Source organism: Variovorax sp. 05T418 (genome assembly GCF_056396385.1).
Genome location: NZ_JBFTLJ010000009.1, coordinates 1 through 55401, shown reverse-complemented (window position 1 = coordinate 55401; position 55401 = coordinate 1). Strand labels below are relative to the sequence as shown.

At 69.0% G+C, this 55401-nt stretch carries 52 protein-coding genes and 1 pseudogene (1 of these 53 only partly in view); 28 read left to right on the top strand and 25 right to left on the bottom strand.

Going from position 1 to position 55401, the window contains the following annotated elements; translation table 11 throughout:
- From atzF to AC1DMS_RS18735, 12 genes are all read left to right on the top strand, one after another.
- Positions 1 to 1514: the 3' portion of an allophanate hydrolase gene (gene atzF / locus AC1DMS_RS18790; protein WP_478181620.1), read on the top strand. Its footprint begins 196 nt before the window's first position; the window shows 1514 of its 1710 coding nt (coding positions 197-1710); the start codon falls outside the window, past its left edge; its stop codon occupies positions 1512 to 1514.
- Positions 1515 to 1531: 17 nt separating this feature from the next.
- Entirely contained in the window at positions 1532 to 2539 is a 1008-nt protein-coding gene (locus AC1DMS_RS18785) for an ABC transporter substrate-binding protein (RefSeq protein WP_478181619.1), read from the top strand.
- A gap of 2 nt (positions 2540 to 2541) precedes the next feature.
- Complete coding sequence (locus AC1DMS_RS18780) at positions 2542 to 3372, top strand: ABC transporter permease (protein WP_412510143.1); 831 nt, start codon at positions 2542 to 2544, stop codon at positions 3370 to 3372.
- Positions 3369 to 4202, top strand: a complete 834-nt coding sequence (locus AC1DMS_RS18775; RefSeq protein ID WP_012745432.1) for an ABC transporter ATP-binding protein — start codon at positions 3369 to 3371, stop codon at positions 4200 to 4202. Before AC1DMS_RS18780 ends, AC1DMS_RS18775 begins: the two co-directional genes overlap by 4 nt.
- Complete coding sequence (hpxZ, locus tag AC1DMS_RS18770) at positions 4199 to 4579, top strand: oxalurate catabolism protein HpxZ (protein ID WP_436042152.1); 381 nt, start codon at positions 4199 to 4201, stop codon at positions 4577 to 4579. Before AC1DMS_RS18775 ends, hpxZ begins: the two co-directional genes overlap by 4 nt.
- Before the next feature lie 48 nt (positions 4580 to 4627).
- On the top strand, positions 4628 to 5746 hold the full coding sequence (locus AC1DMS_RS18765; RefSeq protein WP_436287141.1) for a BMP family ABC transporter substrate-binding protein: 1119 nt from the start codon (positions 4628 to 4630) through the stop codon (positions 5744 to 5746).
- 25 nt (positions 5747 to 5771) lie between these two features.
- Positions 5772 to 6833, top strand: a complete 1062-nt coding sequence (locus AC1DMS_RS18760) for an ABC transporter permease (RefSeq protein ID WP_478181618.1) — start codon at positions 5772 to 5774, stop codon at positions 6831 to 6833.
- Positions 6830 to 7753 carry an ABC transporter permease gene (locus AC1DMS_RS18755; RefSeq protein ID WP_478181617.1) on the top strand — a complete coding sequence of 308 codons (924 nt, stop codon included), beginning with the start codon at positions 6830 to 6832 and terminating at the stop codon, positions 7751 to 7753. Before AC1DMS_RS18760 ends, AC1DMS_RS18755 begins: the two co-directional genes overlap by 4 nt.
- Positions 7754 to 7758: 5 nt before the next feature.
- Positions 7759 to 8463, top strand: coding sequence for a biuret amidohydrolase (gene biuH, locus AC1DMS_RS18750; protein ID WP_018903887.1), 705 nt, complete (start codon positions 7759 to 7761; stop codon positions 8461 to 8463).
- A 7-nt stretch (positions 8464 to 8470) separates the two neighbouring features.
- A complete protein-coding gene (locus AC1DMS_RS18745) occupies positions 8471 to 10069 on the top strand; it encodes an ABC transporter ATP-binding protein (protein WP_478181616.1) in 1599 nt (532 codons plus the stop codon).
- A 280-nt stretch (positions 10070 to 10349) separates the two neighbouring features.
- Complete coding sequence (locus AC1DMS_RS18740) at positions 10350 to 11021, top strand: cysteine hydrolase family protein (RefSeq protein WP_478181615.1); 672 nt, start codon at positions 10350 to 10352, stop codon at positions 11019 to 11021.
- Positions 11018 to 11782, top strand: a complete 765-nt coding sequence (locus tag AC1DMS_RS18735; RefSeq protein WP_012745440.1) for a GntR family transcriptional regulator — start codon at positions 11018 to 11020, stop codon at positions 11780 to 11782. Before AC1DMS_RS18740 ends, AC1DMS_RS18735 begins: the two co-directional genes overlap by 4 nt.
- Positions 11783 to 11796: 14 nt before the next feature.
- Here the strand turns inward: AC1DMS_RS18735 and AC1DMS_RS18730 are convergent, their stop codons facing one another.
- Positions 11797 to 12600 (bottom strand): exodeoxyribonuclease III, encoded by an 804-nt coding sequence (locus AC1DMS_RS18730; protein WP_012745441.1) that lies wholly within the window; start codon positions 12598 to 12600, stop codon positions 11797 to 11799.
- 12 nt (positions 12601 to 12612) lie between these two features.
- On the opposite strand from AC1DMS_RS18730, the gene pyrE reads away from it, so the two are divergent.
- Together pyrE and AC1DMS_RS18720 are read left to right on the top strand one after the other, a co-directional pair.
- Positions 12613 to 13296: an orotate phosphoribosyltransferase gene (gene pyrE, locus AC1DMS_RS18725; RefSeq protein WP_478181614.1), complete on the top strand. Its 684-nt coding sequence runs from the start codon at positions 12613 to 12615 to the stop codon at positions 13294 to 13296.
- 10 nt (positions 13297 to 13306) lie between these two features.
- On the top strand, positions 13307 to 13993 hold the full coding sequence (locus AC1DMS_RS18720) for a DUF4124 domain-containing protein (RefSeq protein ID WP_478181613.1): 687 nt from the start codon (positions 13307 to 13309) through the stop codon (positions 13991 to 13993).
- Positions 13994 to 13996: 3 nt separating this feature from the next.
- On the opposite strand, the gene gatB is transcribed toward AC1DMS_RS18720, so the two are convergent.
- From gatB to gatC, 3 genes are read right to left on the bottom strand one after another with little or no spacing between them, the layout of a single operon-like run.
- On the bottom strand, positions 13997 to 15487 hold the full coding sequence (gene gatB, locus AC1DMS_RS18715; RefSeq protein WP_478181612.1) for an Asp-tRNA(Asn)/Glu-tRNA(Gln) amidotransferase subunit GatB: 1491 nt from the start codon (positions 15485 to 15487) through the stop codon (positions 13997 to 13999).
- Between the two features lies 1 nt (position 15488).
- Positions 15489 to 16976: an Asp-tRNA(Asn)/Glu-tRNA(Gln) amidotransferase subunit GatA gene (gene gatA / locus AC1DMS_RS18710; RefSeq protein WP_478181611.1), complete on the bottom strand. Its 1488-nt coding sequence runs from the start codon at positions 16974 to 16976 to the stop codon at positions 15489 to 15491.
- The gene (gatC, locus tag AC1DMS_RS18705) at positions 16973 to 17272 is read right to left on the bottom strand and encodes an Asp-tRNA(Asn)/Glu-tRNA(Gln) amidotransferase subunit GatC (protein WP_012745446.1); all 300 of its coding nucleotides are present in this window, start codon (positions 17270 to 17272) and stop codon (positions 16973 to 16975) included. Before gatC ends, gatA begins: the two co-directional genes overlap by 4 nt.
- A 214-nt stretch (positions 17273 to 17486) precedes the next feature.
- Between gatC and AC1DMS_RS18700 the strand changes: the two genes are divergently transcribed.
- From AC1DMS_RS18700 to mrdA, 4 genes are all read left to right on the top strand, one after another.
- Positions 17487 to 18530: a rod shape-determining protein gene (locus AC1DMS_RS18700; protein ID WP_007833435.1), complete on the top strand. Its 1044-nt coding sequence runs from the start codon at positions 17487 to 17489 to the stop codon at positions 18528 to 18530.
- 85 nt (positions 18531 to 18615) lie between these two features.
- A complete protein-coding gene (mreC, locus tag AC1DMS_RS18695) occupies positions 18616 to 19596 on the top strand; it encodes a rod shape-determining protein MreC (RefSeq protein WP_018903891.1) in 981 nt (326 codons plus the stop codon).
- Complete coding sequence (gene mreD / locus AC1DMS_RS18690; protein WP_012745448.1) at positions 19593 to 20114, top strand: rod shape-determining protein MreD; 522 nt, start codon at positions 19593 to 19595, stop codon at positions 20112 to 20114. The genes mreC and mreD overlap by 4 nt, the downstream gene beginning before the upstream one ends.
- 56 nt (positions 20115 to 20170) lie before the next feature.
- A complete protein-coding gene (gene mrdA, locus AC1DMS_RS18685) occupies positions 20171 to 22138 on the top strand; it encodes a penicillin-binding protein 2 (RefSeq protein WP_369664005.1) in 1968 nt (655 codons plus the stop codon).
- 130 nt (positions 22139 to 22268) lie between these two features.
- On the opposite strand, the gene fahA is transcribed toward mrdA, so the two are convergent.
- From fahA to AC1DMS_RS18655, 6 genes are all read right to left on the bottom strand, one after another.
- Positions 22269 to 23543 (bottom strand): fumarylacetoacetase, encoded by a 1275-nt coding sequence (fahA, locus tag AC1DMS_RS18680; protein ID WP_478181610.1) that lies wholly within the window; start codon positions 23541 to 23543, stop codon positions 22269 to 22271.
- Between the two features lie 25 nt (positions 23544 to 23568).
- Positions 23569 to 24546: a Bug family tripartite tricarboxylate transporter substrate binding protein gene (locus AC1DMS_RS18675; RefSeq protein WP_012745451.1), complete on the bottom strand. Its 978-nt coding sequence runs from the start codon at positions 24544 to 24546 to the stop codon at positions 23569 to 23571.
- The gene (gene hmgA / locus AC1DMS_RS18670) at positions 24543 to 25856 is read right to left on the bottom strand and encodes a homogentisate 1,2-dioxygenase (protein WP_478181609.1); all 1314 of its coding nucleotides are present in this window, start codon (positions 25854 to 25856) and stop codon (positions 24543 to 24545) included. Before hmgA ends, AC1DMS_RS18675 begins: the two co-directional genes overlap by 4 nt.
- Before the next feature lie 41 nt (positions 25857 to 25897).
- Complete coding sequence (locus AC1DMS_RS18665) at positions 25898 to 26101, bottom strand: DUF2783 domain-containing protein (protein WP_018903896.1); 204 nt, start codon at positions 26099 to 26101, stop codon at positions 25898 to 25900.
- 8 nt (positions 26102 to 26109) lie between these two features.
- Positions 26110 to 27747, bottom strand: coding sequence for an FAD-dependent oxidoreductase (locus AC1DMS_RS18660; protein ID WP_478181608.1), 1638 nt, complete (start codon positions 27745 to 27747; stop codon positions 26110 to 26112).
- Between the two features lie 138 nt (positions 27748 to 27885).
- Entirely contained in the window at positions 27886 to 28845 is a 960-nt protein-coding gene (locus AC1DMS_RS18655; protein ID WP_478079564.1) for an MBL fold metallo-hydrolase, read from the bottom strand.
- 145 nt (positions 28846 to 28990) lie between these two features.
- Between AC1DMS_RS18655 and AC1DMS_RS18650 the strand changes: the two genes are divergently transcribed.
- Positions 28991 to 29854, top strand: coding sequence for an IclR family transcriptional regulator (locus AC1DMS_RS18650; RefSeq protein WP_027730063.1), 864 nt, complete (start codon positions 28991 to 28993; stop codon positions 29852 to 29854).
- Positions 29851 to 30600 carry an SIR2 family NAD-dependent protein deacylase gene (locus AC1DMS_RS18645; RefSeq protein ID WP_478181607.1) on the top strand — a complete coding sequence of 250 codons (750 nt, stop codon included), beginning with the start codon at positions 29851 to 29853 and terminating at the stop codon, positions 30598 to 30600. The genes AC1DMS_RS18650 and AC1DMS_RS18645 overlap by 4 nt, the downstream gene beginning before the upstream one ends.
- A 10-nt stretch (positions 30601 to 30610) precedes the next feature.
- Here AC1DMS_RS18645 and AC1DMS_RS18640 read toward each other — a convergent pair whose 3' ends face one another.
- From AC1DMS_RS18640 to AC1DMS_RS18615, 6 genes are all read right to left on the bottom strand, one after another.
- Positions 30611 to 30832, bottom strand: a complete 222-nt coding sequence (locus AC1DMS_RS18640; RefSeq protein ID WP_012745458.1) for a hypothetical protein — start codon at positions 30830 to 30832, stop codon at positions 30611 to 30613.
- A 44-nt stretch (positions 30833 to 30876) separates the two neighbouring features.
- Positions 30877 to 31551, bottom strand: coding sequence for an ABC-type transport auxiliary lipoprotein family protein (locus tag AC1DMS_RS18635; RefSeq protein ID WP_423838431.1), 675 nt, complete (start codon positions 31549 to 31551; stop codon positions 30877 to 30879).
- A gap of 14 nt (positions 31552 to 31565) precedes the next feature.
- Positions 31566 to 32537: an MlaD family protein gene (locus AC1DMS_RS18630; RefSeq protein ID WP_012745460.1), complete on the bottom strand. Its 972-nt coding sequence runs from the start codon at positions 32535 to 32537 to the stop codon at positions 31566 to 31568.
- 14 nt (positions 32538 to 32551) lie between these two features.
- Positions 32552 to 33370 carry an ABC transporter ATP-binding protein gene (locus AC1DMS_RS18625; RefSeq protein WP_012745461.1) on the bottom strand — a complete coding sequence of 273 codons (819 nt, stop codon included), beginning with the start codon at positions 33368 to 33370 and terminating at the stop codon, positions 32552 to 32554.
- Positions 33367 to 34533 (bottom strand): MlaE family ABC transporter permease, encoded by a 1167-nt coding sequence (locus AC1DMS_RS18620; RefSeq protein ID WP_478181606.1) that lies wholly within the window; start codon positions 34531 to 34533, stop codon positions 33367 to 33369. The genes AC1DMS_RS18625 and AC1DMS_RS18620 overlap by 4 nt, the downstream gene beginning before the upstream one ends.
- A gap of 148 nt (positions 34534 to 34681) precedes the next feature.
- Complete coding sequence (locus tag AC1DMS_RS18615; protein WP_018903903.1) at positions 34682 to 35587, bottom strand: LysR family transcriptional regulator; 906 nt, start codon at positions 35585 to 35587, stop codon at positions 34682 to 34684.
- Between the two features lie 137 nt (positions 35588 to 35724).
- Between AC1DMS_RS18615 and AC1DMS_RS18610 the strand changes: the two genes are divergently transcribed.
- Positions 35725 to 37353: a GMC family oxidoreductase gene (locus AC1DMS_RS18610; RefSeq protein ID WP_478181605.1), complete on the top strand. Its 1629-nt coding sequence runs from the start codon at positions 35725 to 35727 to the stop codon at positions 37351 to 37353.
- A 305-nt stretch (positions 37354 to 37658) separates the two neighbouring features.
- Here the strand turns inward: AC1DMS_RS18610 and AC1DMS_RS18605 are convergent.
- The 7 genes and pseudogenes from AC1DMS_RS18605 to AC1DMS_RS18575 form a co-directional block, all read right to left on the bottom strand.
- Positions 37659 to 38735 (bottom strand): annotated as a pseudogene (locus tag AC1DMS_RS18605) (ABC transporter substrate-binding protein).
- Positions 38736 to 38747: 12 nt separating this feature from the next.
- Complete coding sequence (locus AC1DMS_RS18600) at positions 38748 to 39878, bottom strand: NAD(P)/FAD-dependent oxidoreductase (RefSeq protein WP_478181604.1); 1131 nt, start codon at positions 39876 to 39878, stop codon at positions 38748 to 38750.
- The gene (locus tag AC1DMS_RS18595) at positions 39875 to 41293 is read right to left on the bottom strand and encodes an FAD/NAD(P)-dependent oxidoreductase (RefSeq protein ID WP_478181603.1); all 1419 of its coding nucleotides are present in this window, start codon (positions 41291 to 41293) and stop codon (positions 39875 to 39877) included. The genes AC1DMS_RS18600 and AC1DMS_RS18595 overlap by 4 nt, the downstream gene beginning before the upstream one ends.
- Positions 41290 to 41595 carry a (2Fe-2S)-binding protein gene (locus AC1DMS_RS18590; protein ID WP_012745468.1) on the bottom strand — a complete coding sequence of 102 codons (306 nt, stop codon included), beginning with the start codon at positions 41593 to 41595 and terminating at the stop codon, positions 41290 to 41292. The genes AC1DMS_RS18595 and AC1DMS_RS18590 overlap by 4 nt, the downstream gene beginning before the upstream one ends.
- Positions 41596 to 42390 (bottom strand): ABC transporter permease, encoded by a 795-nt coding sequence (locus AC1DMS_RS18585; RefSeq protein ID WP_027729783.1) that lies wholly within the window; start codon positions 42388 to 42390, stop codon positions 41596 to 41598.
- Between the two features lie 4 nt (positions 42391 to 42394).
- On the bottom strand, positions 42395 to 43246 hold the full coding sequence (locus AC1DMS_RS18580) for an ABC transporter permease (protein ID WP_018903904.1): 852 nt from the start codon (positions 43244 to 43246) through the stop codon (positions 42395 to 42397).
- Positions 43243 to 44313, bottom strand: coding sequence for an ABC transporter ATP-binding protein (locus AC1DMS_RS18575; RefSeq protein ID WP_027729781.1), 1071 nt, complete (start codon positions 44311 to 44313; stop codon positions 43243 to 43245). Before AC1DMS_RS18575 ends, AC1DMS_RS18580 begins: the two co-directional genes overlap by 4 nt.
- A gap of 204 nt (positions 44314 to 44517) precedes the next feature.
- On the opposite strand from AC1DMS_RS18575, the gene AC1DMS_RS18570 reads away from it, so the two are divergent.
- The 5 genes from AC1DMS_RS18570 to AC1DMS_RS18550 all read left to right on the top strand — a co-directional run bounded on the left by AC1DMS_RS18570 (position 44518) and on the right by AC1DMS_RS18550 (position 51141).
- Positions 44518 to 45378 (top strand): IclR family transcriptional regulator, encoded by an 861-nt coding sequence (locus AC1DMS_RS18570; RefSeq protein ID WP_018903905.1) that lies wholly within the window; start codon positions 44518 to 44520, stop codon positions 45376 to 45378.
- Positions 45379 to 45546: 168 nt separating this feature from the next.
- The gene (gene amaB, locus AC1DMS_RS18565; RefSeq protein ID WP_027729780.1) at positions 45547 to 47085 is read left to right on the top strand and encodes an L-piperidine-6-carboxylate dehydrogenase; all 1539 of its coding nucleotides are present in this window, start codon (positions 45547 to 45549) and stop codon (positions 47083 to 47085) included.
- 94 nt (positions 47086 to 47179) lie between these two features.
- Positions 47180 to 48085 carry an amino acid ABC transporter substrate-binding protein gene (locus tag AC1DMS_RS18560; RefSeq protein WP_307593022.1) on the top strand — a complete coding sequence of 302 codons (906 nt, stop codon included), beginning with the start codon at positions 47180 to 47182 and terminating at the stop codon, positions 48083 to 48085.
- Positions 48082 to 49311 carry a pyridoxal phosphate-dependent aminotransferase gene (locus AC1DMS_RS18555; protein ID WP_478181602.1) on the top strand — a complete coding sequence of 410 codons (1230 nt, stop codon included), beginning with the start codon at positions 48082 to 48084 and terminating at the stop codon, positions 49309 to 49311. The genes AC1DMS_RS18560 and AC1DMS_RS18555 overlap by 4 nt, the downstream gene beginning before the upstream one ends.
- 156 nt (positions 49312 to 49467) lie before the next feature.
- Positions 49468 to 51141, top strand: coding sequence for a thiamine pyrophosphate-binding protein (locus AC1DMS_RS18550; protein WP_478181601.1), 1674 nt, complete (start codon positions 49468 to 49470; stop codon positions 51139 to 51141).
- A gap of 6 nt (positions 51142 to 51147) precedes the next feature.
- Here the strand turns inward: AC1DMS_RS18550 and AC1DMS_RS18545 are convergent, their stop codons facing one another.
- Positions 51148 to 51447 (bottom strand): hypothetical protein, encoded by a 300-nt coding sequence (locus tag AC1DMS_RS18545; RefSeq protein WP_012745477.1) that lies wholly within the window; start codon positions 51445 to 51447, stop codon positions 51148 to 51150.
- Between the two features lie 409 nt (positions 51448 to 51856).
- Here AC1DMS_RS18545 and AC1DMS_RS18540 point away from each other — a divergent pair, with 409 nt between their 5' ends.
- Entirely contained in the window at positions 51857 to 52615 is a 759-nt protein-coding gene (locus tag AC1DMS_RS18540; RefSeq protein WP_478181600.1) for a sulfite exporter TauE/SafE family protein, read from the top strand.
- Between the two features lie 22 nt (positions 52616 to 52637).
- Positions 52638 to 53981, top strand: coding sequence for a chromate efflux transporter (gene chrA, locus AC1DMS_RS18535; protein ID WP_012745479.1), 1344 nt, complete (start codon positions 52638 to 52640; stop codon positions 53979 to 53981).
- A gap of 13 nt (positions 53982 to 53994) precedes the next feature.
- On the opposite strand, the gene AC1DMS_RS18530 is transcribed toward chrA, so the two are convergent.
- Positions 53995 to 55401, bottom strand: a 1407-nt coding sequence (locus AC1DMS_RS18530) for a tripartite tricarboxylate transporter permease (protein WP_478181599.1), incomplete at its 5' end; no start/stop codon positions are given.

Below are 55401 nucleotides of genomic sequence, written 5' to 3'. Positions count from 1 at the left end.
TGCAGAAGCTGCTCGATGCCGGTGCATCGCTGCTCGGAAAGACCAACCTCGACCAGTTCGCCTGCGGCCTGAACGGCACGCGCTCGCCGTATGGCGAAGTGCCCAATGCCTTCGACGCGCGCTATGTCTCGGGCGGCTCCAGTTCGGGCTCGGCCTACGTGGTGGCCGCCGGCGAGGCCGATTTCGCGCTCGGCACCGACACCGCCGGCTCGGGCCGCGTGCCCGCCGGGCTCAACAACATCGTCGGGCTCAAGCCCTCGCGCGGCCTGCTGAGCGCCTTCGGCGTGGTGCCCGCCGCCCAGAGCGCGGACTGCGTGTCGATCTTCGCGCGCAGCGTCGGCCTGGCCGTCGACGTGCTTCTTGCAGCCGCCGGGCCTGACGCGCGCGATCCTTACTCGCGGGCACTTGCGCTGCGCAGCCATCCGTTTCCGCCGGCCTTCCGTTTCGGCGTGCCCGACACGCTCCGCTTCTTCGGCGATGCCGCGGCCGAAGAAGCCTTCCGCGATGCGCAGCTGCGGCTCGCCGCCCTCGGCGGCACGGCCGTGGAAATTCCCTACGCGCCGCTGGCCGAGGCCGCCGCGCTGCTCTACGAGAGCGCGCTCGTGGCCGAGCGCTATGCCGCGGTGCGCGGGTTCTTCGATGCGCACGGCTCCCAGGTGATCGAGCCGGTGCGCGGCATCCTCGAAAGCGGCCGCGGCTACAGCGCCGCCGATGTGTTCGAGGCGCAGACCCGGCTGCGTGCCATCGCGCAGCAGGTCGAGCCGATGTGGCGCGGCATCGACCTGCTGCTGGTGCCGACCGCGCCCACGCACTACACGCGCGAGCAGATGCGCGCCGATCCCGTGGTGCTCAACCGCAACCTCGGCGCGTACACCAACTTCGTCAACCTGCTGGACTACGCCGCCATCTCGGTGCCGAGCGCGCTGCGCGCCGACGGCCTGCCCTTCGGCATCACGCTGATCGGCCCGTGCGGCAGCGATCTTGCGCTGGCCGAGCTGGGGCAGCGCTATCACCACGCCAACGGCCTGCCGCAGGGCGCCACGGGCTTGCCGCTGCCCGAGCCGCGCCCCATTCCGGGCCTGGGCGCTTCGCCGGTGCAGGCCATGCCCATCGCCGTCGTCGGCGCGCACCTCTCGGGCATGCCGCTCAATGGCCAGCTCACCGAACGCGGCGCCACGCTGCTGCGTGCCACCACCACCTCGCCGCACTACCGCCTGCACGCCTTGCCGGGCACCGTGCCGCCCAAGCCGGGGCTGCAGCGCAGCACGGCCGGCGGAGCCGCCATTGCGCTCGAAGTGTGGTCCGTTCCCGTGGCCGAGATCGGCAGCTTCCTCGCGCTGATCCCGCCCCCGCTGGGCCTGGGCAGCGTGGAGCTCGCCGACGGCAGCTGGGTGCACGGCTTCATCTGCGAAGGCCATGCGCTCGCAGGCGCCGAAGACGTGAGCCACCACGGCGGCTGGCGTGCCTACATCGCGAGCCGCGCCGCGGCCTCTTCCCAAGCCATTCCAATCTGACCGATCGAGGAGTCTTCATGTGCATTCCTGAGAAATCGCCCGCCGGCGCCGCGTCGCGCCGCCAGTTGCTGCAGGCCGGCGCCGCGGGGCTGGCCGTGCTGGCTGCGCCCGCCATCGTGCGTGCGCAGGCCGCGCCCAAGATCCGCATCGGCTTCTGGCCCGTGGCCGCGGGCCTGCCTTTCTTTGCCGCGGTCGACCGCGGCTACTTCAAGGAAGCCGGCCTCGACGTGGAGCCGCTCAAGTTCGCGGGCGCGCAGCAGGTCATGGAAGGCATGCTCGCGGGCCGCTGCGACGGCAGCTCCAACGGCACGGGCTCGGCCAATCTTGCCATCGGCGAGATCGCGCAACCGGGGCTGTTCAAGATCTTCTGCACCAACCCGAGCAACGCCAGGTTCGTGCTCGACGAATTCATCGTCGCCAAGGACAGCCCGATCAAGGCCATGGCCGAGCTGGCCGGCAAGAAGATCGCGTCCGGCCCCGGCATCCAGAACGTGACGCTGTGCAAGACCATGCTCGAGCGCGCGGGCGCCAAGGGCGCCACGGTGAGCGAGCTGCCCATCGGCCAGCATGTGGCGGCGCTCGTGGCGGGCCAGGTCGACGCCTGCTACACGCTCGAGCCCACCGGCACCGTGGGCCGCATGAACGGCACCACGCGCGTCATCGAGGCCGGCGTGGTCGCCAAATACATCCTCGGCGATCCGATGGCGCCCTGGCACGGCGGCGCGGCCAGCCTCACCAGCGAATTCATCAAGAAGAACCCCGACGCGGCAAGGAAGTACATCGCCGCCTATGCGCGCGGCGTGGAGCTGGTGCGCAGCAAGCCCGACGAGGCGCGCCAGCACATGAAGGGCTACACCGCCATCGAAGGCAGCCTCACGGCCGAAGTGCCGCTCGCCTCGTACATGCTCTACAACGAGTTCAAGCCGAGCGACGTCGCGTACTTCCAGAAGTTCTACGACCTGTTCACCGAGAAAGGCATCTTCGAGAAGAAGGTGCTGGTGGACGGCCTGCTCTACAAGGCTTGACCATGGCCGACGCAAGCACGACCACGGCCACGCCGTGGACACCGCCGGCCGACGGCACCGCCGCCTCGGCACCGAAGCCGCCGCTGCGCGACCGGCTGCTGCCCTTCATCGGCCCCGTGGCGCTGTTCATCGTGTGGGACCTGGCGGTGCGCCTGGGCTTCATCAAGCCGATCCTCCTGCCCACGCCCGCCGACACCGTGGCGGCGCTCATCACGGGGCTCGCGGGCGGGCCGCTGCTCACCGACTTCGCGATGACCGTGTGGCGCACGCTGCAGGCCTTCGCGATTGCGGCGGTGGTCGGCGTGCCGCTGGGCGTGCTGCTCGGCAGCAACGAAAAGGCCTACCGCAGCGTCGAGTTCCTGATCGACTTCTTCCGCTCCACGCCTTCGTCCGCGCTGATCCCGCTGTTCCTCCTGATCTTCGGCGTGTCGGACGTCAACAAGGTGGCGATCGCGGCTTTCGGCGCGCTGCTGATCGTGGTGTTCAACAGCGCCTATGGCGTGATCAACGCGCGCAAGCAGCGCGTGATGGCGGCGCGCGTCATGGGCGCCTCGCGCTGGCAGGTCTTCAAGGACGTGCTGGTGTGGGAAAGCCTGCAGCCCAGCTTCGTGGGCCTGCGCTCGGCGGTGTCGATGGCACTGGTGATCGTCATCGTGGCCGAGATGTTCATCGGCTCCGACACGGGCCTCGGCCACCGCATCATCGATGCGCAGCAGGTGCTCAACGTGAAGAGCATGTATGCGGCCATTCTGGCGGCGGGCGCGCTGGGCTATGCGCTCAACATCCTCTTCCTGATTGCCGAGCGCCGCATCGTGCACTGGAGCGGAAGATGAAAGCCACGCCCGACATCGTCGTCAACGGCCCGGTGTATGCCGACGTGCCCAGGCCCGTCTTCAAGCCCGGCCCGGCCGGCACGCACATCACCATCCGCGGCCTGACCAAGTACTTTGCGGGCTGGCCGCTGTACGAGAACTTCGACCTCGACATTCCCAAGCACCGGATCGTCTCGGTGTTCGGGCCCAACGGCTGCGGCAAGTCCACGCTCATCAACATGATCGCGGGCCTGATCCCGATCGATGCGGGCGAGATCCTGTTCGACGGCAAGCAGCGCAAGGACACCAAGATCGGCTACGTGTTCCAGAACTACCGCGAGGCGATGTTCCCGTGGATGCGCACCATCGACAACATCGCCTACCCGCTGAAGCTCGAAGGCCGCAGCAAGGCCGAGGTCGACCGCCGCATGGAAGAGCTGGTGGCGTCCTTCGACGTGAAGTTCGACTTGAAGCGCTTTCCGTACGAGCTCTCGGGCGGGCAGCAGCAGACCGCATCGATCATGCGCGCGCTCGCACCCAAGCCCGAGGTGCTGTTTCTGGACGAGCCCTTTTCGGCGCTCGACTTCGAGATGACGCTCTTCATCCGCGAGAAGCTGCAGGAGGTGTTCATGCAGACCGGCACCACCATGCTCCTGGTGTCGCACGACCTCGAAGAGGCCGTGTACCTGGCCGACGAGGTGCTGCTGCTGACCAAGCGGCCCACCCGGGTGGCCGAGATCCTGCGCTATGGCGATGCGCGGCCGCGCACGGTCGAGACCCTGAGCACCGAGAGCTTCGTGGCAACCAAGAAGCTCAGCCTCGACATCTTCCAGCGCGAGGTCCGCCGGTGACGCCCGAGATCAACATTCCCGAGGTGCTCGCCGAAGTGACGGACGTGTTCGCGCGCTACGAGGAAGCGCTCATGGCCAACCAGCCCGCAGTGCTCGACGAGCTGTTCTGGAACAGCCCGCACACGCTGCGCTACGGCTTCTCGGAGAACCACTACGGCCATGCCGGCATCAGCGCCTTTCGCGCATCGCTGCCGGTGCAGAGCCCGCCGCGCGAACTGCTGCGCACCGTCATCACCACCTACGGCCGCGACTTCGCCACGGCCAACTGCGAGTTCCGGCGCGAAGGCGCCACCGCTGTCGGCCGGCAGAGCCAGACCTGGCTGCGCACGGCCGACGGCTGGCGCGTGGTCGCCGCCCACGTGAGCCTCCTGGGCTGAGCGCGGGGCACATTTTTTGCACTCCCTTCAACCTCTGGAAAGAACGCCATGACAAGCCAAATCAATCGCCGCGATTCCCTCAAGTCCCTGGCTGCGCTCGGCGCCGCCGGCACCCTCGGAGGCTGGAGTGCGCTCGCCGGCGCGCAGGCCAAGCCGCTGACCGTCGGCGTGATCTACGTCGGCGCGCGCGACGACTACGGCTACAACCAGGCGCACGCCATGGCGGCCGCCGAAATCAAGAAGCTGCCCGGCATCAAGGTGGTGGAAGAAGAGAACGTGCCCGAGACCGCGGCCGTGCAGAAGACCATGGCCGGCATGATCTCGCAGGACGGCGCCAAGCTGCTGTTTCCCACCTCGTTCGGCTACTTCGATCCGCACATCCTGGCCGTGGCGCCCAAGAATCCCGACGTGCGCTTCTCGCATTGCGGCGGCCTCTGGACCGAAGGCAAGCACCCGAAGAACGCGGGCAGCTTCTTCGGCTACATCGACGAGTGCCAGTTCCTGAACGGCGTGATCGCCGCGCACATGACCAAGAGCAACAAGATCGCCTTCGTTGCCGCCAAGCCGATTCCGCAGGTGCTGCGCAACATCAACGCCTTCACGCTGGGTGCGCGCTCGGTCAAGCCGAACATCACCTGCAGCGTGATCTTCACCGGCGACTGGTCGATGGCCGTGAAGGAAGCCGAGGCCACCAACAGCCTGGCCGACCAGGGCTGCGACGTCTTCACCATGCACGTCGACGGCCCCAAGGTGGTGGTGGAGACGGCGGCCAAGCGCGGCAAGATGGTCTGCGGCTACCACGCGAGCCAGGCCAAGCTCGCGCCCAACGCGTACCTCACCGGCGCCGAATGGAACTGGCTCACGGCCTACAAGACCGCCATCGAGGCCGCGCAGGCCGGCAAGCCGCATCCCAACTTCCTGCGCGGCGGCCTGAAGGAAGGCTACGTGAAGATGTCCGCCTACGGCCCGATGGTGCCCGACGCCGCAAAGAAGCAGGCCGACGAGATCAAGGCGAAGATGGTCGCGGGCAGCTTCGACATCTTCAAGGACGGCATCAAGGACAACAAGGGCGTGGTCGTGGTGCCGGCCGGCAAGGTGCTCAAGCAGACCGACCTGGAGCTCGAGAAGATGAACTACCTGGTCGAAGGCGTGATCGGCCAGGCCTGATCGCAGCCGCACCGGCCCGCACGCCATGCGCCACGCGCTCAAGGAATTCGCCCTGCCGGTGTTCGCCATTGCGGCGGCGCTGCTGCTGTTCGGCGTGCTCGCGGCCTTTGCGGGCGTCGATCCGCTGGAGGTCTGGGCGACGCTCTTCAAGGGCGCGTTCGGCGACTGGTTCTCCTGGCAGAACACATTGCAGCGCGCCGCGCCGCTGATGCTCACCGCGCTGTGCGTGGCATTGCCGGCGCGCGCGGGCCTCATCGTCATCGGCGGCGAAGGTGCGCTGGTGCTGGGCGGGCTGGCGTGCGCGGCGCTCGCGCATGCGGTGCCGCTGCCCGGCAATGTCCTGGGCACGGCGATCGTCTGCATCGCGGGTGCGCTTGCCGGTGCGCTGTGGATCGTGCTCGCAGGCTGGCTGCGCCAGTACCGCGGCATCAACGAAACCATCAGCAGCCTGCTGCTGGCCTACATCGCCATCGGCATCTTCAAGCACCTGGTCGAAGGGCCGCTGCGCGATCCGGCGAGCCTCAACAAGCCATCGACCCATGCGCTGGCCGACGGGCTGCTGATCGGAGGCATCGGCGGCTCGGACGTGCACTGGGGCCTGGTGATCGGCGTGGTCGCCTGCCTGGCGCTCGGATGGTGGCTGCGCGCCACCGCCTCGGGCTTTTCGGTGCGCGTGGTGGGCGGCAATCCGCGCACCGCGCAGCTCGTGGGCCTGCCGGCCACGCGGCTCATCCTGGGGGCCTGCGCGCTCGGCGGCGCCTCTGCGGGGCTCGCGGGCGCGGTCGAGGTGGCGGCGGTGCACACCAATGCCAATGCCTCGCTGATCGCGGGCTACGGCTATGCCGGCATCCTGGTGTCGTTCATCGCGCGGCACAGCCCGGTGGCCATCGTGCCGGTGGCGATCCTGTTCGGCGGCTTCGGCGCGGCCGGCAGCCTGCTGCAGCGGCGACTCGGGCTGCCCGATGCCTCGGTGCTGGTGCTGCAGGGCATGGCCTTCGTGCTGATCCTGGCGAGCGAGGGCTTGCGCATGGTCGACTGGAACGCCCTGCGCGCGCGCGTGCCGCGCGGCGCGGGGGTGGTGCGATGAGCGCGGACCAGTGGATCGCGCTCGCGGCCGGCATCGTCGGCGGTGCGCTGCGCGTGGGCGCGCCGTTTCTTTTCGTGAGCCTGGGCGAATGCCTCACCGAGAAGTCGGGCCGCATCAACCTCGGGCTCGAAGGCGTGCTGGTGCTCTCGGCGATGGCGGCCTTCGGCGGCGCGTACCTCACCGATTCGGCCTGGCTGGGCGTGCTGATCGGCGCGGTGGCGGGTGCGGCGCTCGCGCTGCTGCATGGCCTCTTGTGCTCGCTCGACCGCGTGAACGACGTGGCGACCGGCATCGCGCTGATGCTGCTCGGCACGGGGCTCGCGTTCTACCTGGGCAAGCCGCTGATCCAGCCGCAGGCGCCGCAGATTCCCGCCATACCGCTGGGCTTCTGGAGCGACAACACGGTGGTGCGCTCGGCGCTGCAGCTCAATGCGCTGGTGCCCGTTGGCGTGGCGCTCGCGGTGCTGCTCTGGTGGGGCTTTGCGCGCACGCGAGCCGGCCTCCTGGTGCGCATGGCCGGCGACTCGGCGCAGGCGGCGCGCGCGCTCGGCTACTCGGTCTCGGGCCTGCGCATTGCGGCGACCACGGCCGGCGGCTTCATCGCCGGGCTCGGCGGCGCGTCGCTCACGCTGTTCTATCCGGGCAGCTGGAACGAAGGCATCTCGAGCGGCCAGGGTCTGATCGCGGTGGCGCTCGTGATCTTCGCGCGCTGGAGCCCGCTGCGCTGCGTGGGCGCGGCGCTGCTCTTCGGCGGTGCGGGTGCCATCGGGCCGGCGCTGCAATCCATCGGCATCGGCTGGGGCTACCACCTGTTCAACACCGTGCCCTATGTGCTCACGCTGGTGATCCTGGTGTTCACCTGCAGGCCCGGCACGGCCGCCGCCGGTGCGCCGGGCGAACTTTCATCGACAAGGAGCTGAATCCCATGGCGAACACCGCATCTCCCCGCCACGTGGCCGCCGAGCCCTATGGCTGGCCCTACAACGGCGCGCTGCGGCCCGGCAACACCGCGCTCATCGTGATCGACATGCAGACCGACTTCTGCGGCACCGGCGGCTACGTCGACGTGATGGGCTACGACCTCTCGCTGGTGCAGGCGCCGATCCAGCCGATCGCGCGCACGCTCGCGGCGCTGCGGCCGCTGGGCTTCCACATCATCCACACGCGCGAAGGCCATCGGCCCGACCTGGCGGACCTGCCGGCCAACAAGCGCTGGCGTTCGCGCCAGATCGGCGCCAACGGCGTGGGCATTGGCGACGACGGGCCGTGCGGGCGCATCCTGGTGCGCGGCGAGCCGGGCTGGGAGATCATTCCCGAACTCGCGCCGCTGCCCGGCGAGGTGGTGATCGACAAGCCCGGCAAGGGCTCGTTCTATGCCACCGACCTGGAGCTGATCCTGCGCACGCGCGGCATCGAGAACCTGATCCTCGCGGGCATCACCACCGACGTGTGCGTGCACACCACGATGCGCGACGCGAACGACCGCGGCTTCGAATGCCTGCTGCTGTCCGACTGCACCGCCGCCACCGACCATGGCAACCACCTGGCGGCGCTGAAGATGATCACGATGCAGGGCGGCGTGTTCGGCGCGCATGCCACCTCGCAGGCGCTCTTGGCCGCGCTGGACTGACCCGGGCATGGCCGACCCCACGCCCCACGCCATCGGCGCACTGCCTGCGGGCCACGGTGCGCTCGCGCTCGACACCTACGAGCTGACCAAGCGCTTCGGCGCCTTCACCGCGATGGACCGCGTGACGATGCGCGTGGAGCCCGGCACGGTGCATGCGCTGCTCGGCGAGAACGGTGCGGGCAAGAGCACGCTGGTGAAATGCGTGGCCGGTTTCCAGCGTGCGGAAGAGGGCAGCATCCTGATCGACGGGCGCGAGCAGGACATTGCCAACCCGATCGTGGCGCGCGCGCTCGGCATCGGCATGGTCTACCAGCACTTCACGCTGGCGCCGGGCATGACGGTGGCCGAGAACCTGCTGCTCGCGGGCGGCAAGACGCCGGCGCTGATCGACTGGAAGGCCAAGCGCGCGGAGCTCAGGGATTTTCTTGCGGCCACGCCCTTCAGCCTCGACCTCGATGCGCGGCCCTCGGAGCTTGCGGCGGGCGAGAAGCAGAAGCTCGAACTGCTCAAGCAGCTGTACCTGAAGCCGCGACTGCTGATCCTCGACGAGCCGACCTCGGTGCTCACGCCGCAGGAGGCCGACGAGGTGCTGGGCCATGTGCGCGAGTTCGCGAAGAGCGGCCTGTGCACGGTGCTCATCATCACGCACAAGTTCCGCGAGGTGATGGCGTACGCCGACAGCGTGACGGTGCTGCGCCGCGGCAAGGCGGTGCACCACTGCCGCGTGGCGGACACGAACCCGGCGCAGCTGGCGCAGGCGATGATGGGCGGCGAGGGCGCTTCGGCGCCTGTACCGGCTTCATCGCCCGTCGCGAGAAAACCGGTGCCCGATGCGGCACCCGTCGCCTTGCGCGTCGAGGGCCTCGAGGCGCAGGGCGACCGCGGCACGCTTGCGCTGCATGGGCTCAGCCTCGCGGTGCGCGCGGGCGAGATCCTCGGCGTGGCGGGCGTCTCGGGCAACGGCCAGCGCGAACTGGTCGAGGCGCTGGTCGGCCAGCGCGCGCGGCTGGCCGGCAAGGTGAGCGTGGCGGGCCAGCCCTACAGAGCGCGCCGCGCGGAGAACCGCAGCCTCAAGGTCCGCAGCCTGCCCGAGGAGCCGCTGCGCAATGCCTGCGTGGGCGACCTCAGCGTGGCCGAGAACATGGCGCTGCGCGATTTCGACCGGCCGCCGCTGTCGCGCGGGGGCGTGCTGAACTTCCCGTTCTGGCGCCACCGGGCGCGCGAGTGGATTGCCGAATACGGCGTGAAGACGCAGGGCGAGGGCGCGCCGATCCGCAGCCTGTCGGGCGGCAACGTGCAGCGCGCGGTGCTGGCGCGCGAACTGGCCGGCGACATCAATGTGCTGATCGCGGCCAACCCGGTGTTCGGTCTCGACTTTGCCGCCGTGGCCGAGATCCACGAGCGCATCGTGCAGGTGCGCGAGAAGGGCGGCGCGGTGCTGCTGATCAGCGAGGACCTCGACGAGCTGCTGGAGCTGGCCGACCGCATCGTCGTGATGAGCGAAGGGCGGATCGTGTTCGAGACTTCGGCTGCGGGGGCGGAGAGGCATGTGATCGGGGCGCACATGGGTGGGGGGCACCATGAGCCTTCGAAGGCTGTGGCATGAGTGCCCCGCTTGCTGTTGGCGGGCCGCCCGGTGCGCGGTGCGGCGCGGTCGGCCCCACTGTGCCGGCCGCTTCGCGGCTCCCCTGCGGTGCTCGCGTTTCGCGGGGTCTCGCAGAACTCGCTTCGCTCAAACAGCTGCGAGCCCTGATCCGCGAAACGCTGCGCTCCTCGGCGGCACAGAGGGGCCGCCCACCCCGCACCACACACCGGGCTCGGCGGTGGAGTGTTTGCCACCGATGCGCCATCGCCGCGCCCCGGCATGAACAACAACGAGAGCAAGCATGCGCATAGAAACTGCCAACCCCTTTCCCTACGACTTCGAGCTGAAGAACACCGCGCTGGTCCTCATCGACATGCAGCGCGACTTCATCGAGCCCGGCGGCTTCGGCGAAACGCTGGGCAACGATGTGTCTTTGCTCGAAGCGATCGTTCCGGCCACAAAAGCGGCGCTGCAGGCATGGCGGGAGGCCGGCGGCCTCGTGGTGCACACGCGCGAGGCGCACAAGGCGGATCTTTCCGACTGCCCGCCCGCCAAGCGCAACCGCGGCAACCCGAGCCTGCGCATCGGCGACCAAGGGCCGATGGGCCGCATCCTCGTCGCCGGCGAACCGGGCAACCAGATCATCGATGCGCTGGCACCCGTCGACGGCGAAATCGTCGTCGACAAGCCCGGCAAGGGCGCGTTCCATGCCACCGGCCTGCATGAGCTGCTGCAAGCGCGCGGCATCACGCACCTGCTGTTCGGCGGCGTCACCACCGAGGTCTGCGTGCAGACCAGCATGCGCGAGGCCAACGACCGCGGCTACGACAGCCTGCTGCTCGAAGACTGCACCGAAAGCTACTTTCCGGCCTTCAAGGCGGCCACGCTCGACATGATGCGCGCGCAGGGCGCGATCGTGGGCTGGACCGCGCCGAGCAGCGCGCTGCTGGCGGTGCTCGGCCAAGGGCAATGACTGCGACTACCATTCCCCACGTGCCTACCGCCCGACCCCGCTCCGCTTCGCCCGCCCCCGCTTCCGACGCCACCGTTTTCCGCACGCGGGCCGACGAGGTCTACGCGCAGCTCAAGCGCGACGTGGCCGATTTCATCCTCGTGCCCGGCGACCGCTTCACCGAGAACGAGATCAGCGACCGGCTCGGCGTCTCGCGCACGCCGGTGCGGCAGGCGCTGTTCCGCCTGCAGCAGGAAGGCTTCGTCGAGGTGCTGTTCCGCAGCGGCTGGCGCGTGCTGCCCTTCGACTTCGACCAGTTCGAGCAGCTCTACGACCTGCGCATGGTGCTCGAGACCACCGCGGTGCACCGCCTCTGCGAAGCCGACCGCCGCGTCGACCGCAGCCTGCTCGACGCGCTGGCCGAGATCTGGCTCGTGCCCGCGGCCCAGCGCAGCAGCGACACCGCGCAGGTGGCGCAGTGGGACGAGGCCTTCCACTGCGCGCTGGTGGCCGCGGCGGGCAACGCCGAGATGGCGCGCGTGCACCGCGACGTGACGGACCGCATCCGCATCATCCGCCGGCTCGACTTCACCCAGCAGCCGCGCATCGACGCCACGTATGAAGAGCACGCCAAGATCTTGAAGGCCGTGCGCGCCAACCGCGGCGAGCAGGCCGCGATGCTGCTGCGCGCGCACATCGAGACCAGCCAGGCCGAGGTGCGCAAGATCACGCTGCACCAGGTGCACCTCGCGCGGCACGCGGGCAAGGCGGCGCCGCGCTGAAGCGGCCGGCGGGGCTACAGCGTGAAGTCGTAGTCCACCGTGATCGGCGCGTGGTCGCTGAACTTGATGGTCTTGTAGATCTGCTCGCTGCGCGCGAGCGCGCCCAGGGCCGGCGTGGCCAGGTGGTAGTCCAGCCGCCATCCCACGTTGTTCGCGTAGGCTTGGCCGCGGTTGCTCCACCAGGTGTAGGCCTCGCCCGTGGTGTCGGGCTTGAGCAGGCGGTAGACGTCGACCAGCCCCGCGCCGTCGGCGCCGGCGTCGAGCAACCGGGTCATCCAGGCGCGCTCCTCGGGCAGGAAGCCGCTGTTCTTCTGGTTGCCGCGCCAGTTCTTGAGGTCGATTTCCTTGTGGGCGATGTTGATGTCGCCGCAAAGGATGAATTCGCGCTCCTTCTTGAGCGCCGTGAGGTGCGGAAAGAAGCCCTTCAGGAAGCGGAACTTGGCTTCCTGCCGCTCCTCGCCCGAACTGCCGCTCGGGAAGTAGCAGCTGATGATCGAGAGCTTGCGCCGGGGCGTGTCGAAGCGCAGTTCGAGATACCGGCCCTCGGCGTCGAATTCGGCATCGCCCCAGCCCACCACCACGGCGCTCGGCGCGTGGCGGGTGTAGATCGCGGTGCCGGCGTAGCCTTTTTTCTCGGCGAAATGGAAATGGCCCTTGAGGCCGGCCATTTCCTCGAAACGGCCTTCGATGTCGCTCGCTTGCACCCGGATCTCCTGCATGCAAATACAATCCGGCGCAAGTTCGGCCACCCAGTCCGCCACCCCTTTCGTGGCGGCCGAACGCAGGCCATTGAGATTGAGGCTGGTCAGTTTGAACACAAGGAATTTCCGATGGCTGTAGATGGTGTGCAAGGCAGCGCGGTGGCGCAGGATTTCGTCCAGTTCGCCCTCGACGCAGGGGTGCTGCGCTTTGGCGAGTTCAAGACCAAGGCCGGGCGAATGAGCCCTTATTTCTTCAATTCGGGGCTCTTCGACGACGGCGCCAAGATCGCGCGGCTCGCCGGATTCTATGCAGACCGGCTGATCGAGAGCGGCGTCGAGTTCGACATGGTCTTCGGCCCCGCCTACAAGGGCATTCCGCTGGGCGCCACGGTGGCGGCCGAACTGGCCCGGCGCGGCCGCAACCATCCTTTTGCCTACAACCGCAAGGAAGCCAAGGCGCACGGCGAGGGCGGCAACCTGGTGGGCGCGCCGCTCAAGGGCCGCGTGCTGATCGTCGACGACGTGATGTCGGCCGGCACCGCGGTGCGCGAATCCATTGCCGCCATCGAAGCCGCGGGCGCCACGCCGCACGCCGTGGCCATTGCGCTCGACCGGCAGGAAAAAGCCACCGAGAACGGCGTCGACGTGGACCACAGCGCCGTGCAGTACGTGCGCAACCAGCTGGGCCTGCAGGTGGTGGCGATTGCCACGCTCGACGACCTGCTGAACTACCTCTCGGGCAGCGCCGCCGCCGACCTGGGCGTGCATCGCGAGCGGGTGCTCGCCTACCGCGCGCGCTACGGCGCCAACTGAGATCGACGCCGTGCCCATTCACAAGCCCGGCCTGGCGGCCCGACCGTTCGCAGCCCCCTGGGTGCTGCTGTTGCCGATGGCACTCTGGGCTGGCGCGGTCCCGGCGCAGCCCGCACCGGCGCCGGCGGCCGGCATTTATTCATGCACCGATGCGCGCGGCCGCACGCTCACGGCCGACCGCCCGATTGCCGAATGCGTCGACCGCGAACAGCGCGAACTGAGCCCGAGCGGCACCACGCGCCGCCGCATCGAACCCACGTACACCGCCCGTGAACTGGCCGAGCGCGAAGACCGCGCCCGCGAGGCCGCCCTGCAGGCCGCGCGCCTGACCGACGAGCGCCGCCGCGAGCGCGCACTGCTGGTGCGCTATCCCAACGCCGAAGTGCATGACCGCGAGCGCGCCGAGGCGCTGGTGCAGATCGACGCGGTGATCCAGGCCGCGAAGAAGCGCCTGGCCGAACTCGCCGAAGACCGCCGGAAGATCGACGAGGAGCTCGAGTTCTACAAGCACGACGTGAGCAAGGCGCCCGGCGCCGTGCGCCGCAAGCTCGAGGACAACGCGCAGAGCGTTGCGGTGCAGAACCGCTTCATCGGCGAGCAGGAAGACGAGAAGAAGCGCGTCAATGCGCGCTTCGACGAGGAGCGCACGCGCTTGAAGCAGCTCTGGTCCCCCCAGAACGGCGGTATCAAGCGCTGAGGCTCAGCCCAATTTTGCTTTCAGCAGCTCGGTCACCTGCGCCGGGTTCGCCTTGCCGCCGCTGGCCTTCATCACCTGGCCCACGAGGCCGTTGAGCGCCTTTTCCTTGCCGCCGCGGTATTCCTCGACGTTCTTTGCGTTCTTGGCGATCACCTCGTCCAGGATCTTGTCGAGCGCGCCGGTGTCGCTCATGGGCTTCAGGTCCTTGGCCTCGATGATGGCGTCGACATCGCTGCCTTCGCCGGTCCAGAGCGTGTCGAACACCTGGCGCGCGGCGTTGTTGGGCAGCGTGCCGTCGGCAATGCGCCCGACCAGCTGCGCCAGCTGCTGCGCCGTGACGGGCGCGGCCTCGATGCCGATCTCCTGCGCGTTCAGGCGGCGCGCCATCTCGCCGGTGATCCAGTTGCTCGCGAGCTTGGGCGTCGCGCCGGCCTTCACCGCGTCGTCGAAGTAGCGCGCGAGCGCCGGGCTCTGCGTGAGCTGCGCCGCGTCGTATTCGGACATGCCGTGGTCGCGCACATAGCGCTCGGCCATGGCGCGCGGCAGCTCGGGCATGGTGGCGCGCACGCGCTCGATCCACTCGGCCTCGATGGCCAGCGGCGGCAGGTCGGGATCGGGAAAGTAGCGGTAGTCGGCCGCGTCTTCCTTGGTGCGCATGGTGCGCGTCTCGCCGGTGTCGGGGTCGAACAGCACGGTGGCCTGCTCGATCTTGCGGCCGTCTTCCAGCTCGTTGATCTGCGAGTTGATCTCGTAGTCGATCGCCTGCTGCATGAACTTGAAGCTGTTCAGGTTCTTGATCTCGCGCCGCGTGCCGAGCTTCTCGCCGGGCTTGCGCACCGAGACGTTGGCGTCGCAGCGGAAGCTCCCTTCCTGCATGTTGCCGTCGCAGATGCCGATCCAGGTGACGATCTTGTGCAGCTCGCGCGCATAGGCCACGGCCTCGGCGGTGGAGCGCATGTCGGGCTCGGTCACGATCTCCAGCAGCGGCGTGCCGGCGCGGTTCAGGTCGATGCCGCTCTGGCCGATGAAGTTCTCGTGCAGCGACTTGCCCGCGTCTTCCTCGAGGTGGGCGCGCACCAGGCGCACGGTCTTCTTTTCTTCGCCAAGGAAGAACGAAACCGCGCCGCCCTGCACCACCGGGATCTCGTACTGGCTGATCTGGTAGCCCTTGGGCAGGTCGGGGTAGAAATAGTTCTTGCGCGCGAACACGCTGCGCGGCGCAATGTGCGAGCCGAGCGCCAGGCCCAGCTTGATGGCGCGTTCGACCGCGCCCTTGTTCATCACGGGCAGCGTGCCGGGCAGCGCGAGGTCGACCGCGCAGGCCTGCGTGTTGGGCTCGGCGCCAAAGGCGGTGGAGGCGCGGCTGAAGATCTTGCTCGCGGTCGAGAGTTGCGCGTGCGTCTCGAAGCCGATGATGACTTCATAGCCGCGCACCAGCGGGCCGGTCGGGCGGCCTTCTTGCTGTGCTTCGAAAGTGTTCACGGGTTCGCTCATTTCAAAAGCCCTCCGGCGTGCGCATGTGCCAGTCGGTGGCTTGCTGGAAGCGGTGGGCTGCGTTCAGCAGCTTCGCTTCGCCGAAGTAGTTGCCGATCAGCTGCAGGCCGACGGGCATGCCGGCATCGAAGCCCGCGGGCACGCTCATGCCGGGCAGGCCGGCCAGCGAGGCCGGCAGCGTGAAGATGTCGGCCAAGTAGTCGGCCACCGGATCGCCGCCGTGCTCGCCGATCTTCCAGGCGGTGGTCGGCGCGGCCGGGCCGGCGATCAGGTCGCACTGCCCGAAGGCCTGCTGGAAGTCGTCGGCGATCATGCGGCGCACCTTCTGCGCCTGCAGGTAGTAGGCGTCGTAGTAGCCGTGCGAAAGCACGTAGGTGCCGATCATGATGCGGCGCTTGACCTCGTCGCCGAAGCCTTCGGCGCGCGTGCGCTCGTACATCTCGGCCAGGTCCTTGTACTGCTTGGCGCGGTGGCCGAACTTGACGCCGTCGAAGCGGCTCAGGTTGCTCGAGGCTTCGGCCGCGGCCAGGATGTAGTAGACGGGAATCGACAGCTCGGTGAGCGGCAGCGACACCTCGACCCGCTTCGCACCGAGCTTTTCGTACTGCACAAGGGCCGCATCGATGGCCGCGCGCACGCCGGGTGCCACGCCCTTGCCGAAGAACTCCTTCGGCACGCCGATGCGCAGGCCTTCGAGCGAATCGCCGAGCGAACGGCCGAAGTCTTCGGCGGGCTTGTCGAGCGAGGTCGAGTCGCGGTCCAGGTCGGGGCCGCAGAAGGCCGACAGCAGCAGCGCGCAGTCTTCGGCCGAGCGGGCCATCGGGCCGGCCTGGTCCAGGCTCGATGCGAAGGCCACCATGCCGTAGCGCGAGGCGCGGCCGTAGGTCGGCTTGATGCCGGTGATGCCGCAGAACGAGGCCGGCTGGCGGATCGAGCCGCCGGTGTCGGTGCCGGTGGCCGCAGGCGCCAGGCGCGCCGCCACGGCCGCCGCGCTGGCGCCCGAGGAGCCGCCCGGAATGCGCTCGCGGTTCCACGGGTTCTGCACCGGCACGGCCTTGTCGTGGCCCACGGCGGGCACGGCGACGTTCTCGTTGGCCGAGCCCATCGCGAATTCGTCGCAGCTGAGCTTGCCCAGCGTGACCGCGCCGGCCTCGGCCAGGCGGCGCACCACGGTGGCGTCGAAGGGCGAGCGGTAGCCCGCGAGCATCTTGGAGCCGGCGGTGGTGGCGAAATCGGTGGTGACGAAGATGTCCTTGTGCGCAATTGGCACGCCGGCCAGCGCCGGTGCGTTGCCCTTGGCAATGAGCGCGTCGGCCGCGCGGGCCTGGGCCAGCGTCACTTCCTCGTTCACGTCGACGAAGGTGCCGAGCGATTCGTGGGCCTTCATGCGGCCCAGGAAGACCTGCGAGGCCTCGACGGCCGAAACCTTGCGCTCGGCCAATGCCTTGGCCAGGTCAGCCACGCCCATCTGGTGCAATTCGCCGCTCATTCGATCACCTTCGGCACGAGGAACAGGCCGGCTTCGACGGCCGGGGCGCTCTTCTGGTTGGCTTCGCGGTTGTCGGGTTCGCTTGCCACGTCGTCGCGCAGGCGCAGCGTGATGTCCTCGACGGCGGCCACCGGATGGGCCAGCGGCTCGACTCCGGCGGTATCGACCGAACGCATGCGTTCGACCAGGTCAAAGAAGCCGTTGATCTGGCTGAGCATGCGCTCGCTTTCGTCGGAAGCAAGCTGCAGCCGCGCCAGGGAGGCGATGCGTGCAATATCTGAGGCGGAAAGTGACATGGGTCGGACCGGTCGAAAAAACCGGAAGTAATCGCACGCCGGAGAGGGTGCTAACACGGGATTCAGAGGGGATTCGGGTATTATCCCGCCTTTGCCGCAACCCCCGCGAACGCGCCGGCTTTTGCGCCAAAAACGATCAATTCACCCCGTCATACGACCCAAAAACAGAGCGACGACCTGCCGACGCGCAGGCGTGCTCCAGAGGATTCCGCACATGTTTGGAGCTTTCCGTCGGTACTTTTCCACCGACCTGGCGATTGACCTCGGCACCGCCAACACCCTGATCTTCGCCCGCAACAAGGGCATCGTGCTGGACGAGCCCTCGGTCGTCGCCATCCGCCACGAAGGCGGTCCCCACGGCAAGAAGGTGATCCAGGCCGTCGGCCGCGAGGCCAAGGCCATGCTGGGCAAGGTGCCCGGCAACATCGAGGCGATCCGCCCGATGAAGGATGGCGTGATTGCCGACTTCGTGATCACCGAGCAGATGATCAAGCAGTTCATCAAGATGGTGCACCCGCGCACGCTGCTCACGCCGAGCCCGCGCATCATCATCTGCGTGCCCTGCGGCTCCACCCAGGTCGAGCGCCGCGCCATCAAGGACGCGGCCGAGGCGGCAGGCGCCACGTCGGTCTACCTGATCGAGGAGCCCATGGCCGCGGCCATCGGCGCCGGCCTGCCAGTCAGCGAGGCTTCGGGCTCGATGGTGGTGGACATCGGCGGCGGCACCACCGAAGTGGGCGTCATCAGCCTGGGCGGCATGGTCTACAAGGGCTCGGTGCGCGTGGGCGGCGACCGCTTCGACGAAGCCATCATCAACTACATCCGCCGCAACTACGGCATGCTGATCGGCGAGCCGACGGCCGAGGTCATCAAGAAGAACATCGGCTCGGCCTTCCCGGGCTCCGAGGTCAAGGAGATGGAAGTCAAGGGCCGCAACCTCTCCGAAGGCGTGCCGCGCAGCTTCACCATCAGCAGCAACGAAGTGCTGGAAGCCTTGACCGATCCGCTCAACAACATCGTCTCGGCCGTGAAGAACGCGCTGGAGCAGACGCCCCCCGAGTTGGGCGCCGACATCGCCGAGCGCGGCATGATGCTGACCGGCGGCGGCGCGCTCTTGCGCGACCTGGACCGCCTGCTGGCCGAGGAAACCGGCCTGCCGGTGCTGGTGGCCGAAGACCCGCTGACCTGCGTGGTGCGCGGCTGCGGCATTGCGCTGGAACGCATGGACCGCCTGGGCAGCATCTTCACGAGCGAGTAAAAGGCGTAAGCCATCATCGGCCGGCCTCTGCTTGCGCAGGCCGGCTTTTTTGCCATCTGACGTTGCACACAGCCAGGTCCGAACCATGCCCTTGGGCACGCTCGATCGCACAGCCCCACCCCTGTTCAACCAGGGGCAGTCGGCGCTCAGCAAGCTGATCTTCTTCGGCGCGCTCTCGCTGTTCCTGATGGTGGCCGATGCGCGCTTCCACCTCGTGCAGCCGCTGCGCGCGGCCGTCGGCGCGGTGCTCTATCCGGTGCAGTGGCTGGCGCTCAAGCCGGTGCAGATGGTGATGGGCGGCAGCCGCTATTTCGAAGACCTGCAGACGGCCCAGCGCAACGAGGACGAGGCGCGCAAGGCGCTCATGCTGCAGGCCGAGCGCGCGAGCCAGGCCGACACGCTCGCGCAGGACAACGCGCGGCTGCGCGCGCTGCTCGAACTGCGCCAGACCACCCAGGCGCCGGGCCGCGCGGCCGAGGTGCTGTACGACGCGGCCGACCCCTACACGCGCAAGATCGTCATCGACCAGGGCCTCACGCAGGGCGTGGCGCCCGGCTCGCCCGTGATCGACGCGCACGGCGTGCTGGGACAGGTGACGCAGGTGCAGCCCTTCACGAGCGAGGTCACGCTGGTGATCGACCGCGATCTTTCCATTCCCGTGCAGAACACCCGCACCGGCGTGCGCAGCGTGGCCTTCGGCGACGCGTCGGCGCATGGCGGCGGGCTGGAGCTGCGCTTCATGGCCGCCAATGCCGACCTGCAGGAGGGCGACCTGCTGTCCACCAGCGGCGTCGACGGCGTCTATCCGCCCGGCCTGCCGGTGGCGAAGATCGAGCGCATCGAGCGCCGCGCCGACTCGGCCTTTGCGCGCATCTACTGCGTGCCGCTGGCCCGCGTGACGGCCGCGCGCTACGTGCTGGTGCTCGCGCCCACCGGGGCTCCCTCGGCGCCGCCGGCCCCGGCGCCCGCCGCCGCGGTGCGCAAGAAGCCCGAGGCCAAGCCGGCCGCCAAGGCGGACAAGGCCACCGACAAGGCCGACAAGAAAGCCGCGGAGCGCGCCCGATGATCAAGCGTCCCGGACAACAGCAGCTCCTGCTGCCCGTGAGCCCGCTGTTCATGTGGGCCAGCCTGGTGGTGGCGCTGCTCATCAACATGATCCCGATCGGCCGCGCCGCATGGATGCCCGACCTGCTCGCGCTGGCCATCGTGTTCTGGGGCGTGCACCAGCCGATGCGCGTGGGCATCGGCGCGGCCTTCGTCTTCGGGCTGTGCATGGACGTGCACCAGTCGTCCATGCTGGGCCAGCATGCGCTGTCCTACACCACGCTGGGCTTCTTCGCGATCACCATCCACCGGCGCCTGCTGTGGTACCCGGTGGCCTCGCAGGCGCTGCAGGTGCTGCCGCTCTTTGCGCTGTCGCAGCTCATCGAGGTGATCACGCGGCTGGTCGGCGGCGGCGTGTTCCCGGGCTGGAGCGTGCTGGTCTCGCCGGCCATCGAGGCCGCGCTGTGGCCGCTGGCCACCGCCTTGCTGCTCGCGCCGCAGCTTCGCACGCCCGACCCCGACGAGAACCGGCCGCTGTGAGTTCGCCCGCATTTGCCATGGCCACGGCCCGCGCCTAAGCTCGCACTTTCCCCGCCATGACCGAAATCCGCAACGTCGCTGCCGACCTCGCGCGCTTCAAGCGCCGCGTGGTCGTGATCGGCCTGGCGGTGCTGTTTGCCTTCAGCCTGCTGTGCGCGCGGCTGGTGTACCTGCAGGTGGTGCGCCACGAAGACCTGGCGGAGCAGGCCGAGAGCAACCGCACGGCCATCGTGCCCGTGGTGCCCAACCGCGGCCTGATCCTCGACCGCAACGGCATCGTGCTGGCCTCCAACTATTCGGCCTACACGCTGGAGATCACGCCTTCGAAGGTGGGCGACGTCGAGGAGACCATCGAAAGCCTGACCCAGGTGCTCGAGATCTCGCCGCGCGACCGCCGCCGCTTCAAGCGCCTGCGGGAAGACTCGCGCAGCTTCGATTCCATTCCGATCCGCACCCGCCTGAGCGACGAGGAAGTCGCGCGCTTCGCCGCGCAGCGCTACCGCTTCCCGGGCGTGGAGATCAAGGCCCGGCTGTTCCGCAACTACCCGCATGCCGAGCTGGCTTCGCACGTGCTCGGCTACATCGGCCGCATCAACCAGCGCGAGAAGACCGCGATGGAAGACTGGGACGAGGAAGACCAGGCCAACTACAAGGGCACCGACTACATCGGCAAGCTCGGCATCGAGCAGAGCTACGAGAAGACGCTGCACGGCCAGACCGGCGTCGAGCAGATGGAAACCTCGGCCGGCGGCCGCGCGGTGCGCCGGCTCGCCAGCCACCCGGCCACGCCCGGCAACACCGTGATGCTGTCGCTGGACATCAAGCTGCAGAAGCTGGTGGAAGACATGTTCGGCGACCGCCGCGGTGCACTGGTGGCCATCGACCCCAAGTCCGGCGAGGTGCTGGCCTTCGTGAGCAAGCCCACCTTCGACCCCAACCTGTTCGTCGAAGGCATCGACACCGAGAGCTGGCAGGCGCTGACCGAATCGCTCGACAAGCCGCTTTTGAACCGCGCGCTGCGCGGCACCTACCCGCCCGGCTCCACCTACAAGCCCTTCATGGCGCTGGCGGCGCTGCAGACCGGCAAGCGCGGCCCCAACGTGGTGGTGAACGACCCCGGCTACTTCAACTTCGGCGGCCACCGCTTCGGCAGCCCCGAGGGCAACATCGGCGGCGTCGACATGCGCCGCTCGATCCAGCTGTCGAGCAACATCTACTACTACTCGCTGGCCAATGAAATGGGCGTGGACCTGATCCACGACTTCATGAAGCCGCTGGGCTTCGGCCAGATCACCGGCATCGACCTGGGCGGCGAGGTGCGCGGCGTGCTGCCGAGCACAGAGTGGAAGCGCAACGCCTACAAGCGGCCCGAGCAGAAGAAGTGGTATGCGGGCGAGACCATCTCGCTGGGCATCGGGCAGGGCTACAACGCCTTCACGATGCTGCAGCTCGCGCAGGCCACCTCCATCGTGGCCGACGGTGGCCGCAAGCACAAGCCGCACCTCGTGCTGGCCACGCGCAACACCGTGAGCGGGCAGGTGGTGCCGCTGCCCCAGCCGCCGGCCGAGAACCTGGGCTACACCGCGGCCAACGTCGCGGTGGTCCGCGAGGGCCTGACCAGCGTGGTCACCAGCGGCACCGCGCGCGGCGTGTTCGCCGGCGCGGGCTACCAGGCGGCCGGCAAGACCGGTACCGCGCAGGCCGTGACGCAGGCGCAGAACACCAAGTACAACGCGCGCGCGCTCGAGGAGCACCAGCGCGACCACGCGCTGTTCATGGCCTTTGCGCCGGTCAACGATCCGAAGATCGCGCTCGCGGTGATCGTCGAGAACGCCGGCTGGGGCGCAGGCGCGGCGGCGCCCATTGCGCGCCGCGTGTTCGACTACTGGCTGATGGACCAGTATCCGAGCGAGGCCGACATGGCCGCCATCAAGGTCGGCAAGGCCACCGCGCCAATCGGCAAGCCGCGCGTGGCCAGCGAAGTGGCGTGGCCGGCAGCGTCGGCCGCTGCGACCGCGCCCTGAATCTTGCTCCCTCTCCCTCCGGGAGAGGGTTGGGGTGAGGGCCGGCAGCCTTGGAGCCCGTGCAATGTTGTGAGGCCGGTAGCCCTCACCCTAGCCCTCTCCCGGAGGGAGAGGGGACAACACGCAGACCTCAGGCCACCACCGTTCCGCTGACTTCACCCAGGCCGATGCGCACCGCGCCTGCGCGCTCGCAGTAGCCGCGGATCACCAGCGTGTCTCCGTCCTCGAGGAAGGTGCGCTTCTCGCCGTTGGGCAGCGTGATCGGCTGCTTGCCGCCCTGCGTGAGCTCGATCAGCGAGCCGGCCTCGTCGGGCTGGGGGCCCGACAGCGTGCCCGAGCCCAGCAGGTCGCCCGGCTGCAGGTTGCAGCCGTTCACCGTGTGGTGCGCGACCAGCTGCGCGGCGGTCCAGTAGGCGGCCTCGGTGGTGTTGCCGCGCGTGAGGCGCGCGGGCGCCAGGCCTTCGGCGCGCATCTTCGCGGTCTGCAGCAGCACTTCGAGCGTGATGTCGAGCGCGCCGCTTTCACGGTTCGAGGGCGCATCGAGGTACGCGAGCGGCTGCGGATCTCCCGCGGGCCGCTCGAAGCGGGCGCGGAACGGCGCCAGCGCCTCCATCGTCACGATCCACGGCGACAGCGTGCTCGCGAAATTCTTCGAAAGGAAGGGGCCGAGCGGCTGGTACTCCCAGGCCTGGATGTCGCGCGCCGACCAGTCGTTGAGCAGCGCCACGCCGAACAGGTGGTCCTCGGCCTCGGCGATGGCAATCGGCTTGCCGAGCGCATTGCCGCGGCCGACGAAGAAGCCCAGCTCCAGTTCGTAGTCGAGCCGCTTCGAGGGACCGAAGCCGGGTTCGGCCGCGTCGGGCGCCTTGGTCTGGCCCTGCGGCCGCTTGAAGACCTGCCCGCTCACGCCGATCGACGAGGCGCGGCCGTGGTAGCCGATCGGCACCCACTTGTAGTTGGGCATCAGCGGCTGGTCGGGACGGAACAGCTTGCCGATAGTGGTGGCGTGGTGGATGCCGGTGTAGAAGTCGGTGTAGTCGCCGATGCGGCAGGGCACGGCCATTTCGGCCTTGGCTTGCGGCAGCAGTGCCTTGGCCCAGGCCGCCTGCTGGCTGCTGCCTTCGGCCAGGCCCGCGGAGATGGCCGCGCGCAGCGCCTGGCGCTCCTTCACGCCCGCGTTCATCAGCGCATTCATGTCGTCGCTGTCGACGAGGCCGGCCGCCTTCAGGTCCAGCACCTGGTCGCCGATGGCCACGCCGATGCGGAAAGCCTCGCTGCTGCCGGCCGTGCGGAAGCGCCCGAAGGGCAGGTTCTGGATCGGGAAGTCGCAGCCGGCTTGGTTGGCGGAGGCGACCCAGCTGCGCAGCTTCGGGTCGTGGGTGGCGTTCAGTGCGGTGGTGCTCATGGCGTGTCTTTCGTTGAAATTCGGTTCAGTCGGCGGTCATGCCGGCTTTCCTGGCGACGTCGCCCAGGCGCTGGTATTCGGTTTGCGTGAGCGTGGCCAGCTCCTGCGCGGTCGAGCCGCGCGGCGAGAAGCCGGCCTGCTGCAGCTTGGCCTTCACCTCGGGCATCGCGAGCGCCTCGACGAAGGCTTCGTTCAGCGCCTTCACGATGGGCGCCGGCAGGTTCGCCGGGCCGTACACGCCGAACCACGGGTCCAGCGCATAGCCCTTGAGCCCGGCCTCGGCCATCGTCGGCACATCGGGCAGCGAGGGCGAGCGCGCCGGCCCCGCCACCGCCAGTGCGCGCAGCTTGCCGGCCTGGATGTGCGGCAGCGACGCCGGCAGGTTGTCGAACATCAGGCCGATGTTGTTGCCCAGCATGTCGGTGATGGCCGGGCCGCTGCCCTTGTAGGCCACGTGCACGAGCTCGGTGCCGGTCATCTGCGCGAACATCACGCCCGCCAGATTCATCGAGGTGCCGGCGCCGGCCGTGGCGTAGGGCAGGCCGGGGTTCTTCTTCGCGGCCGCGACCAGGTCGGACACCGACCTGATCGGCGAGCTGGCGGGCACTTCGAGCACGATGGTCGAGGTGCCGAGCAGGCTGATGGCCGTGAAGTCGCGGCGCGGATCGAAGGCCATCGACTTGTAGATGTGCGGGTTGAGCGCATTGGTCGAAATGGCGCCGAAGCCGATGGTGTAGCCATCGGGCGCGGCCTTGGCCACGGCGTCCATGCCGATGTTGCCGCCCGCGCCGCCGCGGTTGTCGATCAGCACCGGCTGGCCCAGCTTCTGCGAGATCTGCTGGCCCACGGTGCGCGCCACAAGATCGGTGGTGCCGCCGGGCGTGTAGGGCACGATGAAGCGGATGGGTTTCGACGGAAACTCCGCCGCATGCGCCGCGAGCAGGGGCGCGGCGAGCAGCGCGATGGCGGCCGCGCGGCGCGTGATTCCAAATGCGTTCTTCATGGCTTGAACTGGTCCTTCAGGCCCGCCCAGCAGTCGGCGTAATCGGTATCGAGCGCGGGGCTCTTGAGCGCGAAGTCCGTCGGAATGAACCGGTAGCGGCTCTCGAACATGAAGGCCAGCGTGTTGTCCAGCTTGTGCGGCTTCAGGTCGGCGTGCGTGGCCTTGTCGAAGGCTTCCTCGTCGGGGCCGTGCGGCACCATGCAGTTGTGCAGGCTCGCGCCGCCGGGCTTGAAGCCGCCCGGCTTGGCGTCGTATTCGCCGAGCACAAGGCCCATGAACTCGCTCATGAGGTTGCGGTGGAACCACGGCGGACGAAAGGTGTTCTCCATCACCATCCAGCGCGGCGGAAAGATCACGAAGTCGCAGTTCGCGGTGCCGGGCGTGTCGCTCGGCGAAGTCAGCACGGTGAAGATCGACGGGTCGGGATGGTCGAAGCTGATGGAGCCGATCACCATGAAATTGGCCGTGTCGTACTTCACCGGCGCCAGGTTGCCGTGCCAGGCGACCACGTTGAAGGGCGACTGCCTGGCCGGTGCCTTCCAGAAGCGGCCGCCGAATTTCTTCACCAGCTCGTAGGCGCCGCCGTCATCCTCGAAGGCCGCCACGGGCGCCTGGAAGTCGCGCGCGTTGGCCAGGCCGTTGGAGCCGATCGGGCCGAGCTCGGGCAGCCGGAAGTGCGCACCGTAGTTCTCGCAGACATAGCCGCGCGAGAGCCCGTCGGGCAAGGCCACCTTGAAGGCCATGCCGCGCGGCAGCAGCGCGATCTCGCCGGGCTTCACGTCGAGCACGCCGAGCTCGGTGGTGATCACGAGGCGGCCCTGCTGCGGCACCACCAGCATCTCGCCGTCGGCGTTGACGAAGGCGCGCTGGTCCATCGAGCGGCCCGCCAGGTACATCAGCGAGCCGATGCCCACCTGCGATTCGGCATCGCCGTTGGCCGCGATGGTGTGCATGCCGTCGATGAAGTCCGCTGCGGCCGCGCCGCCCTCGAGCGGCAGCGGATGCCAGCGCAGCGGCTCGGGCGGCAGCGCGATCTCGCGGTCGGCGCCGGTGGTCCAGTGCGCCTGCGCATACGGCTGGTAGCGGCCCGACACCACCGAAGGCTGGCGGCGATACAGCCAGCTGCGGCGGTTCTCATGGCGCGGCGCGGTGAAGGCGGTGCCCGAGAGCAGCTCGGTGTAGAGGTCGAAGGGCGCGCGCTGCGGGTTGTTGCGGCCCTGCGGCAGGGCGCCCGCAACGGCTTCCGAGGCGTACTCGTTGCCGAAGCCGCTCTGGTAGCGCCGCTCGGTATGGGCGGTTGGGTTGGTCATGGTGTTCTCTTTCGAAAATCAGGGCGAGAGCCGGCCCGTGTTCAGCTGCCGCGCGCGGCCTCGAAGGCCTCGCGCAGCACGGCCAGCGATCCGATGTGGTTGGCCAGCACGAGCACGAGCCGCGCATTGAAGGCGTGGCTCTCCTCGGTGGAAAGCCCCTGGTGCGCCTCGATCAGCGCCTCGTAGAAATCGTCGGGCGCTTCGAGGTTCGGTGCGGTGATCAGCTGTTTATGTTGCTGTTGCATGGTGGTCCTCATGCCTTGGCCAGTGCGCGGCCGATGGCTGCGCGGATGTTTTCTGCCGTGGGTTGCCGCCAGCGCGCGCACACATGCTGGTCGGGCCGCAGCAGGTAGACGGTGCCGGGCTGCGCGTCGTAGCGCTGCACGGCGAGCTCGCCTGCGGGCGTCGCGCCTTCCACGCGCACCACGTGCAGCGGAAGGTCGCAGGCCTTCAGCGCCTGCAGGCTGCGCTCGGCCGCTTCGCCGGTGCCGAACAGCAGCGCCGTGAACTGCGCCACATGGCATTCGCGCAGCAGCCAGCCGCTGCTGCCGTCGGCGCGCACGATGGGCGCATCGGCCGCCGCGGCGCCGGGCACCATCGCCCCCGCAAACACATCGGCATCGGGCGTGTTGAGCGGCGAATCGCGCAGCACCGCGGGCAACGAGAGCCGCCCGCTGTTGACCAGCGTGCGCGCGAAGGCGTGGCGCTTGGTGAGCTCCAGCACCGCGTCGCGGAACAGCCGGCTCACTTCGCTCTTGGGCGTGATGAAGTCGGTGGCGCGCGTGGAGTGGCGGATGTTCTCGTCGGCCGCGTATTCGCGCTCGCTCGCATAGCTGTCGAGCAGCGCGTCGGGCGCCTCGCCCTCGAGCACGGCCGCGAGCTTCCAGGCGAGGTTGTCGGCGTCCTGCACGCCCGAGTTGGCGCCGCGCGCGCCGAAGGGCGACACGCCATGCGCCGAGTCGCCCGCGAACAGCACGCGGCCGTGGCGGAAGCGCTCCATGCGCTGGCAGGCGAAGGTGTAGACGCTGGCCCAGCCGATCTGGAACTGCACGCCATCGAAGCCGATGCTGTCGAGCAGCGCGCGCACCCGCGGCGTGATGTTCTCGGGCTTGCGCTCTTCCACCGGATCGGCGTCCCAGCCGAGCTGGAAGTCGACGCGCCACATGCCGTCGGCCTGCTTGTGCAGCAGCACGCTCTGGCCGGGGTGGAACGGCGGGTCGAACCAGAAGCGCCGCTCCGTCGGAAGCTGGGCATCCATCGTGATGTCGGCGATCAAAAAGCGGTCGCGGAAAGTGCGGCCCTTGGCTTCGAGGCCCATCAGCTGCCGCAGGTTGGAGCGCGAGCCGTCGCAGGCGCCGACGTAATCGGCAGCCAGCTGGTAGTTGCCTTCGGGTGTTTCGACAGTCAGCAGCGCGCCGTCATCGCGCGGCTCGATGCCCGTGACCTTGTGGTTCCAGCGCAGGTCGATCAGCGGCAGGGTGGCGGCGCGCTCGACGAGGTAGCCCTCGACGTAGTACTGCTGCAGGTTGATGAAGGCCGGGCGCTCGTGGCCGGGTTCGGGCAGCAGGTCGAAGCGGTAGACCTGCTCGCCGTGGAAGAACACCTTGCCCACGTGCCACGACACGCCCTTGTCGACCATGCGGTCGCCGCAGCCGAGGCGGTCGAACACCTCGAGCGTGCGCTTGGCGAAGCAGATCGCGCGCGAGCCGCTGGACAGCGTGTTGTCGTTGTCGAGCAGCACCACCGGCACCTGGCGCAGCGCCAGGTCGATGGCCAGCGTGAGGCCGACCGGGCCGGCACCGACGATCACCACCGGGTGGCGGGCGGGCGTGGACGCATCCTGGTCGGCATGGCGCCTGTAGTCGAAGCGCAGGCTTTGATAGTCGATCACGTGTTGTCTCCGTGTCTTTGTATTGCTTTGCTCCTTCCCCTCCCGGGGGAAGGCTGGGATGGGGGCTGACTGCGCTCGTTGCGGGCGCCGCGTGCCCCCACCCCAGCCCTCCCCCGGGAGGGGAGGGAGCAAAACCGGTCAGCCCTCGAGCGCCTTCCACATCTCGATGTCGCGCTCGGCCGTCCACACGCGCGGGTCGGCATGGCCCGAGGCCTCGTCGTACGCGCGGCTCACGTCGAAGGGCATGCAGTGGTCGAAGATCACCCACTGGCTGTACTTGGGCTTGAGCTTGGCGTAGGTGTCCTTGTAGACCGTGTTCAGGTCGCGGCCGGCCTTCACGCCTTCCTGCACGCTCGCGTACACGTCGGAGATGAAGTTGCGCGTGCCGGCCAGGCCCTCGGCCACTTCGGCCGGCGTGGTGAGCGCGGCGCCGCGGCCGGGCACCAGCGCGGCCGGCTTGAGCGCGGCGATGTTGTCCAGCGTCTGCGGCCAGTCCTGGAAGTAGGCGTCGCCCGCATACGGCGTGGCGCCGAACTCGACCAGGTCACCCGACAGCAGCGTGCGCTCCCCGGGCAGCCAGACGACGGTGTCGCCCTTGGTGTGGCCGCGGCCCAGCTGGATCAGCTGCACCTCGAGCTTGCCGAGCCACAGCGTCATCTTGCCGGTGAAGGTCATGGTGGGCCAGGTCAGGCCCGGCGGCACCGTCTCGACGTTCTGGAACAGGCGCGGAAAGCGGCCGATCTCGCTGGCCTTGTCGGCCTCGCCGCGCTCCACGATCAGGTCGCGCGTGTCCTGGCTGGCCAGGATGTGCTCGGCACCGTAGCCGGCCGCGCCCAGCACGCGCACCGCGTGGTAGTGCGTGAGCACCACGTACTTGATCGGCTTGTCGGTCACTTCGCGGATGCGGCGCACCACGTCGGCCGCCATGGCGGGCGTGGCCTGGGTGTCGGCCACCAGCACGCAATCGTCGCCGATCACGATGCCGGTGTTGGGATCGCCCTCGGCCGTGTAGGCCCAGGCGTGCGCCGAGATCTGGCTGAAGGTGATCTTCTTCTCTTCCATGTCGGCCTGGCTGGCGAACTTCTTGGCTTGGCTCATCGTGTGTCTCCGTCGGGTGGATCGAAATTTGAGTTCGTCTAAAGCAAATGAATTTGCGGTTAACGAATTCCTGGAGTGTAAGCCCGAGATCAGTTCATGTCTAATCCCTTCTTCATGAACGAACAACCAGACGCCAAGGCGGGCCATGGCAGCCAATGACAACGACCGCGCCGCCCAGCGCGGCATCCAGAGCATCGAAGTGGGTGGCCAGCTGCTGCGCGCGCTGGTGCACCACGGCCGGCCGATGGCGCTGAAAGACCTGGCGCGCGAAGCCGACATGACGGCCGCCAAGGCCCATCCCTACATGGTGAGCTTCGGGCGGCTCGGCCTGATCGAGCAGGACCGCGCCAGCGGCCACTATCTGCTCGGCCCGCTGGCCTTGCAACTGGGGCTCATCAGCCTGCAGCAGGCCGACCCGGTGCACATTGCGACGCCGCTGATCGCCGAGGTGGCGCAGCGCATCGGCCACACAGTGGCGCTCGCGGTCTGGGGCGCGCGCGGCGCCACCATCGTGCGCACGGCCGAATCGCCGTCGCCGGTGCACGTGAACATGCGGCACGGCACGGTGTTCTCGCTCACCAACACGGCCTCGGGCCGGGTCTTTGCCGCCTACCTGCAGGCCGATGCGGTGCGGCAGCTGCTTGACGCCGAGCGCCAGCGCCAGAAGCAGCGCAAGGCCGGCGAAGAGCCGCCCGCGGCCGGCATGCCGCCGCAGCCGCCGCTGCCTTCGTGGAGCGAATTCGAACGCCAGCTGCAGGAAGTGCGCACGCACGGCATCAGCCGCTCCGAAGGCGAGGTGATCGAGGGCGTGAGCGCCATGGCGGCGCCGGTGTTCGACCACACGGGCGCCATCGTGCTGTCGGTCACGGCCATCGGCCCGGCCGCCATCTTCGACACCGCCTGGGACGGCGAAATCGCACGCGCGCTCAAGGCCTGCGCGGGCACGGTGTCCGCGCGGCTGGGCGCAACGTCTGCCGGAAGAAAGGCTTCCGCACCGCTGGATCCATGAGCAGCCTGGGCACCGCTTCCTCTTCCACATCGCCCGTCGAATCCGCCATTGCCCTGTTGGGCGCCGCCCGGCGCATCGCCGTGCTGTCGGGCGCGGGGCTGTCCAAGGCCTCGGGCATTCCGACCTACCGCGACGCCGACGGCCTCTGGATGAACCAGAACGCGCTGCAGTTCTCCCACGCCGAAGACCTGCAGCGCGACCCCAGGGGCTTCACCCGCTTCTGGGCCCGGCGGCTCGGCACGGTGGAGGCCGCGCAGCCGAACCCCGGCCATGCGGCGCTCGCACTGCTGCAGCGGCTGCGCCCCGCCACGCGGCTCATCACGCAGAACGTCGACGGCCTGCTTTCGATGGCGGGCGGGCTGGACGTGCTCGAACTGCACGGCTCGCTGCGCCGCTGGCGCTGCGACCACTGCGGCAACCGCCGCGGACCCTGGCCCTTTCACCGCTGCATGCGCTGCGCCTCGCGCGCCCGGCCCGACGTCGTGATGTTCGGCGAGATGCTGAACCCAGGCGTGCTGCACGACGCGCAGGTGGCGGCGCAGGAATCGGACGTGTTCATGGTGGTCGGCAGCACGGCGGTGGTCTACCCGGCGGCCGAGTTGCCGCAGCTGGCGATGTCGCGCGGCGCGCGGCTGATCACGCTCAACATGGAGCCGCTGCCGCATCTGGACGCGGCGGCGGCGGTGGTCCTGCGCGGCGCGGCGGAGGTTCTTCTGCCGCGGCTCCTGGCGGGGATCGGCGGCTGAGGGCTCGCGCTCAGCCCTTCTTGCCCCCGAGCAGCACCAGCGCCCCGCCCACCACGATGGCGGCCACGCTGGCCCAGGCCGGGAAGTTGACCTGCTGCTTTTCCTTCACCGAGAACTCCAGCGGCCCCAGCTTGGCCTGGTGCGTTTCCTTCGTGAAGCTGAAGCCGCCGAGCCCGAGGCCCGCGATGCCCGCGACGATGAGCAGGATGCCGATGATGCGTGTGGCGTTCATGGTGGGTCTCCTCCGTTGGTGGAAAAAAGCGCTTCGAGCCGAGCTTACTGCCGCGGCAGCTGGTCCACCCACTGCACGACCTCGGCCACCGCCGCATCGGTGGCCGCGGCCAGCGCCTTGACGCCGCCGGGTGCATCGGCGCTCGGCGCGGGGCGGCGCACGGTGAAGCTGCGCTGGCCCAGCACGCGGTCGCCGCCGGTGGTGCCGCGGATCAGCGTGGCGCGCAGGCGCACCAGGCCGGCGCTGCTGCTGGCCGATTCGAAGTAGTGGCTGAACTCGTCGAGCGAGATGCGCAGCGTGTCGGGCACCTTGCCCTCGGCGCGCGCAATGGTCGCGCTTTCTTCCGGGCCGAGCACGGTGCGCCGCTCGGCGAGCGCGTCGCGCAGCCGCTGGCGCAGCAGCTGCGCCGGCGCCAGGCTCCAGCGCGACTGGCCGTAGGGGCGCAGCTCGTTGGCATCGGCGTAGCCGAGCCGGTAGAGGATCTGCGTGCTGTCGAGCCGCGTGTTGCTCTCGATCTCGGCCAGCGCGAGCGTGGGCAGCGCGGCCGCGGGCGGGTTGGCCGCGGGTGCCGACGCGGCCGGCCCGGGTCCGAAGTCGTACAGCGCGGCGCGCGCGGGCTTGTCGGGCAGGGCGCTGCAGCCCGCGAGCAGCAGCAGCGCGAGGCCGGCGCAGGCGGCCAGGCGCGGAGGGAGGCGAAGGATGGCGTTCTTCTTCATCATGGTCATCATCACGTTCAGGGACGTGCCAGCGAATGGGTGGAGGGCGGCGCCGAAAAACCGGGCTCGCCGGGCCCGGCAGCGGTGCCGCCGTTGCCGAACAGCAGCGACTGCGGGTTGTCGTTGATGCTGTCGGCCGCGCGGCCGAGCCGGCGCACCGCGCGCGATGTGTCGTCGGCCACGCGGTTCACGCGCGGCAGCGTGGCGGCGTTGAACGAATCGACCGACTGCGCCAGCGCCTTGGTGCCTTCGCTCAGCCGCTCGATCGGGCCATCGGGCGCGTTGAGCCGGCCCACGGTGGTGTTGAAGTTGTTGGCCACGCGCGAGACGTCGCCGGCCGCGGTCTTCACCGACGAGAGCGTGTTCGGCAGCGCCGCGAGCGCCGGGTTCAGCCCGGTCTTCACCGTGTTGTCGAGCTGCTTGAGCAGCGTGTTGGCGCTGGCCGAGGCCGCCGCGATGTTCTCCAGCGCATCGGCCGCGCGCTTCTGGTTGTCGTCGCTCAGCAGCTGGTTGGCGCGCTTGGTCGCCTCGTCGACCTGGTTGACGATGGCTTCGCCGCGGTCCTGCAGCTGCGCCAGCATCGAGGGCTTGAGCGGAATGCGCGGCGGATCCTCGTTGTTGGGCGCGAGCGCCACGTTCGATTCGCCCTTGTCGTCCAGCGCGATGAAGGCCAGGCCGGTCACGCCCTGGTAGCTCAGCGTGGCAAAGCTCGAGGTGGTGAGCGGCACGCGCTGGTCGACCGTGATGCGCACGCGCACGTTGCCCTTGGTCTTGGGGTCGAAGTCGATCGAGGTCACCTTGCCGACCGCGATGCCGCGGTAGCGCACCATGGCCTGCGGCTGCAGCCCGCTGACCGGGTCGCGCGTGGAGAGTTCATAGGTGTTGCGCACGGTGCTGTCGCGCGTGAACCAGACCACCAGCCCCACGAGCACGGCGATGAGGCCGAGCACGAAGGCGCCGGCGGCGATGGCATGGGCTTTGTTTTCCATGGTGTGGCTACCTTTCAGCGGGCCGCGCCGGCGGGGGCCGGCGCGGCGTTGGCGGGTTTGTCATGCAGGGCCTCCAGCGCGCGCTGGCCGCGCCCGCCCAGGAAATATTCGTGGATGAACGGATGCGGATAGGCGATCACCTCGCGCGCCGAGCCGCTGACGATGACCTTGTGGTCGGCCAGCACCGCGATGCGGGTGCTCAGGTCGAACAGGGTGTCCAGGTCGTGCGTGACCATCACCACCGTCAGGCCCAGCTCGCGGTGCAGGCCGCGCAGCAGGTCGCAGAAACTGTCGGAGGCCTCGGGGTCCAGGCCCGCGGTGGGTTCGTCCAGGAGCAGCAGCGGCGGGTCCATGATGAGCGCGCGCGCCAGCGCCACGCGCTTGATCATGCCGCCCGAGAGGTCGGCCGGGCTCATGTTGGCATGCCGCGGCTCCAGGCCCACCATCTGCAGCTTGACCAGCGCCGCGTTGCGGATCAGCTCGTCGGGCAGCAGCTTGAGTTCGCGCAGCGGAAAGGCGATGTTCTCGAGCACGCTGAAGGCCGAGAACAGCGCGCCGTGCTGGAACAGCATGCCCACGTTGGCCGCGCCCTTGGCGCTGAGTTCGCCCGGCGCCTGGCCCAGCACCTCGACCGTGCCCTTGGTCGGCTTCTCGAGCCCGAGGATCTGGCGCAGCAGCACCGTCTTGCCGGTGCCCGAGCCGCCCACCAGCGACAGCACCTCGCCGCGCTCGATGCGCAGCTCGAGGTCGCGGTGCACCACGACCTCGCCGTCGGCGCTCTTGAACACCGTCCAGAGCTTGCGGATATCGACGACGACCGAAGAGTCGTTCATGCCCGGAACCCCACGCCCTTGAACAGCACCGCGAACAGCGCGTCGACCAGGATCACCGCGGTGATCGAGGTCACCACCGACGAGGTGGTGCCGCGGCCCAGGCTCTCGGTGTTGGGCTTGACCTTCATGCCGAAGTAGCAGCCGATCAGCGCAATCAAGATGCCGAACACCGCCGACTTCGCGAGCGCGAGCCAGAGGTTCGAGATCGGCACCGCGCGCGGCAGTGCCGAGAGAAAGTAGGCCGGCGAAATATCGAGCGCGGCGTCGGCTGCGAGCATGCCGCCCAGGAGCGCCGCCATCGAGGTCCAGAGGCTGATCAGCGGCATCGCGATGGCCAGCGCCATCACGCGCGGCATCACCAGCCGGAAGCCGTGCGGAATGCCCATCACGCGCATGGCGTCGAGTTCCTCGGTCACGCGCATCACGCCGATCTGCGCCGTGATGGCCGAGCCCGAGCGGCCCGCGATCAGCACCGCCGCCAGCACCGGCCCGAGCTCGCGGATCAGCGACAGCCCGAGGATGTTGACCACGAAGGCCTCGGCGCCGTACTGGCGCAGCTGCTGCGAGATCAGGTAGGCCAGCACCACGCCGATCAACAGGCCCACCAGCGCCGTGATGTGCAGCGCGGTGGCGCCGAACTGGTAAAGATGCCCCGAGAAATCGCGCCACGGCCCGCGGTGCGGCGCCCGCAGCAGCGTGCAGGCGTCGAGCGCGAGCTGGCCGATCAGCCCCACGAAGTCGCGCACGACCTCCAGCCCGCGCGCGCCGGTGTGCGAGAAATGCCGCAGCCGCTCGGCCAGCGTGGGCGGCGGCTCCTCGGGCGTGCCCACGGTGAACTGCGCCACCTGGTCGAGCACCGCCTTGTGCTGCGGCGACAGCTCCAGCGTGGCCGGCCAGCGGTGGCGCCAGTGGTCCCACAGCAGCTGCGCGCCGATGTGGTCGAGCTGCTCGATCGGGCGCAGGTCCCAGGCGCGGCCGTCGGCGGGGGGCGCGCCGGCCAGGTCCTTGGCCAGCGCCTGCCATGCGCTGCGCGACGACATGGCCAGCGTGGTCCACCGGCCGCTGGCGACGGTCCAGCTGCGGCCGTCCTGCTCGCGCTCGTCGATGCGGGGCAACACGCTGTCGGCGGCGGGTGCGTCGGCAGGCGGGGTTGCTAGGGACATGATGCGGCGGTAGGGGGCGAAGTAAGAAGAAAGAGGCGGTGCGGAAGGGCGCATCGTAACCGGATGAGTCGACATTCCCGGTGCGCCGCGGCGCCGCTTCGCGTAGGGCGGAACGCCGTTTCGCCGGTCATTCGTAACCCTTTTCCGCTCAGTTCCAGGCCCGCGCGAGCGCGTTCCATGCGCTCGCGATCACCGGCTCGTTGCGCCGCGCCGCCAGCGAGACGAAGCGCAGCGCGCAGTCCAGCTGCACGCGGTCGGCCATCACGAGGCCGTGCGACTGGCTTTCTCGGATAGCGATCGAGTCGCGCAGCAGGCTCAGGCCCACGCCCGATTTCAGCAGGTCGAGCATCGAGGCCTCCTGGTCCACCAGCGCCACGCGGCGCGGCGACAGCCCGAGCGGGCCGAACACTTTTTCCAGCAGCCGGTGGTGCGCCGACTCGGGCGGCGTGGCCAGCCAGGGCAGCGCGGCCAGCGCCTTCCAGTCGCGGCCCAGCACCTGCGGGCCCCAGCCCGCGGGCGCGACCACGCGGTAGGTGAAGCGCGTGAGCGTGCGCGCCGCGAGCGGCGCCGGCGTGGCGGCATCGCCCCCGTCCGCATCGAGGTGGAAGCCCACGTCGAGCTCGCCGCGCAGCACCTGGGCCAGCACCGTGCCGCTCATGCCGTGGCGCAGCTCGGTCTCGATCTGCGGGGCCGATTCCACCAGCTCGCGCAGGAACACGCCGAGCCGGGTGAACTCCGGGTCGAGGATGGTGCCGATGCGCAGCGCCCCGCGCACCGTGCCCTGCAGGTTGCGCGCGGCCTGCTGCAGGTCGCCCACGGCCGCGAGCACGCGCTCGGCCTGCGGCAGCAGCGCGGCGCCGTCGGCCGTGAGCGCCAGCCCGTGCGGCGTGCGCGTGAAGAGCTGCAGCCCGGTTTCCTCCGCCAGGCGCTTGAGCTGCAGGCTCACCGCCGGCTGCGTCAGGTGCAGCCGCTCGGCCGCGCGCGACACATTGCCCTCGCGCGCCGCCAGCACGAAGGCACGCAGAATCTGGAGGTCCAAGGCGGCGGCAGTCATATAAGAACGATTTATATGCCAACCGCGCCGAAATCATTGGCTTTTTGCGCATGGCTTGGGAGAAACTGCGGCCGAAGCCCCTCACCGGGCCCATGAGCAAAAGAAATACCGTCGACCCCCGGAGACAAGCCAGCGCCATGAGCGACAACACATTCGACTACATCGTCATCGGCGGCGGCACGGCCGGCGCATTGATGTGCAACCGCCTCACCCGCAAATCGCAGCAGCGCACGCTGCTGATCGAGGCCGGCCGCAAGGACGACTACCACTGGATCCACATTCCGGTGGGCTACCTCTACTGCATCGGCAACCCGCGCACCGACTGGCTCTACAGCACCGAGCCCGACGCGGGGCTCAACGGCCGCGTGCTGCGTTATCCGCGCGGCAAGACGCTGGGCGGCTGCTCCAGCATCAACGGCATGATCTACATGCGCGGCCAGTCGCGCGACTACGACCAGTGGGCGCAGCTCACGGGCGACGACGCCTGGCGCTGGCAGAACGTGCTGCCCGATTTCAGGAAGCACGAGGACTACTACCTCGGCGCCGACGAGCTGCACGGCGCCGGCGGCGAATGGCGGGTGGAGAAGCAGCGCCTGCGCTGGGACATCCTCGACGCCTTTGCCGAGGCCGCGGTGCAGGCCGGCGTGCCGCACAGCACCGACTTCAACCGCGGCAGCAACGAAGGGGTCGGCTACTTCCAGGTCAACCAGAAGAACGGCTGGCGCTGGAACACCGCCAAGGCGTTCCTGCGGCCGGTCTGCTATGGCCGGCCCAACTTCGAGATGTGGGTCAACGCGCATGTGACCAAGCTGATCGTCGAGACCCAGCCCGACGGCAGCCGGCGCTGCACCGGCGTGCAGGTGTGGGACGGCCGCGAGATGGTCATCGCCCATGCCACGCGCGAGGTGGTGCTGTGCGCGGGCAGCATCGGCTCGCCGCAGATCCTGCAGCTCTCGGGCATCGGCCCGGCCGAGCTGCTGCGCCAGCACGGCATCGAGGTGGCGGTCGACGCGCCCGGCGTCGGGGCCAACCTGCAGGACCACCTGCAGATCCGCGCGGTCTACAAGATCAACGGCGCGCCCACGCTGAACGTGCTGGCCTCGTCGATGGTCGGCAAGGCGAAGATCGGCCTCGAATACCTGATGAAGCGCAGCGGGCCGATGAGCATGGCGCCGTCGCAGCTGGGCGCATTCACGCGCAGTTCGCCCGAGCATGAGTGGCCGAACCTTGAATACCACGTGCAGCCGCTGTCGCTCGATGCCTTCGGCGATCCGCTGCACAGCTTTCCGGCCTTTACCGCGAGCGTGTGCAATCTCAACCCCACGAGCCGCGGCAGCGTGCGCATCAAGAGCCCGCGCTTCCAGGATGCGCCCGCGATCGCGCCCAACTACCTGAGCACCGACGAGGACCGCAAGGTGGCGGCCGATTCGCTGCGCGTGACGCGCCGCATCGCCTCGCAGCCGGCGCTTGCCAAGTACAAGCCGGAGGAATGGAAGCCCGGCGTTCAATACCAGAGCGACGAAGACCTCGCGCGCCTGGCCGGCGACATCGCGACCACCATCTTCCATCCGGTCGGCACCACCAAGATGGGGGCCGATGGCGACCCGATGGCGGTGCTCGACTCGAAGCTGCGCGTGCGCGGCGTGCAGGGGCTGCGCGTGGTCGATGCGGGCGCGATGCCGACCATCACGAGCGGCAATACAAACAGTCCGACCTTGATGATGGCCGAGAAGGCCGCGGGGTGGATTCTGGAAGCGAACGGCTGAGGCGTTCTCTTGTTCTTGGCGCTGTTGTTCTTGTTCGGGGCGTGTGCACAGATCACCGGGTACTCCCCTCCGCGAATGTCCCCCGGCCTTCGGCCTCCTCCTTTATTTCGCTGCGGGGAGCACCCGATGCTCTGTGCACATGGACACGCTTTGGGTGCACAGCTGATCAACCAGTGCTCTGATCACGCTCCCGCTGATGGGGTGCCTTGCGCAGCGAAATAAAGGAGGAGCGCGAAGCGCGGGGGACATTCGCGGAGCAAGGTACCCCGTCGGCGGGAGCGCACCCCGAACAGCCCCCAGTCAAATCACTTTTCGATCGTCTTGTTCCAACGAGCATTCCAAGCAGGACGGTTCGCATTGATGCTGTCCCAGTCGATGGTGACCGCCGTCTTCATCCACTTGTTGATGTCGGCCACCTGCGCCACCCCGTCGCCCACGGCCGGGGCCTTGGGGTTGGTGGGGATCTGCGCGCCGTACTGAAGCACGTTGGCCTGGGCCAGCGGGCTCAGCAGGAACTCGGCGAGCTTCTGCGACAGTTCGGGTTCGCTGTTGTTCGCGATCACGCACTGGCCCACCATCAGCACCACCGCGCCTTCCTTCGGCGGCGCGTACTCCACCGGAATGCCCTTGGTCTTGAGCGCGGCCACCGCCGTGGGCGTGAGCGGGAAGATCGCGGCCTCGCCGGTCTGCACCATCTCCGACAGCTTGGCCGAACTCGGGATGTACTCCAGCACGTTCGGTCCGATGGTGGTGGGCCAGGCCTTGAAGCCGGGCTCCACGTTCTTGTCGTTGCCGCCCTGGATGCGGTTGAACATCAAAAAGCCGTGCAGCCCGAAGGACGATGACGACATCGACTGGAACACCACCTTGCCCTTGTACTTGGGATCGGCCAGGTCCATCCACGAGGTGGGCGGCGCCCAGCCCTTTTCCTTGAACATCTTCGCGTTGTAGGCCAGGCCCGTCATGCCCAGGCTCACGCCGCTGGCCATGTCGTCCTTGAAGCGCGCGGCCGGGTAGATCTCGGCCAGCGACGGATTGGGCCGCTGCTTCTGGCACAGGCCCATGCCGATGGCGCGCACCATGATGCCGTCGTCCAGGAACATCACGTGCATCTGCGGGCGGTCCTTGTTGGCCTGCGCCTTCGCGAGGATGTCGGACGAGGTGCCCGGCACCACCACCACCTTGGCGCCTTAGAGCTTCTCGAAGGCCGGGAACACGTACTGCGTGTACGCCTTCTCCATGGTGCCGCCGTTCATGCCGATGTAGAGCGTCTTGGTCTGCGCGCCGGCCGCGCCGCCGGCCGCGAGCGCGGCCACCGCCGCCGCACCGAGCATGGTCCGGCGAAGAGAGAAGATAGAAAAAATCTTCTGGAAACGGGACATGGTGTTTTCCTTTCAGGGTGGGGTGGGGGTGAAGCGTTCGATCGAGAAGCTCTCGAGGGGCGTGCTGCTGCGGCCGTCGCGCACGAGTTCGGCCAGCACTTCGCCGGCAGCGGGGCCGATCTGGAAGCCCGCGCCCGAAAAGCCGAAGCCATGGAACAGGCCGGGCGTGGTGCGGCTCGGGCCGAGCACCGGCTGGCGGTCGGGCAGGTAGCCTTCGGTGCCGCTCCAGGTGCGGATGAAATGCGCATGGCGCAGCGCGGGCAGCAGCTCGACGGCCTGTGCGGAGAGCGAGGCGATGGCGTCGCGGTCGGAGCGCGCGCGGTCGGCATCGAGCGCCACGCCCTTGCCGCCGCCGCCCAGCACGAGGTTGCCGCGCGCCACCTGGCGGCAGTAGATGCCGCCGCCCTCCACGCCAAGGCTCCAGTCCATGAAGAAGGGCAGCGGCTCCGTCACCGCCATGGCGGGATGGCCCGATTGCAGCGGCACCTCTTCGCCGAACTCGGTGGCGATCGATCCGGCCCAGGCGCCCGCGCAGTTGAGCAGCGCCGGCGCATGCACTTCGAGCGCATTGCCCGAGCGCAGCATGAAGGCCTGGCCGTCGTGCGCCACCTCGTCGACCTTGTGGCGCTCGAAGACCTTCGCGCCCGCACGCTGCGCCGCGAGCGCGAAGGCCGGCGACACCAGCCGCGGATTGGCCTGCCCGTCTTCCGCGCACAGCGAGCCGCCGACGGCGCGCGTGCCGAGCCAGGGGCAGCGCTCGCGCAGGCGGGCATCGGAGATCAGCTCGAGCCCCAGGTCGAAGTCGCTGCTTTGCGCACGGTAGCGTTCCAGCGATGCCATGTCGGCCTCGCTGCGCGCGATCTTGAAGTGGCCCGAGCGCAGGTACTCGCCGTCGGTGCCGATGGTTTCGCGCAGGCGGCCCCAGATGCGGTGCGCGCGCTGCGCGAGCGGCAGCTGGTCGATCGGACGGCCCTGGCGGCGCACGCCGCCGTAGTTCACGCCGCTCGAACGCGAGCCGCACAGGTCGCGCTCCAGCAGCACCACGTCGATGCCCATCTGCCGCAAGGCCAGCGCGGCCGACGCGCCGACGATGCCGCCGCCGACGATCGCGACGTCGGTGCGCAATGTCCTGCGGCCGCTCATTCGCCGGCTCCTACGGTGGATGGCGCGGCGGCCAGGTGGATCGGAATCGGCTTGATCGGCGCCTGCCCGCGCAGCCGGCCCACCTGCTGCAGCGGCAGCCCCGTGGCCTGCGCGAGGATCTCCGCCGCGGCCGCGCCGCACATGCGGCCCTGGCAGCGGCCCATGCCGACGCGCGACAGTGCCTTCAGGCGATTCATCTCGTCGGCGCCGGCGGCAGCGACGGTCTGGCGCAAGGTGCCGGCCGTGATGTTCTCGCAGCGGCAGACCACGAGCTCGTCGGGCGCATGCGCGGCCCAGTCCCGCGGCACGGGGAAGGCACGTTCGAGCCCCTCGCGGAATCCGGCGAGCTTGCCGAGCTTGCGTTCGAGCTCGGCGGCGCGCGCCGCATCGACTGCCACGCCGTTGTCGGCCAGCAGCGCGAGCGCCGCGCGTTCGCCGGTCCATTCGGCCGCATCGGCACCCATGATGCCGGCGCCGTCGCCCGCAAGGTACACGCCGCGCACGCTGGAGCGGCCGGCCGCATCGCGCACCGGCAGATGGGCGCGGTGCAGCGGCGCGTAGTCGAAGCGGCAGCCGAGCAAGTCGGCCAGCTGCGTTTCGGAGCGCAGCGCATAGCCGAAGCCGACGGCATCGCAGGCCAGCGTGCGTTCTTCGCGGCCGTCGTGCCACGCGACGCCGGCCACCCGGCTCTCCTGTGCATCGCCGAGCACGCGCAAAGGCCACACGCCGCTGTGCAGCGCCACGCCGTGCGCGCGCAGCCAGGCCACGTAGTACACGCCCTTGGCGAACACGGCGGGCTGCCGCAGCATCGCGGGCGTGGCGGCCAGCTGGTCGGCGAGCCGCGCCGTGTCGAGCACCGCCGCCACCTTTGCGCCGGCCTTCGCGTATTGATACGCGACCAGGTAGAGCAGCGGCCCGGTGCCCATGAACACCACGCGCTCGCCGATGGCGCAGCCCTGGAACTTGAGCGCCACCTGCGCGCCGCCCAGCGTGTAGACGCCGGGCAGCGTCCAGCCGGGCACGGGCAGCACGCGGTCGGTGGCGCCGGTGGCAACGATCAGCTGGCCGTACGAAAGGCTCGACGTGCTGCGCGTCGGGCCGTGCAGCACGTCGAGCCGGCCGCCTTGCGCATTCCACACCAGGCTGTCGGGGCGGTAGTCGATGCGCTCGCGCAATGAATCGAAGGCGGCATGCAGCGCATCGGCGCGGCCGGCCTCGAAGCCATAGAGCGCCTGCGCGCTGCGCTGGGCCAGGCTCGCGGGCGGCCGCCGGTAGATCTGGCCGCCGGCGCGCGAAGCCTCGTCGATCACCACGGGCCGCAGGCCATGCGCCACCAGCGCCTGTGCGGCGCGCACGCCGGCCGGCCCCGCGCCGACGATCACCGGCTGCAATGCGGCAGAAGAAGAAGCCGTCATGCGCCGCTCCTTCCCGTGACCAGCGCCATGCCCGGCGCAATGAAGGTGGAGCAGGCGCGCAGGCGCTCGCCCTGCTCGGTGGCGATCCAGCAGTCCTGGCAGGCGCCCATCATGCAGAAGCCCGCGCGCGGGGCGCCGCTGAATTCGTTGCGCCGCAGCTGGGCGGCCTGCGTGAGCACGGCCGTCAGCACCGTGTCGCCCACCAGGGCGGAGGCGGGCTGGCCGTCGAGCGTGAAGGGCACCGCGGCGCGGCCGGTCTCGGCCAGGCGATGCAGCAGCGGTTGAAGCTTTGGCAGGCTCATCTATCGGCGCCCCACCAGCACGCGGTCCAGTCCATAGACGCGGTCGAGCACCACCATCGCGATGGCCGTCACCGCCACCATCAGCGCCGACACGGCCGCCATCAGCGGATCGATCGACTCTGTGGCATACATGTACATGCGCACCGGCAGCGTCACCGTGCTGGGCGAGGTGACGAAGATCGACATCGTCACTTCGTCGAAGCTGTTGATGAAGGACAGCAGCCAGCCGCCCGTCACGCCCGGCAGGATCATCGGCAGCGTGATGCGCCGGAACACCGTGGCCTGGCTCGCGCCCAGCGAGAGCGCGGCCTGCTCGGCGCTGCGGTCGAAGCCCACCAGCGCGGCCACCACGAGCCGCAGCGTGTAGGGCGTGACGATCAGCGCATGCGCCATCACCAGCCAGCCGAAGCTGCCCGTGCCGCCCACCAGCGCAAAGAGGCGCAGCAGGGCCACGCCCAGCACCAGGTGCGGAATGATCAGCGGCGAGAGGAACAGGCCGTTGAGGAAGTCGCGCCCCGGAAAGGCGTAGCGCGTGATCGCCATGCCGGCCGGCACCGCGAGCAGCGTGGCGATGGTGGCCGAGGCCAGCGCGAGCCACAGGCTGTTCCAGAACGACTGCATGAAGTCGGGATGCGCGAACACCGCCTCGAACCAGCGCAGCGAGAAGTGCGTGGTCGGAATCGTCAGCGTGTTCTCGGGCGTGAACGCGACGATGCACACCACCACGAGCGGCGCCAGCATGAAGGTGATGACGAGCGCGTTGAACGCGAGGGCGAGGGGGCCGTTCTTGCTCATCCGATCACCCCAATGCCTTTTTGTAGCGGCCTTCGACGAGGCGGTTGTAGCTCAGCATCACGATGAGGTTGGCCACCAGCAAGGTGAGCGCCACCGCCGCACCGAGCGGCCAGTTGAGTTCGCTCAGGTACTCGTCGTAGACCACCGTCGCCACCATCTTCAATCGGCGCCCGCCCAGGAGCCCCGGAATCGCGAACGAACTCGCGGCCAGGCCGAACACGATCAGGCTGCCCGAGAGAATGCCCGGCATCACCTGCGGCAGCACGATGCGGCGCAGCGTGGTGAAGGGCGAGGCCCTGAGCGAGAGCGCCGCGTTCTCCACGCCCGCGTCGAGCTTCTGCAGCGAGGTCCAGACCGGAATCACCATGAAGGGCAGCATCACGTGGACCAGCGCGACGATCACCGCGGTCTCGGTGTAGAGCATCTTCACCGGCCCGATGCCCACCAGCCGCAGCAGCCCGTTCACCGCGCCTTCGGGCCCGAGCAGCATGCTCCAGCCGAAGGCGCGCACCACCACCGACACCAAAAGCGGCGCCAGCACCACCAGCAGCAGCACCGAGCGCCACGGGTTGCGCATGCGGCTCAGCACGTAGGCCTCGGGCGCGCCGACCAGCACGCAGATCAAGGTGACGAGGCCCGAGATCCAGAAGGTGCGCCAGAAGATGCCGTGGTAGTACGAGTCGGTGAACACCTGCGCGTAGTGCGCGAGCGTGAACTCGCCGGCCTTCGGGCCCGTGGCCGGGTCGTAGACGTTGAACGACAGCACCGCGGTGAGCGCGAGCGGCACCACCAGCAGGGCCGCGAACAGCAGCAGCGCGGGCCCCGACAGCCACCAGGGCGTGGCCTTGCCCTTCATGCGGCCACCGCCTCGCCGGCCGGCAGCAGGCGCGTGCAATGCGCGGGCCAATCGATGCCGGCGGCATGGCCTTCGTCGAGCGCGTCGCGGCCGTCGTTGGGGCTCAGCACCATCAGGTCGCCGGCGGGCGTGCCCAGGCGGTAGAGCCACTGGCTGCCAAGGAAGAAGCGCTCCAACACCTGGCCGTCGAGGCGGCCGCGGCCGGCCTCCACCAGCTGCAGCTTTTCGGGGCGCACGCTCATCAGCACCGCATCGCCCGGCTTGTAGCCGCTGTCGTCGACCTCGACCGCGAGCGCGCCCACCGCCACTTGGCAGCTGCGCGCGCCGCTGGCCGTGACGCGCCCGTCCAGCAGGTTGGCCTTGCCAACGAAGGTGGAGATGAAGCGCGTGCTCGGATGCTCGTAGACGCGGTGCGGATGGTCGATCTGCGTGGCGCAGCCGCCTTCCATCACCACCACGCGGTCGCTGATCGACATGGCTTCGCTCTGGTCGTGCGTGACCATCACCGTGGTGGTGCCGACCTTGCGCTGGATCTGGCGCAGCTCGAACTGCATTTCCTCGCGCAGCTTGGCGTCGAGGTTGGAAAGCGGCTCGTCCAGCAGCAGCACCGGCGGCTCGATCACGAGCGCGCGGGCCAGTGCCACCCGCTGGCGCTGGCCGCCCGAGAGCTCGCGCGGGTAGCGCGCGGCGTGTGCTTCCAGGTGCACCAGCGCCAGCGCCTGCTTCACCCGCTCCGCGCGCTCGGCCTTGGGCATCTTGCGCATCTCCAGGCCGAAGCTCACGTTGTCGGCCACCGTCATGTGCGGGAACAGCGCGTAGGTCTGGAACACGATGCCCAGGCCGCGCGTGTTGGCCTTGGCATGCGTGATGTCCTTGCCCGCGAGCTCGATGCGCCCGCTCGACACCGCCTCGAAGCCCGCAATCATCTGCAGCGTCGTGGTCTTGCCGCAGCCCGAGGGGCCGAGCAGCGAGACGAACTCGCCCTTCTCCACCGTGAGGTTCATGGCCGACACGGCGCGCGTGGCGCCGTAGAACTTGGTCAGGTCGGTGAGCCGTAGGAACGACATGAAGGGCCTTTCTGCGGAATCGAGAAATGGCGTGCAGCAGCTTGGTGCATGCCATGGCAAGGAGAGAACTTTCAATTCACTCTATTGCAACGATCGCGCCAGAATGCCTCGGGTATTCCATTAATCAGAATCTTTATTAAATTTATTCCATTCAATGGAATATCATGTGGTGAATCGATCCCAGGAATTCCACAGGAGCAAGGTATGGAAACCCCCTCGGCCGCCAGCGGCGGCGTGCCGCGCGTCTTTTCGGTGATCCGCGCACTCGGCGCGGTGCAGGCCGAGGGCGGGCGCGTGACCCAGATTGCACGGTCCGTGGGCCTCACGCAGGCCACCACGCACCGCCTTTTGCAGTCGCTCATGGCCGAAGGCATGGTCGAGCAGGACGAGCGCAGCAAGCTCTACCGGCTGAGCATCGACTTCTTCGCGCTCGCGGCCAGCGCCGGCAATCCCGGCGACCTGCGCTCGATCTGCCGCCCGGTGCTGCTGCGCCTGTGCGCGAGCCTGGGCGACAGCATCTTTTTGCTGGCGCGCAGCGGCTTCGACGCGATCTGCCTCGACCGCAGCGAAGGGCCGTTTCCCATCCGCTCGTTCACGGGCGACATCGGCGGGCGCATTGCGCTGGGCGTGGGGCAGGGCGCGCTCGCGATCCTCGCCTTTCTGCCCGAGGCGGAGCGCGAAGAGGTGATCCGCTTCAATCTCTCGCGTGTGCGCGAGTACGGCGTGTACGACGAGGTCTACCTGCGCACCGAGATCGAGCGCGTGCGCCAGGCCGGCTATGCGGGGCGCAACACCGGCCTGCTCGAAGGCATGGCCGGCGTGGCCGTGCCCATCCTCGACCGCGAGGGCCGCGCGGTGGCCGCGCTCAGTGTGGGCACCATCGCCGACCGCCTCAATGCCGACCGCATGCCCACGGTGGTCGAGCTGCTCAAGCGCGAGGCGGCGGCCATCGGGCCGAAGATCAATCCTTTCGACGCCACCTTGCGGCGGCCAGCGCAGAGCCTCGCGGGCTCGCCGGCCGGGCAGCGCATCAGCCTGCCCGAGCCGCCGGGGCCTGCGGCTTGAAGGCGTTGCTTGTGCGCCGAATGCACGAACGCTTCGGAAGTTCATTCCTGAAACGCACCAAGTCCTTCCGTTTTTTCGCTATGCAAGCAAGCCCTGTTCGCAGATATTGAGCTGTTGCCGCGTCGCCTTCCCTTCGTCTTGTCCTCTCTTCTCCACGCCGGAGCCTCCATGCCAGAAGCCCAAGCCCCTCTTTCCGTCGCCACCGAGATCGCGCAGCTGCTGCAGCGCCTCGGCGTTCCGGGTGCCGCCCATACCGGCGGCGAACTCACGGTGCGCTCGCCGGTCACCGGCGAGGTGGTCGCGCAGGTGCGGCAGACCACCGCCGCCGAAGCGGCCGCGGCCATCGGCCAGGCGCACGAGGCCTTCAAAGCCTGGCGCAGCGTGCCGGCGCCGCGCCGCGGCGAACTGGTGCGCCTGCTGGGCGAGGAGCTGCGCGCCGCCAAGGCCGACCTCGGCCGCCTCGTCACGCTCGAGGCCGGCAAGATCCCGTCCGAAGGCGCGGGCGAGGTGCAGGAAATGATCGACATCTGCGACTTCGCGGTCGGCCTCTCGCGCCAGCTCTACGGCCTCACGCTCGCCACCGAGCGCGCCGAGCACCGCATGATGGAAACCTGGCATCCGCTGGGCGTGTGCGGCGTGATCTCGGCCTTCAACTTTCCGGTGGCCGTGTGGTCGTGGAATGCGGCACTGGCGCTGGTGTGCGGCGATTCGGTGGTGTGGAAGCCGTCCGAAAAAACACCGCTCACGGCGCTGGCCGTGCATGCCATCGCGCAGCGCGCCCTTGCACGCTTCGGCGATGCGCCCGAAGGCCTGCTCGGCCTGCTGCTGGGCCAGCGCGACATCGGCGAAGTGCTGGTCGACGACCACCGCGTGCCGATCCTCTCGGCCACGGGCTCCACCGCGATGGGCCGGCAGGTGGGGCCGAAGCTGGCCGCACGCTTCGCGCGCGCCATCCTTGAACTCGGCGGCAACAACGCGGCCATCGTCACGCCCTCGGCCGACCTCGACCTCACGCTGCGCGCCATCGCGTTCTCGGCCATGGGCACGGCCGGCCAGCGTTGCACCACGCTGCGCCGCCTGTTCGTGCACGACAGCGTGTACGACGCACTGGTGCCCAAGCTCGCCAAGGTGTACGGCAACGTGCAGGTGGGCGATCCGCGCGAGGCCGGCACGCTGGTCGGCCCGCTGATCGACCGCGCGGCCTTCGACGGCATGCAGAAGGCGCTGGGCGAAAGTCGCGAGATCGGCGCCACGGTGCATGGCGGCCAGCGCGTGGAGGGCATTGGCACGATAGACGCCTTCTACGTGCGCCCGGCGCTGGTCGAGCTCAAGTCGCACGACGGCCCGGTGCTGCGCGAAACCTTCGCGCCCATTCTCTACGTGGTGCGCTACAGCGCGCTGGACGACGCCATCGAATGGCACAACGCGGTGGGCGCGGGCCTGTCGTCCTCGATCTTCACGCTCAACGTGCGCGAGGCCGAGCGCTTCCTCTCGAGCGCGGGCTCGGACTGCGGCATTGCCAACGTCAACATCGGCCCGAGCGGCGCCGAGATCGGCGGCGCCTTCGGCGGCGAGAAGGAAACCGGCGGCGGCCGCGAAGCCGGCTCCGACAGCTGGAAGGCGTACATGCGCCGCGCCACCAATACCATCAACTACTCGACCGCACTGCCGCTTGCCCAAGGCGTGACCTTCGAGATCAACGACTGACCGACCCCGGCCTTCCTGTCCTTGCCGCGCGGCGTTCCGCTGCAGCGGCCGGACGGAGGCCGTGCCCAAGAAAAACAACCAGGAGACAGAGACCATGAAGATGCAATTGAAGACCCTCGCCACCGCTGCCGCGCTGCTCGCGCTCGCCTTCGGCGCCGCCGCGCAGCAGGCCCCGGCCGGCGGCACGCTCGACAAGATCAGGAGCAGCGGAAAGGCGGTGCTCGGCGTGCGCGAAGCCTCGCCGCCCATGGCCTACATGCTGGGCGCGAACGAGAAATACGTGGGCTACCACGTCGAGCTGTGCGAGCGCGTGCTGAAGGACATCGCGCCGCAGGCCAAGCTCGAATACATGGCCGTCACCGCGCAGAACACCATCCCGCTGGTGCAGAACGGCACGCTCGACATCGGCTGCGGCCCGACCACCAACAACACCGCGCGCCAGCAGCAGGTGGCGTTCGCGCTCACCACCTACGTGAGCGAGGTGCGCATGGCCACGCGCGTCGATTCGGGCATCAGCTCGCTCGACCAGTTGGCCGGCCGCACCGTGTCGGCCTCCACCGGCACCACCGCCGTGCAGCTGCTGCGCAAGCGCGAGCGCGCGCAGAACACCACCATCACCACCATGCTCGGCAAGGACCACCTCGAAAGCTTTTTGCTGATGGAGTCGGGCCGCGCCGATGCCTTCGTGCTCGACGACAACCTGCTCGCCGGCATCATCGCGAACGCGAAGAATCCGTCGGCCTACCGCATCGTCGGCGATGCGCTGGGCTCCGAGCCCATCGCGCTGCTGTTCCGCAAGGACGATGCCACCTTCAAGGCCGCGGTGGACGACGCGCTGCGCCGCCTCATGAAGAGCGGCGAGCTCGAGAAGATCTACACCAAGTGGTTCGTCGCGCCGATTCCGCCGAAGAACACCAGCCTGAACCTGCCGATGAGCGCGGCGCTGAAACAGCTCATTGCCGAGCCCAACGACAAGCCGCTGGAGGCCTACGCGAAGTGACATCCACCGATTCGGCGCCTTGCGCATTCGAGCCCGCGCAGCGCGTGCGGGCCATCGGCGTGTCGGAGATCCTGCGCATCACCGACCATGCCAATGCGCTCAAGCGTGCCGGCCGGCCGGTGATCGTGCTGGGCGCGGGCGAGCCGGACTTCGACACGCCCGAGCCGATCCGCGCCGCCGCGGCCCGCGCGATGGAGCGCGGCGACACGCGCTACACCGTGCTCGACGGCAGCCCGGCCATGAAGGCCGCGGTGCAGCTCAAGTTCAGGCGCGACAACGCGCTGGACTTCGCGCTCGATGAAATCAGCGTCGGCGCGGGCGCCAAGCAGGTGATCTTCAATGCGCTGATGGCGAGCCTGAACCCGGGCGACGAGGTGATCCTGCCCGCGCCGTACTGGACCTCCTACGCCGACATCGTGCAGATCTGCGGCGGCGTGCCGGTGAGCGTGCCCTGCGGCGAGGCCAATGGCTTCAGGCTGGATGCCGCGCAGCTCGAGGCGGCCATCACGCCGCGCACGCGCTGGCTCTTCCTGAACTCGCCGTCCAACCCCTGTGGCGCGGCTTACAGCGCGGCGCAGCTCGCGCCGCTGTGCGAGGTGCTGCTGCGGCATCCCAAGGTGTGGGTGCTGGCCGACGACATCTACGAGCACATCCTCTACGACGGCCACGCGTTCGCCACGCCCACGGCCGTGGAGCCGCGGCTGCGCGACCGCACGCTCACCGTGAACGGCGTGTCCAAGGCCTATGCAATGACCGGCTGGCGCGTGGGCTACGGCGCCGGGCCGCGCGCGCTGATCGCGGCCATGGCGGTGGTGCAGAGCCAGTCGACCTCGTGTCCGTCGTCGGTGAGCCAGGCCGCCGCGATCGAGGCGCTCACGGGGCCGCAGCAGGTGGTGGCCGAGCGGCGCAACGACTTCCAGGCGCGGCGCGACTTCGTCGTGGCCGCCTTGAACCGTGCGCCGGGCCTGCATTGCCGCGTGCCCGAAGGCGCCTTCTATACCTTTGCCAGCTGCGCGGGCCTGCTCGGCCGGCGCACCCGCAGCGGCGCGCTGCTGCAGACCGACAGCGACTTCTGCAACTACCTGCTGCAGGATTTCGAAGTGGCGGTGGTGCCGGGCAGCGTGTTCGGGCTCGCGCCGTACTTCCGCATTTCGTACGCCACGTCGATGGCGCAGCTCGAGGAGGCGTGTGCACGCATTGCCGCGGCATGCGAGGCTCTCGAATGACCTCGCGTTTCTCCCTCCCCTTCCGGGGGAGGGCAGGGGTGGGGGCAGGCGGCGTATCGATCGCGGCGGCCCGGCCAGCGCCGCTTGCCCCCATCCCAACCTTCCCCCGGGAGGGGAAGGAGTAGATACCAAGACCTTCATTGCATTGGAAACAGCATGACTTCTCCCCGCACCGGCGGCCAGATCCTGGTCGACCAGCTCATCACCCACGGCGTCAAACAGCTCTTCTGCGTGCCCGGCGAAAGCTTTCTGGCGGTGCTCGATGCGCTGCACGATGCCGCCATCGACGTGACCGTGTGCCGCCAGGAAGGCGGCGCCACGATGATGGCCGAGGCGCAGGGCAAGCTCACGGGCCGGCCCGGCGTCTGCTTTGTCACGCGCGGTCCGGGCGCCACCAACGCGGCGGCCGGCGTGCACATCGCGCACCAGGATTCGACGCCGCTCCTGCTGTTCGTCGGCCAGGTCGCGCGCGAGGCGCTGGGCCGCGAAGCCTTCCAGGAGCTGGACTACGGCGCGGTGTTCGGCACCATGGCCAAGTGGGTGGTGCAGATCGACGACCCCGCCCGCGTGCCCGAGCTGGTCTCGCGCGCCTTCCACGTCGCCACCTCGGGCCGGCCCGGTCCGGTGGTGATCGCGCTGCCCGAGGACATGCTGACCGAAGCCGCCACCATGGCCGATGCGCAGCCCTATGCGGTGGTCGAAACGCATCCGGGCGCGGCGCAGATCGCCGAGCTGCAGCAGCGCCTGTCGCAGGCCGAGCGGCCGGTCGTCATCCTGGGCGGCAGCCGCTGGTCCGAGGCCGCCACGCAGCAGTTCGCGGCTTTTGCCGAGGCGTTCTCGCTGCCGGTGTACTGCTCATTCCGCCGCCAGATGCTGCTGTCGGCCGAGCACCCCTGCTACGCGGGCGACCTGGGCCTGGGCGCGAATCCGCGCATGCTCGAGCGCATCCGCAACGCCGATCTCGTGCTGCTGGTGGGCGGGCGTTTGTCGGAAGTGCCATCGCAGGGCTACGAGCTGCTCGCCATTCCGCAGCCGAAGCAGGCGCTGGTGCACGTGCATGCCGATGCCGACGAGCTCGGCAAGCTCTATCGTCCCGCGCAAGGTATCCACGCCACGCCGCAGGCTTTTGCCGAGGCGGTGTCCGCGCTGCGCCCGGCCGCGCCGCCCGCCTGGCAGGCCGGGACGAAGGCCGCGCGCGAGGACTTCCTGCGCTGGAGCGATCCGGCGCCCATCCGCATTCCGGGCCCGCTGCAGATGGGCGAGGTCATGCAGCACCTGCGCGAGGTGCTGCCTGCCGACACCATCTTCTGCAATGGCGCGGGCAATTTCGCGACCTGGGTGCACCGCTTCTGGCCGTTCCGCGCATTCGCGAGCCAGCTGGCACCCACCAGCGGATCGATGGGCTACGGCCTGCCGGCCGGCGTGGGTGCCAAGCGCCTCTGGCCGCAGCGCGAGGTGGTGGTGTTCGCGGGCGACGGCGATTTCATGATGCACGGACAGGAGTTCGCCACCGCGGTGCAGTACGGGCTGCCGATCATCGTGGTGCTGCTCGACAACGCCATGTACGGCACCATCCGCATGCACCAGGAAAAGCACTACCCGGGCCGCGTGAGCGCCACGCAGCTGAAGAACCCCGACTTCCGCGGCTATGCCGAGGTGTTCGGCGGCCACGGCGAGCGCGTGGCCAGCACTGGGGAGTTCGGCCCCGCGCTGGCGCGGGCGCGGGCCAGCGGCAAGCCCGCGATCCTGCATTGCCTGCTCGATCCCGAAGCCATCACGCCGGCCAGCACGCTGCAGTCGATCCGCAAGGCCGCGCTCGCGGCGGGCTGAAGGATCTCAGCCCAGCCCGTCCGCATAGCGCGGCAGCGGGTTGGGCAGATGGCCGTCGGGCGCACGCGCCGCCAGCCGCGCGGCGCGCGCCAGCGGCTCCATCGCCTGCTCCAGCCGGGTGGCGAGCAGGTACAGGTCTTCGTCCTTGGTCTCGACCGCATGCGCGCGCGTCATGCGCACGATCTCCGTGGCGTACTCGGCATTGGTGGCCATCCATTCGGTGTCGGTCACGCGCCCGTGCTTTCGCCTGAGCGCCACGTGCAGGCGCGCGGCCAGCGCAATGCGTTCGCTTTCGGACATGGACATGACGGCCTCCATGAATGGATCAAGCGCTTGCGTGCACAAGTCATGCCATGCCGTTAACGGTCCGAAACACTTTGGTTTGCGAACCGGCCCCCGGAGGTAAGGCAAAGCGGGTAATTCCCAATGCACTGGGGCGGTGCACCGCCTAAAGTCTGCCCACTCGCGAACGGGCCCAGCTCGTACTGCCGAGGGTCCGAGGAGACAAATTCGGTCTACAACAAAAATTCTTCAAGGCTTCCGATCGAGAAGCCGTGCTGAACTTCAAAAGGCGCCGCTGGTCGGCGTCTTTTTTTTGCCTGCCGCAGCCCTCCCGCCGGGGCATTTTCTGCCGGCCGAAGAGCGCTCTTGCGCCCGTCCTGCTTCTGGTTGAAGCTCCCTTTTTGATAGCGATCCGGGTGCGACAATCGCCGCCATGGAAATGCTGGTGGTCACGGGCGCCTCGCTGCTCGCGGGTTTTGTCGATTCGATCGTGGGCGGCGGGGGACTGATCCTCGTGCCGGCGCTCTTTGCCGTCTTTCCGGGCGCGCCGCCGGCCACCTTGCTGGGCACCAACAAGAGCGCGTCCATTTGGGGCACGGCGGCCGCGGCCGCCCAGTTCAGCCAGCGCGTGCAGATGCGCTGGGGCGCCCTGTGGCCGGCCGCGCTGCTCGGTTTCATGGGTTCGATGCTGGGCGCCTGGGGCGTCACGGTGTTCCCGGGTGACTTCCTGCGCCGCGCGCTGCCCGTCGTGCTGCTGGGCGTGCTGCTCTACACGCTCGCGCGCAAGGACCTGGGCCGCAACCATGTGCCGCGCTTCAGCGGCCGGGCCGAAACGCTGGCGGCCTGCGCCATCGGGCTGTCGATCGGGTTCTACGACGGCTTCTTCGGCCCCGGCGCGGGCAGCTTCCTGGTCTTTTTGTTCGTGCGCTGGATGGGCTACGACTTCCTGAACGCCTCGGCCTCGGCCAAGATCATCAACACGCTCACCAATGCCGCGGCCCTGCTGCTGCTCGCGCTCAAGGGGCATGTCTGGTGGCACTATGGGCTGGTGATGGCGGTGGCCAACGTGGCCGGCAGCCTGCTGGGCACGCGTGTTGCGCTGAAGCACGGGGCCGGTTTCGTGCGGGGGGTGTTCATCGTCGTGGTGAGCGCGCTGATCCTGAAGACCGCCTATGACGCATTCCTGAAATAGCCCAACCCGAAAGTCCTCCTGCATGCCGCCGCCAGAGCCTGTCGAACCTCCCGCACCCATCGGCTTCTGGCAGGCCTTCGCCTACTGGCTCAAGCTCGGCTTCATCAGCTTCGGCGGGCCGGCCGGGCAGATCGCGCTGATGCACCAGGAACTGGTCGAGCGCCGGCGCTGGATCTCGGAGAAGCGCTTCCTGCATGCGCTGAACTACTGCATGCTGCTGCCCGGCCCCGAGGCCCAGCAGCTGGCCACCTACATCGGCTGGCTCATGCACCGCACCTGGGGCGGCATTGCGGCGGGCGTGCTCTTCGTGCTGCCCTCGCTCTTCATCCTGGTTGGCCTGTCGTGGGCCTACATGGCCTACGGCCAGGTGCCGGCCGTGGCGGGCCTGCTCTACGGCGTGAAGCCCGCGGTGACGGCGATCGTGCTGTTCGCCGCCTGGCGCATCGGCTCGCGGGTGCTCAAGAACGCATGGCTCTGGGCGATTGCCGTGGCGGCCTTCGTGGCGATTTTCGCGCTGCGCCTGCCGTTCCCGCTGATCGTGCTGGCCGCCGGGGCCATCGGCTACTTCGGCAGCCGGTTTGCGCCGGCGTACTTTGCGGCGGGCGGCGGCCACGGCAGCGCCGCGTCATCGGCCGGGCCGGCGCTGATCGACGACCACACGCCGACGCCGCAGCACGCGCTTTTCGGCTGGGGCCGTTTCGCGCGCGTGCTGGCGGTGTTCTTCCTGCTGTGGCTCGGCGCCCTTGGTGCACTCACGGCGCTGTACGGCTGGCACGGCGCGCTCACGCAGATGGCCTGGTTCTTCACCAAGGCGGCGCTTCTGACCTTCGGCGGCGCCTACGCGGTGCTGCCCTATGTGTTCCAGGGCGCGGTCGACCATTACCAATGGCTCAGCGCCACGCAGATGATCGACGGACTGGCGCTCGGCGAAACCACGCCGGGTCCGCTGATCATGGTGGTGTCGTTCGTGGGCTTCGTGGGCGGCTGGGGGCAGGCCCTGTTCGGTCCAGAGGCGCCGTTCGCGGCGGGCGCTGCGGCGGCGGCGGTGGTGACCTTCTTCACCTTCCTGCCGTCGTTCCTGTTCATCCTGCTGGGCGGCCCGTTCATCGAATCGACCCACGGCAACCTGAAGTTCACCGCGCCGCTGACCGCCATCACCGCGGCCGTGGTCGGCGTGATCGTCAACCTGGCGGTCTTCTTCGCCTACCACGTGCTCTGGCCCGCAGGCCTGTCCGGACCCTTCGAGATCGCTTCCGCCGTGATCGGCGTCCTCGCGGCCCTCGCGCTCTTCCGCTTCAAGGCCGGTGTGATCCCGGTGGTGCTTGCTTCCGCACTGACCGGGATGGCCTGGCAACTACTGCACTAGGCTCGCCCCGGGGTCATTCCTCGACGAAGGCTTCTTCGCGCTTGGCCTTGATCGACGGCAGCAGCACGATGCCCAGCAGCAGCGCCGCGGCCACCAGCAGGCCGGCCGACAGCGGCCGCGTGACGAACACGCTCCAGGCACCGCGCGACAGCAGCAGCGCGCGCCGCAGGTTCTCTTCCATCATCGGCCCGAGGATGAAGCCCAGCAACAGCGGGGCCGGCTCGGTGCGCAGCTTCAGGAACAGGTAGCCGATGAAGCCGAAGATCGCGACCATCCACACGTCGAAGGTGTTGTTGTTGGTCGAGTACACGCCAATCGCGCAGAACAGCACGATCGCCGGGAACAGGAACTTGTAGGGCACCGTCAGCAGCTTGATCCACATGCCGATCAGCGGCAGGTTCAGCACGATCAGCATCGCGTTGCCGATCCACATCGAGGCGATCAGGCCCCAGAACAGCTCGGGGTTGCTGGTCATCACCTGCGGGCCGGGCTGGATGTTGTGGATGGTCATCGCGCCCACCATCAGCGCCATCACCGCGTTGGGCGGAATGCCCAGCGTGAGCAGCGGAATGAAGGAGGTCTGCGCGCCGGCGTTGTTGGCCGACTCGGGCGAGGCCACGCCGCGGATGTTGCCCTTGCCGAAGGCGATCTCGCCGGGTCGCATCTTGATCTTCTTCTCGAGCGCATAGGCCGCAAAGGCCGCCAGCAGCGCGCCGCCGCCCGGCAGGATGCCGAGCGCCGAACCCAGTGCCGTGCCGCGCAGCACCGCGGGCGTCATGCGCTTGAAGTCTTCCTTGGTGGGCCACAGGCCCTTGACCTTGTGCGTGAACACCTCGCGCTCGTCGTCGGGCTGCGAGAGGTTGCCGATGATTTCGCCGTAACCGAACACGCCCATGGCAATCACCACGAAGCCGATGCCGTCGGTGAGCTCAGGAATGTCGAAGCTGAAGCGCGCCACGCCCGAATTCACGTCGGTGCCCACGATGCCGAGCAAGAGGCCCAGCACGATCATCGCCACCGCCTTGAGCAGCGAGCCCGAGGCCAGAACCACCGCGCCGATCAAGCCCAGCGTCATCAGCGAGAAGTACTCGGCCGGGCCGAACTTGAAGGCCAGCTCGGTCAGCGGCGGCGCGAAGGCCGCGAGGATCAGCGTGCCGACGCAGCCCGCGAAGAACGAGCCCAGGCCCGCCGCGGCCAGCGCGGGGCCTGCGCGGCCCTGCCTTGCCATCTGGTAGCCGTCGATGCAGGTGACCACCGAGGACGACTCCCCGGGCAGGTTCACCAGGATGGCGGTGGTCGAGCCGCCGTACTGCGCGCCGTAGTAGATGCCGGCCAGCATGATCAGCGCCGACACGGGCGGCAGCGCGTAGGTGGCGGGCAGCAGCATCGCGATGGTCGCGACCGGGCCGATGCCCGGCAG

Excerpts from the sequence above, each read along its gene's own strand:
- gatB (WP_478181612.1), bottom strand. The coding sequence starts at position 15,487 with ATGAGCGAACCCGTGAACACTTTCGAAGCACAGCAAGAAGGCCGCCCG.
- AC1DMS_RS18600 (WP_478181604.1), bottom strand. The coding sequence starts at position 39,878 with ATGAGCGGCCGCAGGACATTGCGCACCGACGTCGCGATCGTCGGCGGC.
- AC1DMS_RS18615 (WP_018903903.1), bottom strand. The coding sequence starts at position 35,587 with ATGACTGCCGCCGCCTTGGACCTCCAGATTCTGCGTGCCTTCGTGCTG.
- mreC (WP_018903891.1), top strand. The coding sequence starts at position 18,616 with ATGCCCTTGGGCACGCTCGATCGCACAGCCCCACCCCTGTTCAACCAG.
- AC1DMS_RS18625 (WP_012745461.1), bottom strand. The coding sequence starts at position 33,370 with ATGAACGACTCTTCGGTCGTCGTCGATATCCGCAAGCTCTGGACGGTG.
- AC1DMS_RS18740 (WP_478181615.1), top strand. The coding sequence starts at position 10,350 with ATGCGCATAGAAACTGCCAACCCCTTTCCCTACGACTTCGAGCTGAAG.
- AC1DMS_RS18735 (WP_012745440.1), top strand. The coding sequence starts at position 11,018 with ATGACTGCGACTACCATTCCCCACGTGCCTACCGCCCGACCCCGCTCC.
- AC1DMS_RS18550 (WP_478181601.1), top strand. The coding sequence starts at position 49,468 with ATGACTTCTCCCCGCACCGGCGGCCAGATCCTGGTCGACCAGCTCATC.
- biuH (WP_018903887.1), top strand. The coding sequence starts at position 7,759 with ATGGCGAACACCGCATCTCCCCGCCACGTGGCCGCCGAGCCCTATGGC.
- AC1DMS_RS18665 (WP_018903896.1), bottom strand. The coding sequence starts at position 26,101 with ATGCAACAGCAACATAAACAGCTGATCACCGCACCGAACCTCGAAGCG.
- AC1DMS_RS18635 (WP_423838431.1), bottom strand. The coding sequence starts at position 31,551 with ATGATGAAGAAGAACGCCATCCTTCGCCTCCCTCCGCGCCTGGCCGCC.
- AC1DMS_RS18570 (WP_018903905.1), top strand. The coding sequence starts at position 44,518 with ATGGAAACCCCCTCGGCCGCCAGCGGCGGCGTGCCGCGCGTCTTTTCG.
- AC1DMS_RS18590 (WP_012745468.1), bottom strand. The coding sequence starts at position 41,595 with ATGAGCCTGCCAAAGCTTCAACCGCTGCTGCATCGCCTGGCCGAGACC.
- AC1DMS_RS18755 (WP_478181617.1), top strand. The coding sequence starts at position 6,830 with ATGAGCGCGGACCAGTGGATCGCGCTCGCGGCCGGCATCGTCGGCGGT.
- AC1DMS_RS18745 (WP_478181616.1), top strand. The coding sequence starts at position 8,471 with ATGGCCGACCCCACGCCCCACGCCATCGGCGCACTGCCTGCGGGCCAC.
- AC1DMS_RS18620 (WP_478181606.1), bottom strand. The coding sequence starts at position 34,533 with ATGTCCCTAGCAACCCCGCCTGCCGACGCACCCGCCGCCGACAGCGTG.
- AC1DMS_RS18595 (WP_478181603.1), bottom strand. The coding sequence starts at position 41,293 with ATGACGGCTTCTTCTTCTGCCGCATTGCAGCCGGTGATCGTCGGCGCG.
- AC1DMS_RS18540 (WP_478181600.1), top strand. The coding sequence starts at position 51,857 with ATGGAAATGCTGGTGGTCACGGGCGCCTCGCTGCTCGCGGGTTTTGTC.
- gatC (WP_012745446.1), bottom strand. The coding sequence starts at position 17,272 with ATGTCACTTTCCGCCTCAGATATTGCACGCATCGCCTCCCTGGCGCGG.
- chrA (WP_012745479.1), top strand. The coding sequence starts at position 52,638 with ATGCCGCCGCCAGAGCCTGTCGAACCTCCCGCACCCATCGGCTTCTGG.
- AC1DMS_RS18650 (WP_027730063.1), top strand. The coding sequence starts at position 28,991 with ATGGCAGCCAATGACAACGACCGCGCCGCCCAGCGCGGCATCCAGAGC.
- mreD (WP_012745448.1), top strand. The coding sequence starts at position 19,593 with ATGATCAAGCGTCCCGGACAACAGCAGCTCCTGCTGCCCGTGAGCCCG.
- AC1DMS_RS18655 (WP_478079564.1), bottom strand. The coding sequence starts at position 28,845 with ATGAGCCAAGCCAAGAAGTTCGCCAGCCAGGCCGACATGGAAGAGAAG.
- amaB (WP_027729780.1), top strand. The coding sequence starts at position 45,547 with ATGCCAGAAGCCCAAGCCCCTCTTTCCGTCGCCACCGAGATCGCGCAG.
- AC1DMS_RS18760 (WP_478181618.1), top strand. The coding sequence starts at position 5,772 with ATGCGCCACGCGCTCAAGGAATTCGCCCTGCCGGTGTTCGCCATTGCG.
- pyrE (WP_478181614.1), top strand. The coding sequence starts at position 12,613 with ATGGCTGTAGATGGTGTGCAAGGCAGCGCGGTGGCGCAGGATTTCGTC.
- AC1DMS_RS18580 (WP_018903904.1), bottom strand. The coding sequence starts at position 43,246 with ATGAAGGGCAAGGCCACGCCCTGGTGGCTGTCGGGGCCCGCGCTGCTG.
- mrdA (WP_369664005.1), top strand. The coding sequence starts at position 20,171 with ATGACCGAAATCCGCAACGTCGCTGCCGACCTCGCGCGCTTCAAGCGC.
- AC1DMS_RS18575 (WP_027729781.1), bottom strand. The coding sequence starts at position 44,313 with ATGTCGTTCCTACGGCTCACCGACCTGACCAAGTTCTACGGCGCCACG.
- fahA (WP_478181610.1), bottom strand. The coding sequence starts at position 23,543 with ATGAGCACCACCGCACTGAACGCCACCCACGACCCGAAGCTGCGCAGC.
- hmgA (WP_478181609.1), bottom strand. The coding sequence starts at position 25,856 with ATGACCAACCCAACCGCCCATACCGAGCGGCGCTACCAGAGCGGCTTC.
- AC1DMS_RS18780 (WP_412510143.1), top strand. The coding sequence starts at position 2,542 with ATGGCCGACGCAAGCACGACCACGGCCACGCCGTGGACACCGCCGGCC.
- AC1DMS_RS18630 (WP_012745460.1), bottom strand. The coding sequence starts at position 32,537 with ATGGAAAACAAAGCCCATGCCATCGCCGCCGGCGCCTTCGTGCTCGGC.
- AC1DMS_RS18775 (WP_012745432.1), top strand. The coding sequence starts at position 3,369 with ATGAAAGCCACGCCCGACATCGTCGTCAACGGCCCGGTGTATGCCGAC.
- AC1DMS_RS18785 (WP_478181619.1), top strand. The coding sequence starts at position 1,532 with ATGTGCATTCCTGAGAAATCGCCCGCCGGCGCCGCGTCGCGCCGCCAG.
- AC1DMS_RS18560 (WP_307593022.1), top strand. The coding sequence starts at position 47,180 with ATGAAGATGCAATTGAAGACCCTCGCCACCGCTGCCGCGCTGCTCGCG.
- gatA (WP_478181611.1), bottom strand. The coding sequence starts at position 16,976 with ATGAGCGGCGAATTGCACCAGATGGGCGTGGCTGACCTGGCCAAGGCA.
- AC1DMS_RS18675 (WP_012745451.1), bottom strand. The coding sequence starts at position 24,546 with ATGAAGAACGCATTTGGAATCACGCGCCGCGCGGCCGCCATCGCGCTG.
- AC1DMS_RS18610 (WP_478181605.1), top strand. The coding sequence starts at position 35,725 with ATGAGCGACAACACATTCGACTACATCGTCATCGGCGGCGGCACGGCC.
- AC1DMS_RS18545 (WP_012745477.1), bottom strand. The coding sequence starts at position 51,447 with ATGTCCATGTCCGAAAGCGAACGCATTGCGCTGGCCGCGCGCCTGCAC.
- AC1DMS_RS18640 (WP_012745458.1), bottom strand. The coding sequence starts at position 30,832 with ATGAACGCCACACGCATCATCGGCATCCTGCTCATCGTCGCGGGCATC.
- AC1DMS_RS18765 (WP_436287141.1), top strand. The coding sequence starts at position 4,628 with ATGACAAGCCAAATCAATCGCCGCGATTCCCTCAAGTCCCTGGCTGCG.
- AC1DMS_RS18585 (WP_027729783.1), bottom strand. The coding sequence starts at position 42,390 with ATGAGCAAGAACGGCCCCCTCGCCCTCGCGTTCAACGCGCTCGTCATC.
- AC1DMS_RS18700 (WP_007833435.1), top strand. The coding sequence starts at position 17,487 with ATGTTTGGAGCTTTCCGTCGGTACTTTTCCACCGACCTGGCGATTGAC.
- AC1DMS_RS18645 (WP_478181607.1), top strand. The coding sequence starts at position 29,851 with ATGAGCAGCCTGGGCACCGCTTCCTCTTCCACATCGCCCGTCGAATCC.